The following is a 44915-nucleotide window of genomic DNA, read 5'->3' as shown; positions in this document are numbered from 1 at the left end:
TAGTTTTTCTCTCAAACCTATCACGTTCGCCTATTTCAGCCATCGGGAGGTGTGTAGCAACTAAAGTCTCCCACTGAAGTGGGTAGTTTCGACTAGCGTGCTGGGACAATGAACCCCGACTTGATTTGGTGCAAGCTCAATGATGCAATTCCTGTCTTAGTACAGAATCAGTCTCAGGGTTAAATTAGTTGTAATTTGCTTGAATTTTCGTGCGATATAAAAGCTCCTATGTTTTTGACTAATGAGACTTCTTCACTTTATGAGTGAGAGGCATCAGCCACCAAATTATGCCAATTAAAAATCCGATGGTGGCAGTGGCAACAGTTGACCAAGGTTGTCCAACCACTTCATTCATCACCAATTGCGTCGTTGAAATCAGCGAGATCGAGAGCGCGATCGTCCCTACGACAATGATCCGACTCGACAGTCGCTTAAATCGCCCCCAATGCCTCAGAGGTCGTCGAATTCGATGCTGTGCGGCTGGTGCGCTGAAGCAAACTAGACTCGCGATCGCGCCAATAAACGCAACAATATAGACCCACTTCTCAAACGATGCAATCTTAGAAAACCCCTCACTAAACGGAAGTAAGATGAGGAATCCAGTCAATATCTGACTTCCCTGTTGCAAGACTCGCAATTCCTGCAACATCTCGTTCAAGCTTTGCTCGTCATGCTCACCAGGATTCATTGGAGTTAATGAATCTTGGGCAATAAGCGGTGTAGTCTGTTGTGTCACGGAGTCTGTCCTCTTGCTTGCAAGCTGCGAACCTAAAATTCGAGTTCACAGGGTAAAGTGTACATTAAGAATAGATTAAAGAAATGATTTGGCGTGTCTTGCGGTAGATAGACTTCGCGAATTCAAACCGCTCCCTGTGTTAACCATTCGAGGCTAACTATTCAAATGCTCACCTCAAATGCTCCATAGAGAATAATTGCTATGGATTTTCAATTCCTGTCTAACTGGTGTCGTTTCTTACTCAACACCCTCCGTTAGAGCGGTGATGATATGGTCAATATTTTCCGTTTAGTTAAGCTTTAAATCGTTTTTTATACACAAAGCCTGAGATGAGTACGATAAGGTGACAAAGTGTTAGGACGATTCATGTGGCTTCAACAATTCTTACGCGCAATCATGTAACGATACAGGGGCAGGGTGACCAGCCAATGCTGTTTGCTCATGGGTTTGGGTGTGATCAGAATATGTGGCGATTTGTAACACCAGACCTTGAGAACGCTCATAAGCTAGTCTTATTCGATTATGTCGGCTCTGGAAAATCTGATTTGAATGCTTACAACATTGAGCGCTACAGCAACCTCAATGGCTATGTTGAAGATGTGCTTGAAATCTGTGAGGCACTAAATCTAACCGATGTGATTTTCGTCGGGCATTCAGTGAGCAGCATCATTGGTATATTGGCATCGATTCAAGCGCCTCAATACTTCAGCCGTCTGGTTCTTGTTTGCCCCTCTCCTTGCTACATCAATGACTTGCCCGATTACTTGGGAGGATTCGATCGATCAGATATCGAGGGACTCCTAGACCTAATGGAGAAAAATTACATCGGCTGGGCTAATTTTCTGGCTCCAATGATCATGCAAAATAAGGAGCGCCCTGAGCTTATTAATGAGCTTGAAACCAGTTTTTGTTCAACCGATCCCGTGATTGCTCACCGTTTTGCTGAAGTCACCTTCTTTTCTGATAATCGCCGCGATTTGCTGAAAGTGAGCATTCCATCCCTCATCCTACAGTGTTCAGAAGACGCGATCGCGCCGATTGAGGTTGGTCAGTATGTGCACCGCTATTTGCCTAGAAGTGAACTCCGAATCATGCAAGCGACAGGGCATTGCCCGCATATGAGCCACCCGCAGGAAAGCCTTGATCTGATTAAAGACTATCTAGCAACAACCTATGTAATCTAACCAACTATCTAACTATGCGATCTATGCAATCTGATTGTGTGACATTAGGAGCCAGTTACCCCTTGGATGGAGCGCTGAATACTGCACCCTGTGGCTTTCTCACGTTCACCGAAGATAGTAGAATTGTGGTAGTTAATGCGACGCTGCTGCACTTACTCGGCTATGAGCTAGACGAACTACGAGGACAGCAGATAGAAGTCATTTTGCCGATCGCTAGTCGCATTTTCTATCAAACCCATTTCTTCCCGCTGCTCAAGCTGCACGGCAAGGTAGAGGAAGTCTACATCTCCATGAAGTCTAAACAGGGAGATGCGCTTCCTATCTTGCTCAATGCAGTGCGTCGGGAACATGCGGATATGACTGTAAATGATTGTGTCTGCGTCCTGATGCACCAGCGAAATCGATACGAGGATGAACTGCTCCAGGCAAAAAAAGATGCAGAAGTAGCAATCTGTGCTCAAAAGCAGACAAATGCTTTGTTGCAGCAATCTCAAATCGAATTGGAGCGAAAACAAACCGAATTATCGGAACTCAATGCAAAGCTTGAGGAGTTGGTTCAGCAACGAACGGCTCAACTTCAGCAAGCCTTAGAGTTTGAAGCGCTTCTAAAACGCATTACCGATAAAGTGCGGGATAGTTTAGATGAACAAGAGATTCTACGATCGGCAGTGCGAGAACTAGCACAAGGGTTAGGAACGCTTTGCTGTGACACGGGCATTTACAGCGCAGATCAGACGACCTCAACCATTGTTTACGAGGTCAGTCACGTCCTTGCACCCGCTCAAGAACCAACCATGTCACTCTCAAACAGTCCTCATGCTGGAGTTTTCCAACGTCTGCTACAGGGACAAGTGAGCCAGTTTTGCGATATTACGTCTGATTCAGTGCGACCCGATCAGCGGTTCCTGGTTGTGCTTGCCTGTCCCTTGATGGATGACCAAGGAGTATTAGGTGATCTTTGGCTGTTTAAGCCTTGTGAAGCAGAGTTTAACGAGCAAGAAGTCCGATTAGTTCAACAAGTTGCCAATCAGTGCGCGATCGCGCTACGCCAGTCACGTCTCTATCGGGCGGTTCAGGTACAGGTAGAAGAACTCGCTCGGCTGAACCGCCTGAAGGATGACTTTCTCAGTACGGTCTCTCATGAACTGCGAACACCAATTTCTAGCATGAAGATGGCGATTCAAATGCTCGATATCCGTTTGCGCCCGTTGGGCTTGCTGAACTCACAAACGAATTCGATTAGCCGCTACTTTCAAATTCTACAGACGGAATGTGAACGAGAGATTAGTCTGATCAATGACCTACTAGATTTGACTCGAATTGATTCTGGCGCAGAACCCTTGAACCTCACGTCGATTCAGTTCAAATCTTGGATTAATCAGGTTGCTGTCCCCTTTCTTCAACGCACCGCCGATCAAGAGCAACACCTAAAGCTCTCAATTCCCGATGATCTGCCCCTCTTCACAACAGATCTGGTGTGTCTAGAACGAATCCTGACCGAGTTACTGCACAATGCCTTCAAATATACGCCCCCCAGCGAGACCATTACGATCGCAGCCCGCTTAGAAACAGACAATCTCAATACTGCTTTCCTGATTGAAGTGAGCAATTCAGGGGTCGAAATTCCTGCAATAGAGCACGATCGCATCTTCGATAAGTTCTATCGGATTCCCAAACATGATCCGTGGAAGCATGGCGGCACAGGATTGGGTCTATCCTTAGTCAAGAAATTAGTCGCTCGACTGGGTGGAATCATCTGGGTTGAGAGCGGCGATCGTCTTACGAAATTCATCCTGCAATTCCCACTGAATCAGCAAGCCTGAATCTGGGGTGCGTCTCAAGGATCGAGAGATTTGGCATAAAATCTACTTTGCAGCAAAAAAGCCGACTGACTTCAATCAGCCGGCTTTCTAAATTTCGCCTAAGCCTAGCCGCGAATTTTAGCTTGAGGTAGTTCAGCCGTCTCTTGACGGGGCTGTGCCGCGATCGGTTGGCTCTTCACTTCTGCTTGCTGCAAGAGCGGTGATTTTACTACCGAATCATTTGCCAGCGTAAACAGAGGATTCGAGAGAATCCCAGCGATCGAAGTCGCAATCAGGGTCAGAATCAAACCGATTTGCAGCGGACGCAGCCCAGGCAGATTCCAGACGATCGGCGGATAGTTTTTGACCACTTCCGACATTTCCTGCGGCTCTTTCACGACCATCATCTTCACCACTCGGATGTAGTAGTAAATCGAGATCACGCTCGTCACCAAGCCGAGAATCACCAGCAAATAAGCGCCTGCTTGCCAACCTGCCCAGAATAAATACAGCTTTCCGAAGAAGCCTGCCAAGGGAGGAATGCCACCGAGCGAAAGCAGACACACGCTCAACGCCAAAGTCAGCAGCGGGTCTTTCTGATACAAGCCCGAATATTCGCTGATTTGGTCGGTTCCAGTCCGTAGCGAGAACAAGATGATGCAGGTGAACGCACCCAAGTTCATGAACAGATAAATCATCAGATAGAACAGCATACTGGCATAACCAGCATCTGAGCCGATGACTAACCCGATCATCACAAAGCCTGCTTGACCGATCGACGAATACGCCAGCAGTCGCTTCATGCTGGTTTGCGCCAGAGCGACCACGTTTCCAAGCACCATGCTCAAAATCGCTAGCGTCGTCATCACCAAATGCCACTGATCCGTGACTTGGGGGAACGCCGTCACCAGCAAGCGAATCGCCAAACCGAATCCAGCCGCTTTTGACCCGACTGACAGGAACGCAACCACCGGAGTTGGCGAACCCTCATATACATCCGGTGTCCACTGGTGGAATGGAACGGCTGCAATCTTAAAGGCAATGCCCGCGATCGCAAACACCAGCGCAATCACCAGCCCGATCGACTGGTCTAGTCCTGCGACTGAGATTTTTTGGGCGATCGCCGAGAGTTGAGTTTCACCACCCGACAGCCCGTACAGCAGGGATGCCCCGTAGAGAAAAATCGCCGAACTCGATGCGCCGATCAAGAGATATTTCAGCGCGGCTTCGTTCGATCGCGGATCGCGTTTGGTGTAGCCCGTCAATAAATAAGACGAGATACTGAGCGTTTCTAGCGAGACATACACCGAAACCAATTCATCCGAACCACAGAGGAACATTCCGCCTAGCGTAGCCGTAAGCAGAATCGTGAGGAATTCAGCCAGTGCAGTTCCCGACTGCTCGACATAGCGCACTGACATCAGAATCGTGACGGCTGCCGAGAGCGCAACGATCCCCCGAAGCACGATGCTCAAGTCATCGCTATTAAATTCACCCAGAAACCCGATCGGGGTGGGGCTATCCCAAAGCGTGAACAATGACCCTACCGCCGTCAGCAGCCCGCCGATCGCAAAATAGGGTGTCCATTTTGAGGAATTTTGTCGCCCTACAATTAAGTCGCCCACAATGACGACCATGATGGTAGTGATCACGATCACTTCTGGAAGGATCGTCCCAGCGTTGAGCTGAGCCACGAGAGAAGCAAAATCCATAGCACGAAGTCCGTAGGAGCAGGAATTAACAAAAATTTATGCTAGGCGCACTTTCATTTGAGTCAAGCGAATACTTCGCCTTCTAGGGATTCTATCGTGCAACGGCTGCCTCGTTCTCGTTGAATCTCGCTTCTCTGGTGCATCTTGTAATTGGGATCGTTATGATGCACCTATCAAGTGTGATCTATATTGATCAAGCAACTGCCCTCAGAATGAATTTCTGCCAAAAGATAGACGATTGATCGTCGATCGTCTACAGTCATAGACTTAGATGTTTGTGACAGTTATGTCGACTGGTCTATTTCTTCTTCTGGATTTGGATCATTTTCGGGTGAATCAAATTGAGCAGTTGGGTATGGTTAGTATGGTTATAAGTTAGAAGCGAGTGGCATCACGGCTGCTATACGCCTCAAGCGTGGTTTTCCGTACCCCACGATCGATCAAAGTGAGTGATATTGGTATCAATACGCCCTGATTCTTGTTGAACAGCGATTTCTAGTTAGACAGACTCATGCCAACTCTTGTCATTGTCGAATCTCCGACGAAAGCCCGCACCATTCGCAACTACTTGCCTCGCGGCTACCGCGTTGAGGCATCGATGGGACATGTGCGCGATCTCCCTCAATCCACGAGCGATGTCCCCGATTCGATTACCGATAAACGGGTGCGGGAACTCGGTGTCAATATTGAGGCAGGCTTTGAGCCAATTTATCTTATTCCAAAGGATAAATCGAAAGTCGTCAAGACCTTAAAAGATGCGCTGAAAGAGGCGGATGAATTAGTGCTGGCGACTGACGAAGATCGCGAGGGTGAAAGTATTAGCTGGCATTTGCTTCAGCTTCTCAAGCCGAAAGTGCCCGTCAAGCGCATGGTCTTTCACGAAATCACCGAAGACGCAATCAAGAGCGCGATCGATAACTGCCGCGATATTGATGTGAGATTAGTCCGCGCTCAGGAAACGCGCCGGATTCTCGATCGCTTGGTCGGCTACACGCTGTCGCCGCTGCTCTGGAAGAAGATTGCCTATGGTCTGTCAGCCGGTCGGGTGCAGTCGGTCGCGGTGCGGTTGCTAGTGAATCGGGAGCGTCAACGTCGCGCCTTCCGCAAAGGGACGTATTGGGATTTAAAAGCGCTGCTGGCAGTGGATGCCGCTCCGAAACAAGAATTTGAAGCGAAGCTCGTTACCTTAGCGGGACGCAAAATTGCGACGGGTGCGGATTTCGATGAATCGACCGGACAAATTGTCGCAGGTCGAAACGTCGTATTGTTGAGCGAAGAAGAAGCAAGAGCCTTACAAGCCCGATTAGACGGCAAAGTGTGGACGGTTTCGGATTTAGAAGAACGTCCCGTCACGCGGAAACCTTCGCCTCCGTTTACGACTTCGACGCTGCAACAAGAAGCGAACCGTAAATTAGGCTTATCGGCGCGGGATACGATGCGGACGGCGCAGAGCCTGTACGAGCAAGGCTACATTACTTATATGCGGACGGACTCGGTGCATTTATCGCAGCAAGCGATCGCAGCTGCCCGCAGTTGTGTTGAAGCAATGTACGGAACCGATTACCTCAGTCCCCAACCGCGCCAATACACCACTAAGAGCAAAGGCGCGCAGGAGGCACACGAAGCGATTCGTCCTGCGGGAAGTACCTTCCGCACTCCGAGAGAAAGTGGGCTAAGGGATCGCGAATTAAAACTGTACGACTTGATTTGGAAGCGAACCGTTGCGACTCAGATGGCAGAAGCACGCCAAACTCAAGTAACGGCACAGATTCAGGTTGAAGATGCCGGATTTAGAGCGAGCGGTAAGCGGATTGATTTTCCAGGATTCTTCCGGGCGTATGTGGAGGGATCAGACGATCCGAATGCTGCGATCGAGAACCAAGAAATCATCCTGCCGCCGATGCGGGCGGGCGATCATCCCAAGTGCAATCAGTTAGAAGCGATCGGGCATGAAACCCAACCACCTGCCCGTTTTACCGAAGCTTCTTTAGTCAAAACGCTAGAAAGTGAAGGCATCGGACGACCTTCGACCTACGCCAGCATCATCGGTACGATCACCGATGAACGTAAAGGCTATGCTCAACTGGTCGGAAATACTCTCGTGCCAACCTTTACAGCGTTTGCGGTCGTAGATTTGCTCGAAAAGCATTTCCCGGACATTGTAGATCTGCGGTTTACGTCCAAGATGGAGCAAACCTTAGATGACATTGCTACAGGTGAAGTCGATTGGCTGCCGTACTTGAAGCAGTTTTATCTTGGGGATCAAGGGCTTGAAACTCAGGTCAAAGAGCGCGACAGTAACATTGATCCCAAAGAAGCCCGAACGATTCATCTTGACGATCTAGAAACAAAAATTCGGATTAGCCGCACCGGAGCCTACATCGAATCCGAGAACGGCAACATCAATTTGCCGAAAGATATGCCACCTGCGGATCTCAACCCCGAACAGGTCGAGGTCTTGCTAAAAGGCCCGAAAGTGCTAGGGTATCATCCCGAATCTGGAGAGCCAATTTACGTCAAGCTTGGGCCTTATGGTCATTACATCCAGCTTGGCGACAAAACCGACGAGAATCCGAAACCTAAGAACGTTTCGATCCCGCCAAAAGTGAAGCCCGAAGACGTAACGCTAGAGATGGCAGTCGGATTGCTGTCTTTGCCGAGAACGCTAGGGGTTCACCCAGAAACGGAACGGAAAATTCAAGCCGCGATCGGTCGTTTTGGTCCCTACATCGTGCATGATTTGGGCAAAGACGAAGAAGGTAAACCGAAAAAAGATTATCGATCACTCAAAGCCGGCGATGATGTAACGACGATTACGCTCGATCGAGCTTTACAACTGTTTGCAGAACCAAAAGCCGTTCGCGGCAAACGTGGTACTGCTACGCCAATTCGAGAGTTAGGCGCGCACCCCGACGATGGAGAACCCGTCAACATCTATAACGGCCCGTATGGCGCTTATCTCAAACACGGCAAGGTGAACGCTTCCCTGCCTGAAGGTCAGACGGTTGAGGAGATCACGATGGATGTAGCGGTTCAAGCGTTAGCGGCAAAAGCTGGAACGAAGAAAACTACCAAGTCGAAGAAGACCACGACCGCGAAAACCACTGCGAAAAAAACGACGGCTAAGAGTTCAACGAAAACCGCGGCAAAGCGATCGACGACGAAAGCGGCAGCGGCGAAAAAATCGACAGGCACAAGCAAGCGCGTTAAGGCAAATGACTAATCCATAGCTGGAGAAGCTAATGCGTTCGATCGGGCAATTAACAGAGGAAGTCTTAGCCTTGCCCAAGGTTTGTCATGGGCGATCGTACTCTGATTTTTTCTGCATGACTTCTCCAACTACAGCATTGACTAAACCGCCCAACAACATCACAAACGCACTGAGGTAAAGCCACAACAGCAAAACAATCACAGCCCCGATCGCGCCATACACCTGGCTGAAATTCCCAACTTGAGCCACATAAAACCGCAGTAATCCAGATAGCATTGCCCAGAGTAACGCGGCTAGAATTGCTCCTGGCAGAATGGGTGTTCCATGCCGCCACTGACTCGTACCAAACCGATAAATAAAGCTCAGCGCTAACGCCAGAATCATCAGTGCGATCGGTAGACTCAGATGATGCCAGAGGTGAAACACACTCTGGGCAAACCCTCCACTGTTAAAGGCGACAATCTGAACCGCAACATCGCTGATCACGACAATTAGCAGCGCAGCCACCAGCAGCAAAACCGTTCCCAGTGCTAAAGCGAGCGCGACCAATTTCGCCTGCCAAAACGGTCGAACTCGTTTACGCGGAATCCGATAGATTTGATCTAAAGCTGCCATTGTTGAGCCTGTCACGCTCGAAGACACCCAGATTGCTGCTAAGAAACTGAGCGAAAATAATCCCTGGTTGCTTCTTGCTTGTAGATATTTCAGTGATCCCCGAATAAGGGTGACTGCTTGTTCGGGGATGACTTGATTCAGTTGGTTGGTTAGGGTGCGGAAATTGGCTTCGGAAATCTCGAACAGCCCGATCGCGCTCAAGACAGCGAGTGCTGCTGGAAACAGTGCAAAAATTGCATTGTAGGCAATTTCAGCCGAGAGTCCGGGTAAGCGATGTTGGGCAGCCCGCCGAATGATAACTGCCACCGTTTTGAAGTTGAGGTACTTGAGGAATCGAAAAAAGCGGGTAATCAGAGCTAAACCGGACAGGCGTTTCAGCATTGTGAATCGGTGATTCTGGCGTAATTCTAGCAGTTTAGCCAATGCAACCGGAAAGGGCTGTATCAGGGGCGTGAAAAATGAGTGATACAGGCTGTATCTAAAAGCGTGAATTCCGGTGTGGTGAAGACTGAGCAGCGTGTGAGTTGACTGAGTGCGGGCGTTTTTCCCTGCTGTAAATTGGTAAGCGCGATCGAATATGCCGGTTGAAAGCTTTCAAGCCAGTCTGCGCGGGTTAGATACTCTGGTGTAAACGCGGATTGCTCGATTAACCAGAATTTGATGTTGTACCGCTCGATCGCTTGTTTTGCCAATGTTAAATCCGAACTATATTGCGCCTGCAACACATCAATAATACGCTGGCGAATCTGACGGTAATAACCCAGATGAAACGGAAGCGAATGCTCTCTGCTAAATAAAACAGAGCGTTGAGCAAAGGTTGAAATATTGTTCGCTTCGTCGGAAAGCGTTGCGATTAAGGTATCTTTGGGCTGAGTTTGCAGAAATTGATAGAGCGGTGCATTTCCGACCCGGAAGTTTGTGCTGGGAAAGCCTCGCGAGAACTGAGGATAGAACACCAGCACAATGCCGATCGCACTGATCAAACTGAGTCTTGCACCCAGTGCGATCCATCGTTGCCGAATAGCTAAACTTTCACAGGCTCGAAGAGTGGTATCGGCTAGAACAGTAAGCGTGATTCCTGCTGCGATCGCCAATACAATTCGGAAACTGTGTGCCGTATATCTGGTGGGAAAAAATAGCCTGAGCAACAAGAGGTGAGCCGCGCCATACAGCCCTAATGAGACCCAAACGATCTGCGGTAAAACTGCGATTTTGCGATTGATTTGCTGTACCAGTGGAAATCTTGACGGATATCGCATCACAATCGGCAGCAATAATCCAAACCAGATTAACGGGGGCATTAGAGGCGGGATGATTCCGCTGTGTTCGCCAAATAGCCAGAAGACCCAAGGATTCAGATTGAAGAAGGGATGTCTTCCCTCTGGATATAGTTCTGGCATCGTTAGGGCTTGCGATCTCGTGATCACAGGCGCAAATTCCGCAGAAGAAATGGCATAGGGTACAAGGGCGATCGCGCTAAATCCAATACAAGCTCCAACGAATTTAAGTTGATCAAGACGAAGTTCTCTAGATTCCCAATTCCATAGCCTTAAACATAAAAGTGCGATCGTAATCAACACCAAAGGTGGATAAATTAATGCTTGTAAAACTAATGTGATTAGAATACCAAGTCTCTGATTACGAATGAGATAATATAAAAACGCTAAGAATAACGGTGTGACAAATGATCTAGGAGTCGCAGAATTTAAGTCATCTCGAAACCATAGACTTTGATTCAGGATTAGTGTGGCGATAAACCCGGTAACAGCAAATGGAAACAATCGTAAGCAGAGAGCAAAGCTGTACAGAGTTGCGATTAATCCAAGTGCGATCGGAAGCACTTTACTCAACCAAAGCGGCTGCACTCCGAACATCGCCATCACCTGATAAATAGCAGCATATCCAGGTGGGGTAATTGACTTGAAATACTGAGCGATCAGATCATTGGGTAGCAGAGTTGGATCAATAAATCGCTGCATCCAGAACACATATTCTCTTGCATCATCTTGCACCACAAAATCGGCTCGAAACGCTTTCTGTAGTGCGAGAATGCCGTAATAAAGAGAAAAAACGAGACTCAGACTGAGCCAGAGGGCAGCCGCACGAAAGTTCTTCGTAGGATTGTTCTCTGGCTCGATCGAAGTCATCAGAAATTGATGTGCCCTGGTGAGCATTATTAAAGCGTATAAGTGAAGTTCTCCACGAGCATACCAGGAACGTGAACCCCGCCTAAATTCCGATGTCCATAGGTTCCAACTTCAGGAACGAACTCCTGGAAATTGGTTAACGCAATCAAGTTCTCGCCCCAGAACTGATACAGACTATCATCGAATCTGAGATTTTCGATCGGCGCAACAATCTCGCCATTTTCCACCCAAAAGCAGGCATATCGGGTCATTCCGGTAATTCGACCCGTGGGACGATCGCTCCAGTTAAGATAATGCAGATTTGAGAGGTATAGCCCTGTGTCTAAAGCTTGAAGAATGCGATCGTGGTCTAAGTCCCCAGGGAGAATTTCGGGCGATCGTAGTCCTTCGCTCTCAGATGCACCATTCGCTTCTAGTCCGTACTCTTTCGCGGTTCTGGATGAAGTGAGCATATTAATCAGCTCACCCGATTCAATCAGCGAGAGTTCCAAGGGTGCAATTTCACCCAGTTCATTAAATCGTGGCACTAAGCCAGATTTGAAGTTTTCTTTCAGCGTGAACTTGGGAGATAGCTTTTTCTCGCCGCGCCGCATCGCACTAAAACAGCTTCCGCCTTGTTGATGGGAGGACTCACTAATGCCGCCCCAAGACAGCATCGAGGCGAGTTCTGCAAGCGCAGCAGGGGCAAGATAGGTGCGATATTGTCCCCGTTGAATCGATTTCGGCGGTTGTGCCATGCGGCTTAACTGCGATCGAGATTCTTCAATCCTCGCTTGATACGCCTCACTATCCCAATCTGATCCCGCAAGCGTTCCTTTTACGGCTTGCCCATCTGGTGTAAACAGCGAGTAATCGAGCGAATACGAGTCCGTTGCAAACCAGTGTTTTTGACCCACCGAATCGGCATAGGCACGAATCACCGATCCGGCTGCATAAATGCCTGTGAAATCAAGATCGGTTACGACAGGCAGCAGAGCTGAAACGACTGCTTCTGGATTGAGCAGTTGACCGGTATGAACTTCGCGACTGGTATTATTGCCAGCCGGAAGCACCAGATAAGGATTTTCTGGAAGCTGTGCCACTTCTTCACGCAGCGCCGCGATCGCATGGGCTGCCGTTCGTCGATCGTTTTCAAAATCGCCCGTAAACGGAAACTCTCGATAACTGCTGCGCTGATTGTGCATCAAGACCAGTTGCAGATTGCCATCGTTGACGCTTCCGGTTTGGCGAACTTTGGCATGATTAAAGCGCGTGAATTGGCTTTGTTCACTATCCAGCGTCAGCGTGAATTGTTCATCGGGTTTTAACTGATTGCGGATTTCCTCAACCAGTTGATTAAAGCTATTTTCCAGCATTGTTATGCGCCCCCGCCAAAAACTTCGATATTTGCAAACACGGCGATCGGTGAACCATGTCCGACCGTAATTGCCTGATTTGGTTCGCCTTTACCGCACATCGGTGTGCCGTACATTTGCCAAGTCGAACGATCGCCCACAGCAATTAGTCCGCTCCAAAACTGCGGCGTGATGCTGCGATAGTTCGGATTGCGTAGAGTCTTCGTCAGCTTGCCGTTTTCGATGCGTTTGGCGTATTCGCAACTGAACTGGAATTTGTGGCGCTGATCGTCGATCGACCAAGAGCGATTCGATTCCATGTAAATGCCGCGATCGATGCCGGCAATGATTTCTTCAAAGCTTTGATCGCCGGGTTCAAGGTTGAGATTTGCCATGCGGTCGATCGGCGGACGATTCCAAGACGATGCCCGCGCACAAGCAACCCCTTTTACCCCAGTTCTGGCTTGGCTTTCGAGGCTACCGACTCCGCGCTGTAAAACGCCTTCTTTGATCAAATATTCACGACTTGCAGGTGCGCCAGTGTCATCAAAACTGTAACTAGCAAATTCTCCAGAAACCGTCGGATCAAAGGTAATGTTCATCAACGGAGAGCCATACACCAAGTTTCCGAAGTCTTGGAGTTTGACAAAGCTGCCACCGGCATAGTTGCGCTCATCGCCCAAAATGCGATCGAGTTCCAACGGATGCCCGACACTCTCATGAATTTGCAGCAGCATTTGATCCGGAGCAAGAACCAACGTGGTCGTTTCATTCGGACAGTCTTCAGCCGTCAGCAGCTCGATCGCTTGTGTCCCAATTTGCTGCACTCGCGCCCACAAATCCGGAGTAATGAAGTATTCCAAGCCGCCTTGATAACAGCTTGCCAGCCAGCCATTGTTCGATCGACGCTGAACGATCGCGCCCTCTTGAGCCGTCGCGGAATAGTCAGTGCCGATGCGAAAGAAATGCTGATACACTTCTGAACCATTTGTGCTGACAAACCAAGTTTCTGTCTCAGTCGTGAGGGCAGTGGCGCTGGTCTGCACGATCTGATCAGAGACTTTGAGTTCGCGGGTGATCTTAATCAGGATGTCATTAATTTCACCAGGGCTAAGCGCATCGAACGGCTTCATCAACGGAGAAACATACTGCCCGACCACTTTTGGACGCGCCGAAATTGGGGTCGAATAAATGTTCCATTCTGAAGCCGCGATCGCTTGACGATATGCCTTTTGTGCGGCGGCTTGAATTCCTTCGAGCGTGATCAGATTGGTTGCGGCATACCCAATCTGGCCATTTGCCAACACTTCGACCATCACGCCCTGAGTTAGCGATGAGCCGTTTGTTTCGGGAATGCCATCGCGTACCGATCGCGTGGTTGCTGCTTCCTTGGTTGCCCGTAGCCCCACCCAATCGGCGGGGACATCGATCGCATTGAGAAAATGGGAAAGTTCAGAAATCATGGGGCCTGGGATAAGGGAGAATATCGGATATCAATCTCTAGTAAAAAATCGCCACCAGAGGCTAGTCATTATAATCCGGTATCTCTAGTCTAGCGATGCCAAATCGTTTCGCCGCCCGGTTTATCGATCAGGGTGATTCCTTGGGCTTGAAGTTCGTTGCGAATGCGATCTGCTTCGGCATAATTTTTCGCCTTTTTCGCGGCTTTGCGTTCTTCAACCAGCGCGACGATCGCAGCATCGGATAATCCCACCGTTGTTTCTTCGGGTTGCGCTTCGAGTCCTAAAACTTTCGCCAATTCGATCAGCGTTTTCCACTGTGCAAGAAGAGTTTCAGGTTCCGCTTCGGTTTTACCTTCGTGTACGAGAATGTTGCCTTCGCGCTGTAATTCTTTAGCGATGGGAAATAGAGCCGCCAATGCACCGGATGTATTGAAATCATCATCCATTGCGGCTTGGAATTCTTGCACGGTTAAGGAAGCCCGATCGAGTTCTCCCTCCGGAGTGGAATTGAGCTTGAACCCAAATAACAAGCCATCTTTTAAGGTATTCCAGCCGTTTTCAGCCGCAGTTAAGGCATCATCGGTAAAATCGATCGGCTTACGATACCCCGCCTGCAACACAAACAAGCGAACCACCATCGGATCAGCGCCTTTTTTGTCCAGCAAATCCCGAATTGTGGTGAAATTACCCAGCGACTTCGACATTTTCTCGCCGCCGACATTCACCATGCCGTTATGCAACCAGTAGTTGGCAAGCGATCGACCCGTGACCGCTTCCGACTGAGCAATCTCGTTTTCGTGATGCGGAAAAATCAGATCCGCGCCGCCGACATGAATATCGATCGACTCTCCCAAAAATTCCCGCACCATTGCCGAGCATTCAATATGCCAGCCCGGACGACCTTTACCCCAAGGCGACTCCCACGCAGGCTCATCGGGTTTCGCTCCTTTCCACAGTGCGAAATCAAACGGATAGCGCTTTTTCGGTTCTTCGTCATCGACGCGTCCACTCGCACCCGCCTGCATATCCTCTAACTTGCGCCCCGAAAGCTTGCCGTACTCTTTATCTTGCTGAACGGCGTAGTACACATCGCCATCCGCCGCATACGCAAATTCTTTTTCCTCTAATTCGCGAATCAGGCGTTTAATCCCGTCCAGCGTTTCGGTCGCGCGAGGATAAGCATCTGCATCGAGAATATTCAACCGCCGCATATCCTCGAAATATGTTTGAATATTGCGTTCTGCCACGGCTTCCATCGTCGAACCTTCTTCGCGTGCCCGTCTGAGGATTTTGTCATCGATATCGGTAAAATTCTGCACATAGCGCACGTTGTAACCGCGCCAGATCAAATACCGTCGTACCGTATCCCAGACAATATACGATCGCGCATGACCCAAATGGCAATCGTCATACACCGTAACTCCGCAGCAATACATCTTCACCTGATCGGATAAGATCGGCTCAAACGGCTCCTTCCGGCGAGTTAGGGTGTTGTAAACGACTAAAGCCATGAAATTCTTAAACACAATAAAGACTGATAGCCCATCTTAATCGATTCTGATCAGCAATAATGGGGGAAAAGATATTTGATGCGATCGTGCTATGCAATCAGTCAGCACTCAGTCTGAATCCACAATGGATGTGCCCAAAACTGGGCTTCCGGTTACGATTATCACAGGCTTCTTGGGTAGCGGTAAAACCACGCTGCTGAACCACATTTTGACGAATCAACAGGGCTTAAAAACTGCCGTGTTGGTCAACGAGTTCGGTGAAATCGGTATCGATAACGAACTGATTATCCAGACCGATGAAGATAAGAATATGGTGGAACTCAGCAACGGCTGTATCTGTTGCACCATCAATAACGATCTGGTTGATGCGGTCTACAAGGTTCTAGAACGCCAAGACCAGATCGATTATCTCGTCGTTGAAACGACTGGACTTGCCGATCCGCTTCCGGTTGCACTGACATTCTTAGGAACGGAACTGCGGGATCTGACTCGGCTTGATTCGATCGTTACCGTGGTCGATTCTGAAAACTTCAGCCTAGATCTGTTCAATAGTGAAGCGGCTTACAGCCAGATTGCTTACGGCGATATCATTTTGCTGAACAAAACGGATCTAGTCGATGAAGCCAACGTCGATGCGCTCGAAGTTCGGATTCGAGATATCAAAGACGGTGCGAGAATTCTCCGTACGGTTAAGGGGCAAGTTCCGTTAGCTGCCTTGTTGAGTGTGGGTCTATTTGAGTCCGATAAATACTTTGACCCGGACGCTGAATCGGATCATCATGACCACGAACATGATCACGCTCATGACCATCACGATCATTCTGCCTGCGATCATGATCATGGACATTGCACTCACGATCACGATCACGATCATCACCATCACCACTCGAATCACTTAGAGAATGATGGTTTCACCTCGGTTTCATTCGAGAGCGATCGACCGTTCAGCATTCGGAAGTTCCAGCATTTTCTCGATAATCAGCTTCCAGCGAATGTGTTCCGCGCCAAGGGCATTCTCTGGTTTGATGAAAGTCCGAAGCGGCACATTTTCCACTTGAGCGGCAAGCGCTTCTCGCTCGATGACGACGAATGGAAAGGCACCCCGAAGAATCAACTGGTGCTAATCGGACAGAATTTGGATCATGAGGAATTACGATCGCAAGTCGAAGCCTGTCTCTGTCCGTCTTCCCAAAACAAAGGAAAAGGTTTCGGACGATAAGGGCAATCTAAGATAAATTTCTTGGATTGTCTAATGTCTTCTAAACAAGTTCTCGTTTGCCAGTACCAAAGCTGTCTTGCTCAAGGATCAGCCGAGGTGCTGGCAGCTTTTTTAGGCTGTTCGATTTCTGAGGTGTCGATCGTTCCGAGTGAATGCCAAGGCCAATGCAATCTTGGTGCAACCGTGAGAGTTTTACCCGATGAAATTTGGTATTGTCGGGTGAAACCAAGCGATGTCAGTGCGATCGCTGAGTCTCATTTGCAGAATGATCAAGTCGTCGATCGATTGCTTCATCCCCGAATTCATCCGCGTTATTCAACCTGATTTTGCTGCTTTTATTATCGTCGATCGATATCTCGCGATCGACCGCCTGACTTAATGCGAATCGTAAACGCTTTGAATTTCTAATCCTGCGCTTCTTCGTTCAGCATCTGTATCCATTACTGAACCAATGCGGGGTTAAGTTTTCTCTGAGCTAATTCCGCTAACTTCCCAATGAGATTCGTATTTCTATTTATCTATTCGGTCTAAGTTTTAAAGTTTTCGTGTTGCCCATTTAGGTTTGCCCTCACATACGTAGGAGGAATTGAAAACGAACCTGCAAAAATAGCAAATAAACTTACAAAAATCGAAAACGAACCTGCAAAAATAGCAAATGAGCTTCACGAAATTGAAAACGCATCCTTCAAAGCAGCAATCGAACTCATCGAAACGACAAATGCACGATCGAATCAAGCAAATGAACCTAATGATTTAAAAACACTCATGCAAAATGCTGCGATCGCGATCGTCATTCTGACTAATCCAATTCTGTAACTTATGCGCGTTGTTCTTCAGCGAGTTCTTTCTTCCCAAGTCGTAGTAGATGGAGCAGTGATCGGGAAAATCGATCGCGGTTTAAATCTTTTAGTCGGAATTGCCGCAACGGATACCGCAGCCGAACTCGATTGGATGGCGCGGAAATGTTTAGAGTTGCGAGTGTTTTCCGAGGACGGCAGATTCGACCAATCCGTTCAAGATATCAACGGCGAAATTCTCGTTGTGAGCCAATTTACGCTGTACGGAGATTGCCGCAAAGGTCGTCGCCCTTCGTTTGATCAAGCGGCAGTTCCGGAGCGAGCCGAACAACTTTACAACCAATTTGTTGAGAAACTGCGATCAAGCGGCTTGAAAGTCGAAACCGGGAAATTCGGGGCAATGATGCGGGTGTCGATCGAGAACGATGGCCCTGTAACACTGCTCTTAGAGCGGTAATCATTTGCGCGATCGCCCAACACGACGATCGCACCTTTCCTACACCTCAACCAACTGACTCGCAGACACTACCGTTTGTCGCGCCCATTCATCCGCCGCCAGAATTTCTTCGAGCGTTGGTGTGGAACGATTTTGAGTTGTGTAGCGATCGCACGTTTCCTCAATTAATCGCGGAATATCCAAGAACTGAATTTTTTCTTCTAAAAATAGCGCCACCGCTTGTTCATTCGCCGCATTCAGCACCGCAGGCATACAGCCCCCTGCTCGACCTGCCGCATACGCCAACGCCATGCAAGGATACTTCGCGTGATCCGGCTCTCGGAAGGTCAGCGTTCCCAACTTCACCAGATCCAGCCGTTCCCAACTCGTCGGAACACGATCGGGATACGACAGCGAATACAACAACGGCAATCGCATATCCGCCCAGCCCAACTGTGCCAGCACCGAAGTATCTTGCAGTTCAATCAGCGAGTGAATAATGCTCTGCGGATGAATCACAATTTCAATATCGTCATAATCAACGCCAAATAAATAATGCGCTTCGATTACTTCCAAGCCTTTGTTCATCAGGGTGGCGGAGTCGATCGTAATCTTGCGCCCCATTGTCCAATTCGGATGTTTCAGTGCATCTGCAACCGTCACCGATGCCAATTTTTCAACGGGCAGATCGCGGAACGAGCCACCCGATGCCGTTAAAATAATTTTCTTCAATCCGCCTTCTGGAACACCTTGCAAACACTGGAAAATTGCAGAATGTTCCGAATCGGCAGGGAGCATTTTTACGCCATGTTTTTGAATCAGAGGTAGCACCACAGGCGCACCCGCAATCAGTGTTTCTTTGTTTGCTAAAGCAATATTCTTTCCTGCCTCGATCGCTGCTAATGTCGGAAGCAATCCGGCACAGCCTACAATTCCACTCACAACCGACTCTGCATCGCCGTAACGTGCGACTTCGACGACTCCTGCTTCACCAGAGAGAATAATCGGCTGTGGGTCAAGATCGGCGATCGCGTCCTTTAATTCGGCTAACTTACTCTCGTCACAAATGGCGACGATTTCTGGGCGGAACGTGCGGATCTGCTGCGCGAATAATTCCACATTGCGTCCGGCTGCCATCCCAACAATGCGAAACTGATCCGGATGCTCGGACACAATATCCAGCGTTTGTGTCCCGATCGATCCAGTTGAACCAAGAAGGGTGATTGCTTTCACGGGTTATTTGTTTGACACTTCACCCATATCTTACGGGGAAGGGGGGATCAACGGATCTGTGAGACACTCCAGTCTAGAATATCGATATTCAGTTACAAGGTCTTGTCATGCAACTGGAAGATTATTTTGAGTTTGCAAGTCCAGACGAAATCCGATTCAAAGGACATCGAATTGGACTGGAAGATGTGTTGAAGTATTACCTCGCAGGCTATTCACCGGAGCAAATTCTGGAGGAATTACCGTCCTTGAATCTCGAAAAGGTTCATGCCGCAATTATTTATTATTTACACGATCGATCCACGATCGAAGCGTATTTGCTGCGTTTGGCAAACTGGCGAGAACAACGCTATCAAGCGTGGGCAGAGTCTGAGCTTTCTCCGGTTATACAACGATTGAGAGCATTGAAACGAGAGCGCAAAAGCAGCTTAACCCACTCATGAAAGCTCGATTTCTGCTTGATGAGAATTTATCGCCTAAGTTGAAAATTGCTGTTCTCCGCCTCAATCCAAGAATTGATATTTTGCGCGTTGGTGATCCAGGTGCCCCACTTTCTGGAACTCAACATCCTGAAGTTTTGCAATATTTAGAACTGTCACAAAGAATTTTAGTGACTGACAATCGCAAAAGTATGCCGGAACATTTAGAAATGCACTGGCAAAGCGGAGGATACATATGGGGACTATTTTGGCTGCGTCCTAGCTCGACCATTCGCGAGTGAGCAGAAGAACTGGTGCTGATTTGGGAAACCACTGAGGCGGAAGAGTGGATTGATCAACTGATCTGGATTCCGCTTTAGTGACGATAAAGCCCGTCTGGATTTTAGCTCAAACGGGCAAAAACACTAAGGATTAAGAATTTTCGAGACGCTCAAGACATCTTTATCGCCGCGCCCAGAGCAGTTAATCACAATCCGAGGGCTTCCCGACAGTTGCGGGCAAAGCGTATCGAGATAAGCGATCGCGTGTGATGTCTCCAATGCCGGAATGATTCCTTCTAGCTGTGAAAGCTTCTGGAATGCAGCTAAGGCTTGCTCATCGGTGACAGCGTAGTATTCTGCCCGTCCAACTTCCATCAGATAGCTATGTTCAGGCCCAACGCCCGGATAATCTAAGCCCGCGCTCACCGAATGCGGCTCGATCACTTGTCCGTCTTCATCCTGTAACAAGTAGCTCATTGCGCCATGCAGCACTCCGACCCGCCCTTTGGTTAAAGTTGCCGCGTGTTTATCGGTTTCGACTCCATGCCCTGCGGCTTCAACTCCGATCATGCGAACGCTGGGGTCTTCGACAAATTCATGGAACAATCCCATTGCATTCGAGCCGCCGCCAACACAAGCCAGCAAAATATCCGGCAAGCCGCCCCATTTTTCCTGACATTGAGCGCGGGTTTCTTGACCGATAATTGCGTGAAAATCGCGCACAATCATCGGGTAGGGATGCGGCCCTGCAACTGAGCCGAGAATGTAATGCGTCGTCTCTACATTTGTCACCCAATCCCGAATCGCTTCGGAGGTGGCATCTTTGAGCGTTCCGGTTCCGGCTGCGACTGGACAAACTTCTGCACCCATCAGGCGCATTCTAAACACATTCAACGATTGACGTTCCATATCGTGAACGCCCATGTAAACAACGCATTTCAACCCAAATCGAGCGCAAGCGGTTGCAGTTGCCACTCCATGCTGTCCGGCTCCGGTTTCGGCGATCACGCGCTGTTTGCCCATGCGCTTGGCGAGGAGCGCTTGAGCGATCGCATTGTTAATCTTGTGTGCGCCTGTGTGGTTTAAATCTTCGCGCTTGAGATAAATCTGCGCTCCGGTTCCGTCTGGCTTAGCGTAATGTTGGGTTAAGCGCTCAGCAAAATAAAGCGGACTCGGACGACCGACATAATCGCGCAGAAGCGACTGGAGTTCTGCTTGAAAGCTGGAATCCTGACTGTACTGTTTATAAGCGGCTTCGAGTTCTGCCAGTGCTGGCATCAATGTTTCAGGAACGTATTTACCGCCGAATTTGCCGAATCGACCCAAAGTATCGGGGCGGTTTTCAATTGATACAGACTGATTAGGAGGAAGCGGAGTAATAGTCACGATCGCACTTTCAAAAATTCAGAACATCTTTAATCTTAAGGCATCCATTCTAAACCGATGCCAAATCGACTCTCTTTCTGAATCGGAGAATTGCGTTTTTGAAACTCGGTGGAGAGTCTGAGATTGTGTGTGAGGGCGTAGCCGATCGATAATGTCGTCAATCCTGTTTGTTCTGCGCTAAACGGAGCCACCCAGCTTTGAGTCAGGCTAATATCTGCACCGCCTCCGCGAGAGAGAACAAACAGCGCTCTGATGCCTAGATTTGCGCCGTCGATCGTTTCTCCTTGCACGTTTAACTGCCGATATCCCACCAGCGGCGCGACATTGATGTAACTTCCGAGGGGACGAGCATAGTAATGTAAATCTGCACCCCAGTTTGAGGATTGATAATTCGCGCTGGTAGTGAAACGGGTACGATCAATTCGCAAATCTTCAATTCCAAGATTTAATTCTGAAGCAGAATAGCCAATCCGTAATCTTGTGCGAAAACTCGGATCAGTTTTAATTTCTTCGGTCACATTTGGGACTTGTTTTTGCCAGCGTTGCAGGACTGGACTGTTCTGAATTACTTTCGGATCAAGGTCGAGTTCTGCTGCATAAGTGGGCGATCCAAGCAGCAAAACTCCCAACATTAAGGCTCTCATCTTAAACGCTCATGTCTAACTTGCACACCATATCACTAGTGCAATGAAGATAGACCGTTAAGGTATGTTTCCATACCTAGACTACTTTTTCAAAGATGAAGATGTGCTGCTGCGGTAAACCGTTGCGAGTTTCAACATAGCGAAGTCCTGCAACCGTCATTTCTTGCCGCACTTGTTTCTGAGTCATTTTGTGTAGCGGTTTGATCAACACGAAGGGATTTTCGCCTCGGTATTCGACTAGAACCGCTCGCCCGTGAGGTTTGAGCGATCGTACAATTCCCGCCATCATTTCTTGGGGATATTCAAACTCGTGATACGCATCGACCATTAATGCTAAATCAACGCTGTTTTCCGGCAAATTCGGATTTGTTTCACTCCCTAAGATCGGCTCAACATTCGGGATTTTCTTCTCATCTTTCAGAGAGTTCAAAATCTCCAGCATTTCCGGCTGAACATCTACTGCATACACTTTGCCTTGTGGCACCCCAGAGGCAATTCGGAAGCTGAAATACCCGGTGCCTGCTCCAATATCCGCAACTACGCTATCTGGTTTGAGATTCAGTGCGGCAATCACTTTTTGGGGCTGTTCTTCGGATGCGCGGCTCGATCGCTCCAACCACCCTGCGCCCTGATGCCCCATGATCTGAGCAATTTCACGCCCCATGTAAATTTTGCCAATGCCATCCGGGTCGTGATTTGTACGAGTTTGATAAACCTCTACATCCGCCCACACTGGCAAACTCAAACAAAGCCAAATCGCCAAAATTGCCCCTAGCCTTCTCCAGATCATTTTTCGCCTCTCGACACAATTCCCGTCTTGCCAAACTGTAAACTGTTGGCAGTTTTGTATCAACTTAAAGCCGTGTTCCTGACAAAACGTTCCACTTTGTTCTCGCTGGTCATCTCGCTGGTTGTCGCACTGTCGATCGTCTTCCTCACCGCTCCGTCCCGCGCTCTCCAAGCCCAGATTACGCCGCGATCGCCCGCGCTTGGAGATACGATTTCCGTGATCACCCAATCTCAAACCGCCCCGACAATTCGCTTTAACGGGAAGACCTATCCATCGTTTGATTTGGGCAATAACCGTTATCGATCGCTTCTACCTACAACACCGCTCGATCGTCCTGGTCGCCTCTCGATTCAAATTTCTGCGGGAACGGATACCCAGACGATCCCAATTACCTTGCGAAATCGATCGTTTCCAACTCAAAGCATTTGGCTACCTCCCGGAAAAGATGACAACGGCAGTGACTACGAATTCGATCGCATTGATGCGTTTAAAGCGATCGTTTCTCCAGAAAAACTTTGGTCAGGCAAATTTGCGCGTCCAAGTCAGGGTGGAGTGACCGCAGGTTACGGCATTCGCCGCTATTACAACGGAGTCTTTGCCAAAGATTATTATCATCGTGGGATTGATTATGCAGGTGGATACGGATCAGCGATCGTGGCTCCAGCAGCAGGTCGCGTAGTCTTAATCGGGCGAGAATCCCAAGGCTTCAAAGTGCATGGAAACTGTGTCGGACTCGATCACGGTCAGGGAGTTGAAACCATCTACATTCACATGAGCCGGATCGATGTCAAAGAAGGAGATGTTGTTAGACCCGGACAGCGCATCGGTGCGATCGGAGCTACCGGAGCCGCAACCGGATCTCACTTACATTGGGGCTTATTCGTGCATGGTGCCGCCGTCGATCCAACCCCTTGGCGCACGAATCCATTTGAATAAGTTTCGCAAATCTACCTTGCGACGATCGGCACCTTCTCACTTTAGCCAGATAAGCGATCCCACGCCTCCCCGTTAGATTGATCATGACCTCTACGGGAAATTTTTATTATGTCTAAAGTAGAAGATGCAATTGAAAAAGCTAAAGAAATGCTGCCGAATATCACTCCTACGCCGCCTGGATTGAAGGCACAGTCTTCAGTTCATGATCTGAAGTCTCGCTTAGAGTGGGGCGAACCCGGACTGACGATTCTAGATGTGCGTCCGCGTGATGTTTATAACCAAGGTCACATCATGGGAGCAATGGAGTTTCCGATCGACAAGCTGGTCGATTTAGCAAAAAATAACTTTGAATCGAATCGCGATATCTACGTTTACGGTGCAAGCGATCAAGAAACGGCTGAAGCTGCAAACCTGCTGCGTCAAGCAGGGTTTAACAGTGTTTCAGAGTTGAAAGGTGGACTGGACGCTTGGAAAGCGGTTGCAGGTTCGACCGAGGGCGTTGACGAATCTCTCGCTGATCCGGGCAAAAATGCTTACAACGTGGTAGACAATGTGAAAAACCACTTTGAACGTCAAGAGATCGATTTTGAAAAGCCATAGAGTTTTGCGATTCTCCTAAACTAACAAGAACTCCGATTTTCTCAACGAAGTCGGAGTTCTTGTGTACTGAGGAAAGCCTCCAAAATCACGATTTTTATGTGCGGAAGATTTACCCAAACTCATACAGCAGACGCGATCGCCCAAACCTTCGACCTCGACGAAATTCCTAACTGGCAACCGCGCTACAACATTGCCCCCACTCAACCCATCGGCGCGATCGTCGAACCGCATCACTTCAAACTCTTACGCTGGGGGTTGATTCCCGCTTGGGCGAAAGATCCGGCGATCGGAAATAAACTAATCAACGCCCGCGCTGAAACAGTCAGTGAGAAACCTTCATTCCGCGATGCGTTTAAGCGCCGTCGCTGTCTGATTGTGGCGGATGGCTACTACGAATGGAAAAAGCAAGCGGGTAAAAAGCAGCCGTTCTACTTCCAATTAGAAGACCATCAACCTTTTGCCTTTGCCGGACTCTGGGAGCGCTGGAACTCTCCAGACGGTGAAACTGTTGAAACTTGCACAATTATCACGACTGAAGCGAATGAGCTTGCAGCAACCGTTCACGATCGAATGCCCGTGATCCTCAGCAAAGACGAGTACGATCACTGGCTCGATCCAAGCTTCAAATCAGCCCAATCGCTCCTTCACCCCTACGCCAGTGCTACTATGCGATCGTATCCGGTTCCGCTAACCGTCAACAGTCCGACCCACGATGCCCCGGATTGTATTGCACAACTTAGTAAAGACTGACGAGATTTTCTCAATTCTTCTGTGTTAAATAGAATACAATCAGCCTTAAGTATCATGGATTTAGTCTATGCGGCATCAGCCATCCTGGGTTCGGTATGGATTAGCGCGGCTGCGCCCGATCGGTCGTCCTGTCGTTTGGGCACCTGCGATCGCGCTGTTGTTTTTGGTGTTGTTTACCTGGGAATTCTTCAGCCGCACAGAAGTTGCTCGTGAGCTTGAGAACCCGGCGGCTGAGGACACCCTGTCACCAGAAGATCGGGCGATCGGTGCCGATATTGATTCCTTGTCGCTCTTGATGAACGACATCAAAGCAGCATCCAGACCGGAAACGGCTCAATTTTTAATCGCGCCTACCGCTCCAACTGCAACACCGCAAAATGCTGCGACTCCAAATCGGCTCTTTTCTACTCCGACTGATGCGAGCGCCCAGTCTGAGCCAGAAACACAAGAAACAACCGGAACGCTTAGAAGCGCCTCATCAACAGAACTTGGGCTTCCCTATACAACGCGACCCGCTACAACGGAGACCGCACTGCCGCCAAACCGACTGCAAGAGGCACTGACGAAATTAGCCACTGAGAACCGTTTGATCGTCTCGCAACCTCCGATCGAAGGCACAATTCGCTTGGATACTCCCAATATAGGAACCTCAATCAATGCCGCACCTCAAAATTCGTTTTCAGCGCTAATCGAAGGTACACAGCCGATCGTTCCTGGAACCATTCCGACTGTTTCTGCGCCTTTACCCATTGCACCTGCGATCAATGCACCTCCGATTAATGCACCTGTTGCTTCACCTGTTGCACCGCAAGCTCTCACACCCCAACCTGTTGAAACTCAAAATTTCGGTGTAATGCAGAATGCTCCGGTGGTGAATCAGCAACCGTTTTCCGTACCGCGATCGATTCCCGGACGCACGATCGGCGGCGGGAATATCAACACCTTCTCGAATCCCTGAAAAAATCGGGATTGAACCACGCTTGAACAATCCCGATTCTCGGTTTAAAAATTCCGAATAATTGCATCCGCAAATTCAGAGCATTTCAGCGGCGGCTCAACTGGAGGTTCCATCAATCGCGCTAAATCATACGTTACCTCGCGCTGCTCGATCGCCTTCGCCAATCCGCCCTTGATCAAATCTGCTGCTTCTTGCCAGCCCAAATATTCCAGCATCATCACACCAGAAAGAATCAGTGAACCGGGATTCACGCGATCAAGTCCTGCATGTTTTGGAGCCGTACCATGAGTTGCCTCAAAAATCGCGCAGGCATCTCCGATATTTGCACCGGGAGCCATGCCCAAACCACCCGCGATCGCAGCCGCAGCATCGGAAATATAATCTCCGTTCAGGTTCATCGTCGCTAAAATCGAGTATTCATCCGGGCGGGTCTGAATCTGTTGGAAAATGCTATCCGCAATGCGATCGTTAATCATTACTTTCTCCTTCCATTTCCCGCTTCCATGCGTTTCCCAAATGGAATCAAGAACCATTTGCACTTCTTTGCAGATTGATGCTTGCTTATCTGGAGTCATCGAACCATAACCCGGATCAATCTGACGGGCATTTTCTTCGATCGTCAGATTCGGGTTTTTCTCTTTGTTACCAAGAATCCAGGATTCACGCTCGGTCACACACTCTGATCGAAACTCCGTTGTCGCTAGTTCATATCCCCAATCCCGAAACGCGCCTTCGGTGTACTTCATAATGTTACCTTTGTGAACCAGCGTCACCGTTTGTTTATGCTTCGGCAACCGGAGCGCGTGTTGAATCGCTCGACGCACAAGACGCTGCGATCCTTTCTTACTGATCGGCTTAATTCCAATGCCCGCATCGAGCGGAATCTGCTTTTTCCCGTGTTCTGGAGTGCTGGGAATCAGATCCTCATTCAGCAGCTTGATTAAACGATCGCCAATCTCGCTGCCTTGTTTCCACTCGATCCCCAGGTAGATATCCTCAGTGTTCTCACGATAGATGATGACATCGAGTTTCTCCGGATAGCGATGTGGCGAAGGTGTTCCGGCGTAATACTTACAGGGACGCACACAGGCATACAGATCAAAGATTTGGCGCAACGCTACATTCAGCGATCGAATCCCACCGCCGATCGGGGTTGTCAATGGGCCTTTGATCGCCACACCGAATTCTCGAATCGCTTCTAGCGAGTCTTCAGGTAAATATTGATACGTTCCATACTGTTCGCAAGCCTCATCGCCAACGTAGATCTTGAACCAAGTGATCTGACGCTTCCCGCCGTATGCCCTCTGAACTGCCGCATCAAAGACCTTCTGCGATGCGGGCCACAAGTCAATGCCCGTTCCATCTCCTCGAATGAATGGAATAATCGGGTTATCTGGAACGATCGGTTCTCCGTTCTCAAATCTAATCGCAGAACCCGTCGAAGGAGGTGTAATTTTTTCGTACATGATCGAGCAATTCTCAAGTTAGGATAAGTTGGGCGGTGTGCCAAATCAGCAAACCAATCTTGCAATTTATCTCTTATTGGCTAGGTAAAAGCAAGACAAATTCACGCAGCTAGAACGTAAAGATAAGCCTGAAACCTCAGAGCCATCAGTCACTGGGATACCATAATAAGGGAAAACTTTCGGTTAATCCGTTGACTAACTGAGTGAATAGGTTAAGTTCGTTTCTTAGTTTCGATCGCACGACAGGTAGAAATGAATCGGCTTGAGCTTCTGGAGAGGCGCATGAAAAAAATTTTGATTGTCGATGATGATACTGCACTGCGAGTCGCACTCATTCGATTTTTAGAAAAACGCGGATATGCGGTACAGGGTGCAGCATCGGGAATCGAAGGATTAGCCCTATTTGAACAAGATTTGCCAGATTTAGTGGTGTCTGACGTGGTTATGCCAGAAATGGACGGACTCGAATTTTGTCGCCGCTTACGATCGCTCAGAACCGGACAACTGGTTCCCTTTATCTTTCTCTCCAGACGCAGCGAAGTAGAAGACCGCGTTCAAGGTCATTCGATCGGAGCCGATGATTATTTGACCAAACCCTTTGAACCAAGAGAATTATTAGCAAAGATCGAAGGGCAATTGGAACGATCGCGCCGCATCCACACCGAAATTGTGCGCCTGATGCAGCAGTCGAGCCAACCGTCGAACGAAACATCCTCGCAAACCGTAAATCCACTACCCCTAACTCCTGCTGAAGAAAAAGTGTTCTGGGAAGTCATTCAAGGTCACACCAACAAGCAGATTGGCGATCATTTATTTGTCAGTCCGCGCACCGTGCAAACGCATTTAAGCAACATTTTGAGCAAACTACAGCTTGAAAATCGATCGCAACTCGTGCGCTATGCGTTTGAAAGAGGCTACCGACTGCCCTCTACTGAACCTGTAACCCATGAAGAAAACGCATGAGTGTGGGCATTTATTCTCTGAAGGTGCTAAAGACTGCGATCGCATCTGATCCCGCTCGCTGGCGACCGCTTGTGGTGACGAACGGCTGCTTCGATCTGCTGCATCTGGGTCATGTGCGCTACCTCAACTCAGCCAGACAGCTCGGACAATCACTCGTGATTGGATTAAATAGTGACGAATCAATTCGATTAATTAAGCCCGATCGCAGCCCACCCCGTCCGATTGTGACTGAGCTAGAACGTGCCGAAGTCTTAGCGGCGCTGAAATCTGTCGATGGAGTCGTGATTTTTTCTGAAAAAACTGCTTGCGAGCTAGTTGAAGCGCTCCGCCCTGAGATTTATGCTAAAGGTGGTGACTACAATCTACAGACATTGCCCGAAGCCTCGATCGTACAATCCTACGGCGGACAAGTTCGTCTCATCGATATTGAAGTACCGTCTTCAACGACAGCGATCGTCGATCGAATTTTGAGAGGCGTAACCCGAACCCCCTAACACCCACATGGTTTACATGACTAATTTAGAAACCTCCTCAGCCCTCGATCTTCCCGGTAGCATTGCGACGCTCCAACTGAAGCTTCGATCAGACTCCGAAAAGGTGCAGCTTCAGGCGATCGACGAACTCTCCGCCCTTGGTGAAGACGGATTTCCTGCGCTGATGGAATTTTTGCTCGATCGTCCTGAATCGCGCCGAGTCAGCGCCAAAATTTATCAAACCCTGTTCAACACTCAAGCGCCAAAAGTGTTGGAGTTTCTTCAGCAGCACTTCCCCACTGGAACCATCCCGCTCAAGTCCGATCGCAACATCGACTACACCGAACTTCAGCAACTCCTCGCCCAGCAGAAATTCCAAGCCGCCGATCTCCTCACAATTCAAAAACTGTGTGAACTGGCGGGAGAATCCGCCGTCCTTCGCAAATGGCTCTACTTCACCGAGGTTGAGAACTTCCCGACCCCAGATTTACACACGATCGATGCCTTGTGGCTGGCTCATTCCGACTATCGCTACGGCTTTTCGGTGCAGCGGCAAATCTGGCTCAGTGTTGGCAAAAAATGGGAAAAACTGTGGGAAAAAATCGGCTGGAAATCTGGCTACACCTGGACGCGCTATCCCGACGGCTTTACCTGGAGTCTGAATGCGCCTAAAGGACACTTGCCGCTCTCCAATCAGCTCCGCGGCGTTCGAGTGATTGCTGCACTCCTAAATCATTCCGCTTGGACAAAATAATCTGCTGGAGTCATTTTGTCCGTAATTTCATCAGACTAGAACCGCCCAAACCCTTAAACTTCCGTAATCTCTCTTGCTAGTGAACGTTGATTTACCAGCAAGTCAGGGCAATCTGTGTATAGTTGAAGACTGTTTGACAGTCGTTGTTCCCTAAAGCACTGGATTGTCAGATGGTCGAGGAGTTCTTTAGATCGAGGATTGGGGTTGGAATGGGAATCCCCGAAATCAGGCTATTTTGCCGATTAGATGGGTTAACGGCTGCTGCTCGTGAGCAGCAGCGTCTACTGGTACTGACGGAACTCGGGTTGCTCGATACCGAAGTTGTACCGATTTTTGAGGAAGCAACTCAAACCGCTGCTCACTCGCTCGGTGCGCCAATTAGCTTGCTCAGCGCGATCGATCAATCGCGTCAGTGGTTCAAATCTGCGGTTGGTCTCTCGCGCTTGGGCTTAATGAATGACTTGGCGCTTTCCCGACAACTGCCCCGCGAACACGCCTTCTGTGTGCATGTGATGGATAGCCAGCAGGTTTTGGCGATCGAGGACACGCTTGAGCACCCAGCGTTTGCCAACTCTTTGCTGTGTCAACAGTACGGCATTCGTGCGTATCTCGGTGCGCCCCTGCTGACGGTCAGCGGCGAGTGTGTCGGTACGCTTTGTGTCATGGATTCTCGCCCCCGAAACTTCACAGAACGGGATATCGAATTTCTCCTGCTGACTGCCCGCCTCAGCATGAGTGAATATGAGCGCCTGCAAATGGTTAAAGCTCAAGTCGTCAAACCTGCACCGAGAGTTCAGCCTGCCGCCCTCCCTCCGCCTTCAAACCCCATTAAGTTTGAACTCCTGGCTCAACTCACTCAGGAGTTACGCACCCCATTGACCTCCGTTATGGGAATGGCAAGTGTACTCAATCGCGAAATCTACGGCCCCCTGACTAGCAAGCAAAAAGAGTATCTCGATATCATTCATCACAGCGGGCAGTACCTATTATCTTTAGTAAAGGAAATTCTAGAACTGTCGCAGCTTGACGACCAAAGCCGAGCGCTGAACTTATCGTCGATCGACATTGAGATGGTCTGTCAGCAGGCAATCAGTACCTTAGAGCAAGCTGCCAATCGTCGAGAGCAGCAAATTCGGCTATCGGTTGAACCCGGTAATCGTATTTGGCTACTCGACAAAGACAAGATTCGCCAAATGCTCTATCACTTGCTGTTTAGCGTGGTTCAGTCCTCGACAGCGGGTAGTATCGTGCGCCTGCACGTTTCGCAAAAGAGCAGCGGACTGCGGCTAACGGTTTGGGCGGCGCACCCCTGTCTCGGCGAGGGGCTTGGTTTTAACGAAATGCTAATGCCGCAAACCAGCGCGATCGCGTCATTTGAGTACGAGATGCAGAGTCATGGGCATCGTGCAAGCGCGGGACTCATCCCGGTTGCGACCGCCCTCAGTGCTCCAAAGTTTAACAACCTTGATCAGTTCTCGGAAACCGATGCTGACACCGCCCGGAAGAATCTCGGCTTGCTGCTGAGTCGGCAACTTGCGGAGATGCACGGTGGGCAAATCTTGATTCAAGGATCATCAGAACCGGGATACCGATATGTGATCACTTTGCCCCGATTAACGCAGTAGCCTTGTCAAAACGCCAATATCGCGGATAATAGCCCTAGCCTAATTCGCTAGGGCTGTTTTTGCTTCAAAGCACAGGAAATCCGCGTATGAATTCGGTTTGGCAACAAGTGACACTGACCACGCTCCCCGTTTGGCAGTGGGGGCAGGTGAGCTATGTTCATCGACTGGTGGGATCGCTGTCCACTTGGCGACAGCACAGTTGGCTGATGCAGCAAGGAGATGCAATCGGGGCACTGCTGATCAGTCTTGTGTTTGCTCTTTCTCCGTTTGTTGCCACGAATCTGATCGGTTGGCTGCTTGCGAGTTGTATTTTGTTCTGGATCTTGTTAACGGTTTCTGACGGTGATCCCCGTTTGGGGTTTACGCCGATTCATTTGCTAGTGCTGTTGTTTTGGGGAATTGCTGCAACAGCGGCAGCGCTTTCTCCAGTCAAGCGCTTGGCGTTTTTGGGATTGGGGAAGCTGTCACTCTATCTGATGTTTTTCATTTTGATGGCGCGAGTGCTGCGATCGCCGAAACTGAGATCGTTCTGTATCACCGCGTTTCTACTTGTGGCGCTGGTGGTGAGCAGCTATGGAGTTCGGCAGTCGATTCACGGTGCGGATGCGTTGGCGACGTGGGTTGATCCAGAGTCACCGCTGGCGCAGTCTACACGGGTATATAGTTTTTTAGGCAATCCGAATCTACTAGCTGGATATTTGATGCCTGCGGTGTGGCTGTCGTTTAGTGCGATCTTTGTCTGGAAACGCTGGCTACCGAAAGTGCTGGCGATCGTTATGTTTGGGATCAATACAGCGTGTTTACTGTTGACCCAGAGCCGGGGAGGATGGATCGGATTAGTCGTTGCGGCGTTAGTGCTCGTGGTGCTGCTGCGGTATTGGTGGAGTGCGTATTTGCCGAGATTCTTGCGGCTGTGGGCGTTACCGCTTGTGTTTGGGGGACTGGCGGGGATTTTGGTGCTGGGATTTATTTTTGTCACACCGTTCCGCTACCGAGTAGGCAGTATGTTCGCGGGCAGTGGCGATAGTAGTAATGCGTTTCGATTGAACGTTTGGCGATCGGTACTGGAAATGATTCGCGATCGTCCGATTCTAGGATTTGGCCCAGGGGATCTAGTCTTCAAGCGCATTTATCCGCTGTACGCAGCCGCACGATTTAGTGCCTTGAGTGCATACTCGGTGCTGCTAGAGATTGCAGTCGAGTCAGGTTTGATTGGGCTGACAGCATTTCTGTGGTTGTTGCTGGTGACATCTAATCAGGGATTTTTGCAGCTACGGCGCTTGAGAGCGATGGGCGATTCAGACGGATTCTGGCTGATTGGCGCGATCACGACGATCGCGGGAATGTTGGGGCATGGTGCGGTCGATACGGTTTGGTATCGACCAGAAGTGAGTGTGTTATGGTGGCTCAGCGTTGCTCTAGTCGCAAGCTACTATGCGCCCCATGCCGCAGCGAAGTTATCAGCCCAGCCACCTGAACTTGCAGCAGACGCTTAAACATCAGCGCGATCGCGGATGCCTGTAGTTAAATCGGTTGCACTCTTCTCGAATCACCGCAAAGCATTCGCAGGAAATCGATTCGAGAACTTGCGGCTGAACGATCGAAATGCGCCCCCGACTGCACTGAATTGCTCCCAGTTGGGTTAGTTCTCCGATCGCAACCGTCACGCCCGATCGACGAGTGCCCAACATCTGTGCAAGCGCCTCATGAGTCAGGGTAAATTCGTCGATGCTTAAGGCAGATTGAATTAATAATAATTGTCGTGCCAGCCGTTCGCGGATGTGATGAAAGCGATGACACGCCGCGAGCTGCGAAGTTTGAAGTAATAAAACCTGGACGTATTCTAATAAAAGTGACTGTAAAGCTGGACTTTGCTCGAATTCAATTAGAAGCTGTTCGATTGGTAAACGAAAGGCAGAATCGCCCACTTGAACGATCGCCTGCTGGACGCTTTCGCGGCGTCCTAAAACCACGGAAGCTCCTACAAATCCGTTGCGTCCTACCAATCCGACTTCGAGCATCGAGCCGTTTGAAAGTAACGTCGTCAGCGAAACCAGCGATCGGATCGGAAAATAAACGTAAGCGATCCCTTCACCAATCGGGTGGAGGATTTGCTGCGGTGAGAGCATGACTGGCTCTAGATGAGCCGCTAATTTTTGATAAATCTCGAAAGGAAGCGCTGAAAGTAGGCGATTTTCTAGCGCACTAGAAGCCGCAAACGAAGACATGAAAACACTCCAATATAGCTGCGCTCAGGGGAAAATCAGCTACAGCACAAGGAGTAGATCCATCCAGTCCTTCTGCAAAGGTGAATTCTCAAATTAACAAACGATGAGCAGAAATTTAGTTATTTTCTCTATTGTGGCGGTTTAGTCAAACTTGGGCGAATTCAGGAACAGGAGGAAAACCGTATCATTTGGAAGAGATTTCAGTAATGGTTAGATCGATCTCTGCATCAGCGGAAAGAAATGACCCACAGGCCCTTGCCCCTGACCGATCGCCAGTGCGTACTCTAATGCAGTCGTCACATAATCTTTTGCAGCTTTGATTGCCGATCGCAGATCTTTTCCAAGCGCTAGGTTTGCGGCGATCGCGGCTGAAAGGGTACACCCTGTGCCGTGCGTATGTTTTGTATCGATTCGCTGAGCTGCAAAGGTTTCGCACTGAGCGCCATCAAACCAGACATCGACTCCACGCAGGGCATTAGTCATGCCGCCTCCTTTGACTAAAACCGACTTCGCCCCCAGTTCAGCAATGCGCTGCGCGGCGGTCTGCATTTCTTCTAAGGTATTAATTTCAATGCCGCTCAGTAACTGAGCTTCGTAGCGATTCGGAGTCAGAACGATCGCTTGGGGGATGAGAAGCGTTTTCAGAGCATCGATCGCTACATCGTCGATGAGTTGTGCTCCAGTGCGGGACACCATCACTGGGTCAACGACGAGGTTGGAAATTTGGCAGGCAGCAACTTGTTCGGACACGGCTGTGATAATGCCTTGATTCAGCAGCATTCCGGTTTTTGCCGCCTGTACGCCGATGTCTTGAACAACGGCTTGAATTTGCGCTGTGACTGCTTCGGGTGGCAGTGCATCTACTCGTGTCACTCCCAGCGTATTTTGTGCGGTAATACAAGTCAGGGCGCTGGTTCCATGAACGCAATGAAACGCAAACGTTCGCAAATCGGCTTGAATTCCCGCACCACCGCCACTGTCTGATCCGGCGATCGTTAACGCGATTTTGACTGAAGGAAGTGTCATCGTTTTCGTTTACCCAAAGGCTCTATGCTCTATGGTAAACGGCGAATGTCCTTAGCTTGTGATGCACTTTTGCTGACGAGCGCGAGTGTTAATCCGACAGACTTCTTCAGTGGCGTAGCAGATTGAGACGGATTTCACGCCTAAGACAATCCATGAGGCTTTGACAAGGCGATCGAGTTCTTCCATGACCTGATCAACGCACCAGGGTTCTGAGCAGTGAATTAAGAGGGTATTAAATTTCAGTTCTAGGGCGCAGCCGGACAACGTTTGAACATAAAGCTGTCTTAATCGATCGATCCGAAAGTCTTCGAGCACTGATAAGTCTTTGGGGGTGAATCGAATTTTCATAATGAGGATCTCGTATGTCTTGCACAGATTGAATCGGATTTATTCAAGGATCCACACGGTGGAATTGGGGATTTTTATTTTCTCTTCCTAATTTCAATGAGTAAATTCACGGGTAATGGTGTTGTTTTATACGAGGGTTATGCTTGTTATATGAGTAATGTCCGTCACTCCGGATGGATAGAACATTGGGCGCAGAGATTTTAAGCTGATCTACCTTCCGTATTCGCTCAGTGTCCCATTAGTCTTTCTTGTGCGAGATGAACTTCTATAAACTCACTGTTAACGTTGAGTAATCAAAGAGGTGATAGAGTGGCAGGCTGACGAGACACTGCACCCAAACGCCAGAGAAACTTAAGCGGTGGAACGATCGTCAAGCAATGCAGCAGTTGAGTGGAGAGAACGAATGGCTGAGTCAAAAGGATTAAGGCGGTTGGCGTGGTTAGAAGGCATCCGGATCTTTGCGGCGGCGTTGCTGCTGTTTTACCATGCTCAGCTATTGTTCACGCGCTATGCCTTTACGCCTCAGCCGACGGGACTGATTGCAAATATGCAGCAGCTTTTTGCAGCCACTCGCCAACTCGGAGAGAGTTGGATCACTCAAGCGTTGAGCTTGCCGATTTGGTTTGGCTATCAGTTTGTCGATGTGTTTGTGTTGGTGAGTGGCTTTAGTTTGGTGCTGTCTCTGAAGGGCAAGCCGATCGAGGTGGGACGATTTCTCAAACGCAGATTGCTGCGGATTCTGTTGCCGTTCTGGACAGTTGCGTGGCTATCGTATCCGGTGCTGTGGATTGTTGGGAAAACAACCAATAGCTATATCCCGGATGCGTGGCATACTTTTGCGGGAATGTCGTTTCCGATTTTGTTTGATTACGGCGGCGATTTGTTGCTACCCACCAGTGGCCCTTGGTGGTTTGTGCCCCTGATTCTGAGCTTTGCTTTAGTGTTTCCGGTGCTTTGGTATTTGATGAATCGCTGGGGATCGCGCAACTTACTGATTGTGGCAACGGCGGTCACGTTTATCTATCGTGCGTTCGGGGTGTTTGTTTTTGGGGGACATCCGACTTATGCGATCGTCGGTGCGGCAGCAGGTTGGCAACCCTTTGTGCATTTCATTGCGAAGCTCAGTACCTTCGTTTTAGGCATGGTTGTAGCGCGTCAGTATGTGCAAGGAAAGGGTGCAATTTTCTGGCGGTCTTCGAGAGCATTGTTGATCGGACTGAGCCTATATGCGATCGGTTTTGTGGCTCAGTTCTATCGATTGGGTTGGATTTTTGATGATTTTCTCTTAGCGATCGGGCTAACACTCTGTTGCATGGTGGTGTTCCGATTCCTGAGCGATCGTCTCAAGCTAGGCACTGTGATGGTATGGCTGGGTATTCATAGCTATAGTTATTTTCTGATTCATAATTTTGTGGTCGATCGAACCTTAAATTTGTATGTTCGCAATCAGCTTGATTTGTACTATCAGGTGTTGCCATTGATGGTCGTTGGAACCTTGATTTTGGCGGTGATCGCAGATCGGGTCACACCCTGGATTGAGCGAGGAGCGATCGCGCTTTGGCATTACACCGATGCAAGATTGACTCCAACTCATAAGATCGGCTCTTGGGTTCCTAGAGTCGGAGAAGCTGTGCTTTACCGTGGAAAACCAGGCTGGACAATTCTGAATGTCGAGCAGGTAATCCACGATAAAGCGTTCTATCTATGCCGGATTTCTAACGGTCAGCGATCGATCTGGGTGAATCAAAATGATTTGAAGCAAGATCAGGCGTTATCAAAGGTTTGATTTACGCGATTGCTTTCATCATCACTTGATAGCCGCGATCGTCGTATCCTGCTTTGCGATACACCTTGTAGGCGCGTTCATTATCATCGTGGACAGATAAGGAGATCGAGGGAATGTTCTGCGATCGGCAAAACCGCTCGACAAACTTCAGCGTCTGAGTGCCGATGCCCTGTCCTCGATAGGCAGAACGGAGATACAACTCATCGATATAAGCACCGAGACCGCGAAATTCAATGCTATAGCTAAAGGTTACAGCAACGTAACCGATAACCTGATTGCGCTCGGTAATTAACCAAACTCGACCGAGTGCAGGATTACTGAGAAATTGCTGGAGCGAAACACGATCGAGAACCGGATCGAACGGTAGTTTTTCAATTTGATGAAACTCTTGAACCAATTCGAGTAAAACATCCACGTCTTTCGATGTTGCAATGCGATAAGCAACATTTACATCAACGGATAACATACAAACTTTTCCTTTTTCAAATGCTACAAAATACGATCTGCGAATGTAAAAGTATTCAGTCGCACAACAGAGTGCTGGATGCAATCACGAAATTGCACCAATCACTAGAAAATCAGAAAAAACATCAAAACCACTAATCCTGATATGTTATGCAGAACACATCAGAAAACAACGATTAAAATGGCTCAAATTCTAATTGCAAATCACTAAATTGTGCTTCCCGACGAGGCTGTAGCAATGCCCGCTATATGTCTGGAACTTCTTTTAGATAGTGCATAAAACCACCGTGTTTACTGCTTTTGGGCGCGAAAGCAATTCCAAAACTTAACCCAAAATTGCTTTCTTTGCTTGAGAGCGATCGGAACCCAAAAAACTTAACTTTTGGTCATTCCTAGCTCCAGGGTAATCTGTCCTTCGCGGTTTAGTCAACTTCGGTTTACCCGATTGTTTACTCGATCGCAAAAGACTTTGCCGCCCGAATGCAAGTCGGTAAATCTGCATCTGTTTTAATTGCTTCTCGCTCGACGTGACTTAAACTGGCTCGATATCCCCAATTTTGCAGCGTTTGAATCAGATAACTTGATTTGGGAATGTCTAATTTTCCGCGTCGTCCAATTTCGCCCAGCGTGTAGAAGTACGGCGGCATTTCTGCTTCCGCCTGCATCAATTCCAGTAATCGAACTTGCGATGACCAATTCCAGGCATTTGCCAGTTCAATCATGCGAGCGATCTGATGTCGATCGTGTAGATTACCTAACCACATTGCCCCGCTCAGCACCAGCGATCGACCCTCATTCCTACACTGCGCTCGACCTAACTTGCGCCATTCGACAGGTTGATAAGTACCGCACTCATGACAAAAGCCTAGAAATCCATAGTTCTGCTCGGTGAGTTCGATCGAGGAAACCAATCGCACCATGACTCGGTAAGTTTGTCCAGTGAAATAAGAAAATACAGGCTTTACACCCATTCCGCGAGCAGCCGCTTGTTGTTGAACAGTTCCCAGAATCAGTCTCAATCCCTGTTCATGCGCTGCCGGATGAATTCGCGCATAAGCTCCGTAATCTGCAACACAGTTTTCTGGAGCGCGTCCGGTCACAGTGCGCCCATCTGTACTGGTGAGATAGATTAATCCTCCAATTGCACAAGCGCTCAGACTTGCAGAAACAAACGGAACCGGAGAGCCAAACCCATCGACATCCACTAAATCAAAGTAATCCTGACAGTTGTAACACTCAAAAAATACTCGAATCGCATCACGATCGCTCACCTGATACTGTTCTGGCTTGAGTACCGCTAGATTCTCGCGTAACACGGTTTGAATGTCTGAATTACTATCATTTGCCCAAACGAAATCTGCCTGACTTTCAAGGACGTACCGCAGCGATCGCACTCCGCAACCCGCCATCGCATCCAACACCCGCAACTGTCCGCGATCGCGCCGATAGACGGCAGCGGCAAGTACCGCTAAATCTCTGACGATCGCAGCGTTGGGATTGTAGAACGCACTGCCGACATTGAACGTGGCTTTTCCCTCGATCGTCATGCCGCAAACATCTGTGCTGGAGTCAGATTGAATTCTGGGAATAGAAGGGATTCAATGCGCTGGTCGTTCTGAAAGACACCAAGCTCGATGTAAATTCCAGATTCGTTTAGCTTTAATACTGTTACAGCTTGCGTTTGAGGGTCAACAACCCAATACTCAGGAATACCACGGTCTTGATATTGGTTACGCTTGTCGCTGTAATCTCTGGCTCGATTTGCTTCGCCTGGACTGACGATTTCAATAACCAACAAAGGAGGGCGCATCGAAAGTCGAATCGTATCTCGGCGCTGTAACTGTTCGATATGTTCTTCGTGGAGAATTGTTAAATCAGGGAAGCGATTTCTCGGATTACCTCGAACTTCCAGTTCTAACCCCCGAACTCGAATTCTGCGCGGATCAATGAGCGGAGCGATCGCCAGAATGATCAACATAAGAATTTGACTATTTCGACCCGACTCAGGCGGCAACGCAACTAGCTCCCCATCCACTAATTCGTACAGCTGGTCTGTATCATCATCGTAGGCTAGATACTCTTCAAAACTAGAAAATTTAGATTTTGCCTGAGTCATCGCAGTTTTACGATCGGTTTTCTACATTGTGTCTGAATTTGCGTCTGAATTGCGTGCCTGATTGCTGTTCAAAACCGTAAATAGTGCATCAATTCTGCAATTAAATGATTTGGTAGCGAAAGGCGCTGTTGTAGATCTACGAGGTCTTTATAGCTGCCTTGAGATTGACGATTGCGGACGATCGCTCGTGCGAGTACCGATCGGATTTGTGGAATCTGAGTGAGTTCTATCGCCGTTGCCATGTTCAAGTTCACTCGCTGAATCTGATGCAAACTCTCAGGATCGTAATAGCAGAATTTCATCACCGGTTCTAACGGCTTCAAGCGCTGAAGAGATAATCCTAATGCGGCTGCAACATCTTCGACGCAGAGAAATTGCACTCCCAACTCGCTCAGTTGCGTCAAAGTTTTCGCTTGATGAATGGATAACCCTGGCAATCTTAGCCAATCATCGACACCCGCCTGATTCACATCGATTTGAATGCCCAAGTCCGCTGCAATCCGAATCTCAGCCAATGTTTGAAACCGATAATACGGATCATTCTGAATTTTGGACTTCAACAGCGCAGAAGAGAACCAATTGAGCATCGCTATTTAATACGATCGAGAAGTTTGCGTCGTTTTTGTTCAAACTCGTATTCTGAAATTAAACCATCTTGCCGGAGCTGATCGAGTTCTCGCAAACTTTCAGAAACGGTGACGACTGAGTTCGATTGCAGGCTAATTGTCCCTGTTTCGGACACCGCTTCATCATTAAAATTCACGTCGAACTCATCTGGATTCTGAATCAAGTAAAACACCGCATCAAATAGCCCTGCAATCCAGGCAATTTTACTTCCAGTGAGCGCGAGTGCAAGATAAACCAAGCACCACCAGCGTTGTCCCAAATAGAGTTTGTGTAAGCCGACTAAATGAAAACCACCGACGATCGGCACAACCCCGACGATCGCCAACAGCGCGGCAACTCTTCGGCTTTTTGGTTGACTGAACATATGTTTTACTGCAATTAGCGTGGATTCAATATAGCGAAGAATGGCACAGTTGCAGACATTTGATTCCTGTTCGATCGACTCAGGTAGTGAAAACACTACTTACACCGGCGAAAGACGTGGAATATGATGAAGTCAGGCACCACCTGTGCAACTATTATTTACCGCGTCCTGCGTGACCTCAGATTAAGGCAATGGGATTCTTTGACTCCGAGATTGTTCAAGAAGAAGCGAAAAAACTATTCCACGACTATCAATCGTTGGTCCAGCTTGGCAGTAGTTATGGCAAGTTCGATCGTGAAGGCAAGCTGATGTACATCGAGCAGATGGAAGCCATTATGGATCGCTACAAGGTTTTTATGAAGCGCTTTGAGCTTTCCGAGGATTTCTCCGCTCAGATGACCGTTGAGCAGCTTAAAACTCAGTTAGGGCAGTTTGGGATGACTCCCCAGCAGATGTTTGATCAAATGGCGTTAACGCTAGCCCGAATGAAATCCGAAATTGAAAAATAAATCACTTTACGAGAACTCCGGGAATCTTAACCCGGAGTTTTTCATTGGAGCGATCGTTTTATACCAGTCTCCAAAAGTTCTACAACCCACCAGTCCCGCCTAGAGACGCGAACACCGTAGGTGCAGCGAAGCTTCTAATCGCGTCTCTCCCAGATCCGTAGCGAGTCGTTAGAGATGTAGCATTACCGCATCACTCAGCAACCCTTTTCGCCTGTCGCCAATTGCGGAACGGATAAAGCAGATGAGAGCGAAAATTCTCCGGAATCGTTTCTCCAGCGATACCAAAATTCTGGGGCTGTCTACCACAAGGCATATAAAACGTCCCAAAAATCACATCAAAAATGGGAAACAATCCCGCAAAGTTTTTGCCCTGCCCGTCCTCGTCCGTCGTGTGATGCCAACGATGAAACGCTGGACTCGCAAGCAGATAGCGAAGCGGCCCATATGTCCAGCGCACGTTCGCATGGATGAACGCAACATAAGCAGACAGCAGCGGCACATAAGCTTCAACCGCGATCGGAGAAAGCCCAAGCAGCAGAACTGGGGACGATTGACACACTCGCGAGATAATATCGTTGACGGGATGTAAACGCACCGCCGTGAGCCAGTCGATCGTATCAGCACTATGATGCACCGCATGATAATCCCAAAGCTGCTGAGTGTGATGCCAGCGATGCGTCCAGTAGCCCACAAAATCGCCCATGACGATCGCGAGTAATCCCTGCTGCCACAAGGGCAACTGTGCAATTGGGCCGTATCCCGCGAGAACATCATGCCAAGCCAGTGAGCGACCCAAGAGTAAGTAAATCGGCACAAATATCAGCGCGATCGAGATGATGCTTAAAATCTGAATCGCCATTGGCGTGAAGAACCAATAAAACGTATCGAGCCACACTCCACGCCGCCATTTAGGCTGATTGGGAATGCTAGGGAAAAGCCGTTCGAGAATGCCAAAAAGAACCGTTAGAACAATAAATAGAACAAGAGTTCTGATTAAACGTTCTTGCATAATGGGGATGATGTCTCGCAGTTTCCCCTAAGGTTTACTACGATCGTCGCTAAAATTCAACACTGAATCATAATTGATAACGTGTTCTAGAGTCGTTCTGCATCACAGCCCCTATGCAGAAGCGACTCAGCTCTCCTCAGAGTGGCGATAAACCGGAAGTAAGACGTTAAACGTTGATCCTTCCCCGATGCGGCTTTTCACAGTGATTGAGCCGCCACAGTGTAGAAGCAACTTCTGCACGATCGTCAATCCCAAGCCAGCACCGCCCATATCATCATCCACGGATTGTCTAACTCGATAAAAGCGATCGAAAATCTTGGGGATTTCAGTCGATGGAATCCCGATCCCCGTATCGCGAAACTCAAGCTGAATATAATCTCCCTGCTGTTTCGCCCGTACCCAAACTTGCCCGCCACGCGGGGTAAATTTGATCGCGTTATGCAGCAAATTCACGACAATCTGCTTTAACCAAATCGATAAACAGGCGATCGCTGGCAGCTCTTCAGGAATGACATACGCTAACCTCACTCCTTTCTCTTCTGCTAAAGGTTGATACGTGCTGACAACGCCCGGAACGATCTCGCTCAACCGGAGTGCCTGAGCCGTCCGATGCTCTGCAAGCTGATCTAGACTAACCAGATCCAGTAAGCTCTTGATCAGCGAACTTTGCCGATCGCACTCCCTTGCCAGCAAGTCCATATAGCGCTGCTTTTGCTGAGGTTTCAGTGTGGGTGAATTGAGCAACGTCAGCGCTGTCTTCATATTGGTTAACGGGGTGCGTAGCTCTTGCCCCACGTTGTGCAAAAACTCATCTTTTAATCGAATCGTGCTAATTAGCTCCTCGTTCTGAAGCTGGAGCAAATTTGCCAATTCAGCTTGCCGACGATGCGTACTTGATCGCTGCCATAGGTCTTCTTGTCGCTGAACCTGTTTTGCTAAAAGCTGATTGATAACGGCTAGATCAAGCGGACTCGATTCTGGAAGCGTTTCGCTTCTTGGCGCAAACGGCTGTAGCACCGCGATCGCCTGCCGGATTACTTCTGGGTCAATGACTAGAAATGCCATCAGGGACTGCTTTTTTTCGGTGACATCCTCGTCGATCGTGCTTGTCCCTAGCGCATCTGCTTCGCGGTTGGGCACTCTAGCGCGATGCCCAACCAGCAATCCGCAAAATTGCTTCGACCAAATCAGCAAAAAAAATTCTTTTCTTAAGCTACTCTCTAGAGGCAGGGTAATCGTAGTCAGCGCGGGGATCGCATAGGCAGGTAATGAGGGTTCGAGTTCCGCTTTCAGTCCTAATGCGGGTTCTGGAAGGTCGTCGCGCGGATTCTTAAAGTAAAAGATTTGCTGAAGCGGGGTCAGTCGATCAAGATAGCGATCAAACTCCAATTGCCACGCTTCTCCTTTCGGCAACTTTGCCCACACTAATGCTGGCTCACCCTGATCGATGAGCAGATCGATTAAACTACTCATCAGCGCTTTGAACGTAACTGGGCTGACGTGCATGACTGGCGGTGCTGAGGCTGAACCCGCGACAAGCTCAAACAAAGAGATCTCAGAAGTTACAACTGATGCCATACCGGGATGTTACGGAGAATTAGGGAAGACTGAAAGCGATGTTAACGAGATAAGTGGAGATGCCGGAATATCAGTAGGTTTGCTCTGTAATATATCTAGCCGCAATTCATTGAAGTAAACAGAAAAGTTTGAAAAAACGTTACTCCAAGTGAGCTAGATGCAGCAAAAGCGAGACGGTAGAGTCACCAAACGGTGAAATTAGATGTTCGCTTCTTAAGCAGTGTACTCTCACTGAAGCGTTTCAGGACAATTTCTTCTGCATAGGTTCTTCGTTTCTCGATCTCAAGAGGGAATTTGTTTACGCATATTTCTGCCTTTTTATCAATGATCTTTAAACAAAAGAGACATAATGTGGACGTAATCGATAGGGTTGGGTCTGAAGCACCTCAAATATCGAAGTTGTTTCACTGGAGATCACGGCAATGGCTGGACAAATGTGTTGGTTAGCAGGATTGGGCGGAGGCACGAAGATTCTTCACCTTCGCGAACGCCCTCACCAACCCTGGACACCCTATACAGCTTTTCCTCAGTATCGCGTCCCCGATTTGCAGATTCGCGGTGCCTCGAAGGGCTGGACAACTTATCAAAAATTACGCGAGGCAGGCTGGACGCTGATTGCCAGTGATGCAGCTTACGCAAAGATCCCTTCACCCGTCGAAGCCCAACGTTAAACGCAATCTGTAATGTCCACACTTCGTCTTCGTCGGTGGCAGAATCCGCGATCGCTGGGTTCTGACGCAGGCACATCATGAAACTGGAGGAATTCAAACGTCTATGGCTTCTCCAACTTCATCTTGTGCAGGCTTTGTTCGAGTGTTGCAGGATCAGCAATATGCGGCGATTGAGCACTGTGATGCCCTAAAGCATCCCTTGGCAAAGCCTGCTGCAAAGGTTCATAAGCTCTGTACTGTTGTCGAAAACGGTCGAGTTGTAGTTCGTCCGATCGAGTCGGCTAGACCTGAGCCGGAGTGATCAGCCCTGTGTCTCGAATGCGTAATGCCAAATGAGCGCGAAGGTTGGAGCCTGGCTTCCTTTAGCTCTTGAATGTTTACGTGCAACTGCTGAGCTAGGTCACGGTTGGGAAGCTCGATCGACCTATTGTGTTTGTCCTTTCGTGAAAGAGAACTTTTGTTCTATTTTTCGCTCAATCGCTGGAAATGCGGTGATTGTAAGATTTCTTGCTTTTCGGGATGGTGCATTGAAGCAATTGCAGACAGGAACTCTCAGAGCGATCGATAAGTTTGGTGGATGAAATCGATCAATGCAACGTTGGACTAAATGCGATTGCTCAGATTTGAGAACCTCTGCACTGCGAGGACAGAATTTCGCTACTTGATCGACAGCACCACCTGAAGCGCTTGATTCAAGATTTCAGTCGCTCTTGCTCGATTTGCAACTCTGTCTTTGGCAATGTACT

The 44915-nt window shown here is 48.8% G+C and carries 42 protein-coding genes and 1 pseudogene; 21 read left to right on the top strand and 22 right to left on the bottom strand.

The features are described from left to right. Positions 1-238: 238 nt before the first annotated feature. Positions 239-736, bottom strand: coding sequence for a DUF6328 family protein (locus tag NC981_RS23120; RefSeq protein ID WP_348245093.1), 498 nt, complete (start codon positions 734-736; stop codon positions 239-241). Positions 737-1104: 368 nt separating this feature from the next. On the opposite strand from NC981_RS23120, the gene NC981_RS23115 reads away from it, so the two are divergent. Both NC981_RS23115 and NC981_RS23110 read left to right on the top strand, forming a co-directional pair. Continuing rightward, complete coding sequence (locus tag NC981_RS23115) at positions 1105-1920, top strand: alpha/beta hydrolase (RefSeq protein WP_348245091.1); 816 nt, start codon at positions 1105-1107, stop codon at positions 1918-1920. Between the two features lie 23 nt (positions 1921-1943). After that, a complete protein-coding gene (locus tag NC981_RS23110) occupies positions 1944-3743 on the top strand; it encodes an ATP-binding protein (protein WP_348245089.1) in 1800 nt (599 codons plus the stop codon). A gap of 104 nt (positions 3744-3847) precedes the next feature. Here NC981_RS23110 and NC981_RS23105 read toward each other — a convergent pair whose 3' ends face one another. After that, complete coding sequence (locus NC981_RS23105; RefSeq protein ID WP_348245087.1) at positions 3848-5434, bottom strand: NAD(P)H-quinone oxidoreductase subunit N; 1587 nt, start codon at positions 5432-5434, stop codon at positions 3848-3850. Positions 5435-5945: 511 nt separating this feature from the next. Here NC981_RS23105 and topA point away from each other — a divergent pair. Then, positions 5946-8657 (top strand): type I DNA topoisomerase, encoded by a 2712-nt coding sequence (gene topA, locus NC981_RS23100; RefSeq protein WP_348245085.1) that lies wholly within the window; start codon positions 5946-5948, stop codon positions 8655-8657. Positions 8658-8729: 72 nt separating this feature from the next. Here topA and NC981_RS23095 read toward each other — a convergent pair whose 3' ends face one another. From NC981_RS23095 to cysS, 5 genes are all read right to left on the bottom strand, one after another. After that, on the bottom strand, positions 8730-9641 hold the full coding sequence (locus NC981_RS23095) for a YihY/virulence factor BrkB family protein (RefSeq protein WP_348245083.1): 912 nt from the start codon (positions 9639-9641) through the stop codon (positions 8730-8732). A 62-nt stretch (positions 9642-9703) separates the two neighbouring features. Then, a complete protein-coding gene (locus NC981_RS23090) occupies positions 9704-11434 on the bottom strand; it encodes a hypothetical protein (protein ID WP_348245081.1) in 1731 nt (576 codons plus the stop codon). Between the two features lie 2 nt (positions 11435-11436). After that, entirely contained in the window at positions 11437-12762 is a 1326-nt protein-coding gene (locus tag NC981_RS23085; protein ID WP_348245079.1) for a TldD/PmbA family protein, read from the bottom strand. 2 nt (positions 12763-12764) lie between these two features. Continuing rightward, a complete protein-coding gene (locus NC981_RS23080) occupies positions 12765-14204 on the bottom strand; it encodes a TldD/PmbA family protein (protein ID WP_348245077.1) in 1440 nt (479 codons plus the stop codon). A gap of 89 nt (positions 14205-14293) precedes the next feature. Then, a complete protein-coding gene (cysS, locus tag NC981_RS23075) occupies positions 14294-15715 on the bottom strand; it encodes a cysteine--tRNA ligase (protein WP_348245075.1) in 1422 nt (473 codons plus the stop codon). Positions 15716-15806: 91 nt separating this feature from the next. On the opposite strand from cysS, the gene NC981_RS23070 reads away from it, so the two are divergent. The 3 genes from NC981_RS23070 (at position 15807) to dtd (ending at position 18188) form a co-directional block, all read left to right on the top strand. Then, positions 15807-16934, top strand: coding sequence for a GTP-binding protein (locus tag NC981_RS23070; protein ID WP_348245073.1), 1128 nt, complete (start codon positions 15807-15809; stop codon positions 16932-16934). 33 nt (positions 16935-16967) lie between these two features. Further along, the gene (locus NC981_RS23065) at positions 16968-17258 is read left to right on the top strand and encodes a (2Fe-2S) ferredoxin domain-containing protein (RefSeq protein WP_348245071.1); all 291 of its coding nucleotides are present in this window, start codon (positions 16968-16970) and stop codon (positions 17256-17258) included. A gap of 495 nt (positions 17259-17753) precedes the next feature. Next, positions 17754-18188 carry a D-aminoacyl-tRNA deacylase gene (gene dtd, locus NC981_RS23060; RefSeq protein WP_348245069.1) on the top strand — a complete coding sequence of 145 codons (435 nt, stop codon included), beginning with the start codon at positions 17754-17756 and terminating at the stop codon, positions 18186-18188. Positions 18189-18227: 39 nt separating this feature from the next. Here dtd and dxr read toward each other — a convergent pair whose 3' ends face one another. Further along, entirely contained in the window at positions 18228-19400 is a 1173-nt protein-coding gene (dxr, locus tag NC981_RS23055) for a 1-deoxy-D-xylulose-5-phosphate reductoisomerase (protein WP_348245067.1), read from the bottom strand. Between the two features lie 107 nt (positions 19401-19507). Here dxr and NC981_RS23050 point away from each other — a divergent pair, with 107 nt between their 5' ends. Continuing rightward, the gene (locus NC981_RS23050) at positions 19508-19840 is read left to right on the top strand and encodes a DUF433 domain-containing protein (RefSeq protein WP_348245065.1); all 333 of its coding nucleotides are present in this window, start codon (positions 19508-19510) and stop codon (positions 19838-19840) included. Further along, a pseudogene (locus NC981_RS23045) lies at positions 19837-20196 on the top strand (DUF5615 family PIN-like protein). Before NC981_RS23050 ends, NC981_RS23045 begins: the two are co-directional and overlap by 4 nt. A 45-nt stretch (positions 20197-20241) precedes the next feature. On the opposite strand, the gene trpB reads toward NC981_RS23045, so the two are convergent. From trpB to NC981_RS23030, 3 genes are all read right to left on the bottom strand, one after another. Continuing rightward, positions 20242-21483: a tryptophan synthase subunit beta gene (gene trpB / locus NC981_RS23040; protein ID WP_348245063.1), complete on the bottom strand. Its 1242-nt coding sequence runs from the start codon at positions 21481-21483 to the stop codon at positions 20242-20244. Positions 21484-21518: 35 nt separating this feature from the next. Then, on the bottom strand, positions 21519-22127 hold the full coding sequence (locus NC981_RS23035; protein WP_348245061.1) for a hypothetical protein: 609 nt from the start codon (positions 22125-22127) through the stop codon (positions 21519-21521). 76 nt (positions 22128-22203) lie between these two features. Next, the gene (locus NC981_RS23030) at positions 22204-22917 is read right to left on the bottom strand and encodes a class I SAM-dependent methyltransferase (protein ID WP_348245059.1); all 714 of its coding nucleotides are present in this window, start codon (positions 22915-22917) and stop codon (positions 22204-22206) included. A gap of 117 nt (positions 22918-23034) precedes the next feature. Here NC981_RS23030 and NC981_RS23025 point away from each other — a divergent pair, with 117 nt between their 5' ends. The 4 genes from NC981_RS23025 to NC981_RS23010 all read left to right on the top strand — a co-directional run bounded on the left by NC981_RS23025 (position 23035) and on the right by NC981_RS23010 (position 26161). After that, positions 23035-23853 (top strand): M23 family metallopeptidase, encoded by an 819-nt coding sequence (locus NC981_RS23025; RefSeq protein WP_348245097.1) that lies wholly within the window; start codon positions 23035-23037, stop codon positions 23851-23853. A gap of 108 nt (positions 23854-23961) precedes the next feature. Then, positions 23962-24453 carry a rhodanese-like domain-containing protein gene (locus tag NC981_RS23020; protein WP_190376479.1) on the top strand — a complete coding sequence of 164 codons (492 nt, stop codon included), beginning with the start codon at positions 23962-23964 and terminating at the stop codon, positions 24451-24453. 96 nt (positions 24454-24549) lie between these two features. Further along, the gene (locus NC981_RS23015; RefSeq protein ID WP_348245057.1) at positions 24550-25203 is read left to right on the top strand and encodes an SOS response-associated peptidase; all 654 of its coding nucleotides are present in this window, start codon (positions 24550-24552) and stop codon (positions 25201-25203) included. Between the two features lie 67 nt (positions 25204-25270). Continuing rightward, a complete protein-coding gene (locus tag NC981_RS23010; protein ID WP_348245054.1) occupies positions 25271-26161 on the top strand; it encodes a hypothetical protein in 891 nt (296 codons plus the stop codon). 44 nt (positions 26162-26205) lie between these two features. On the opposite strand, the gene NC981_RS23005 is transcribed toward NC981_RS23010, so the two are convergent. Beyond that, entirely contained in the window at positions 26206-27627 is a 1422-nt protein-coding gene (locus NC981_RS23005; RefSeq protein WP_190376482.1) for an NADP-dependent isocitrate dehydrogenase, read from the bottom strand. A 282-nt stretch (positions 27628-27909) separates the two neighbouring features. Here NC981_RS23005 and NC981_RS23000 point away from each other — a divergent pair, with 282 nt between their 5' ends. From NC981_RS23000 to NC981_RS22980, 5 genes are all read left to right on the top strand, one after another. Beyond that, positions 27910-28590 carry a response regulator transcription factor gene (locus tag NC981_RS23000; RefSeq protein ID WP_348245052.1) on the top strand — a complete coding sequence of 227 codons (681 nt, stop codon included), beginning with the start codon at positions 27910-27912 and terminating at the stop codon, positions 28588-28590. Then, positions 28587-29084, top strand: a complete 498-nt coding sequence (gene rfaE2 / locus NC981_RS22995) for a D-glycero-beta-D-manno-heptose 1-phosphate adenylyltransferase (protein WP_348245050.1) — start codon at positions 28587-28589, stop codon at positions 29082-29084. The genes NC981_RS23000 and rfaE2 overlap by 4 nt, the downstream gene beginning before the upstream one ends. Before the next feature lie 16 nt (positions 29085-29100). After that, a complete protein-coding gene (locus tag NC981_RS22990; RefSeq protein WP_348245095.1) occupies positions 29101-29817 on the top strand; it encodes a GUN4 N-terminal ARM-like repeat domain-containing protein in 717 nt (238 codons plus the stop codon). 209 nt (positions 29818-30026) lie between these two features. Beyond that, the gene (locus NC981_RS22985; RefSeq protein WP_348245048.1) at positions 30027-31442 is read left to right on the top strand and encodes a GAF domain-containing sensor histidine kinase; all 1416 of its coding nucleotides are present in this window, start codon (positions 30027-30029) and stop codon (positions 31440-31442) included. Positions 31443-31528: 86 nt separating this feature from the next. Next, positions 31529-32938, top strand: a complete 1410-nt coding sequence (locus NC981_RS22980) for an IctB family putative bicarbonate transporter (protein ID WP_348245046.1) — start codon at positions 31529-31531, stop codon at positions 32936-32938. Positions 32939-32941: 3 nt separating this feature from the next. Here the strand turns inward: NC981_RS22980 and NC981_RS22975 are convergent, their stop codons facing one another. The 3 genes from NC981_RS22975 to NC981_RS22965 all read right to left on the bottom strand — a co-directional run bounded on the left by NC981_RS22975 (position 32942) and on the right by NC981_RS22965 (position 35044). Further along, the gene (locus tag NC981_RS22975) at positions 32942-33670 is read right to left on the bottom strand and encodes a Crp/Fnr family transcriptional regulator (protein WP_348245044.1); all 729 of its coding nucleotides are present in this window, start codon (positions 33668-33670) and stop codon (positions 32942-32944) included. A 210-nt stretch (positions 33671-33880) separates the two neighbouring features. Continuing rightward, positions 33881-34696, bottom strand: a complete 816-nt coding sequence (gene thiD / locus NC981_RS22970) for a bifunctional hydroxymethylpyrimidine kinase/phosphomethylpyrimidine kinase (protein ID WP_348245042.1) — start codon at positions 34694-34696, stop codon at positions 33881-33883. A 51-nt stretch (positions 34697-34747) separates the two neighbouring features. Further along, positions 34748-35044: a hypothetical protein gene (locus NC981_RS22965; RefSeq protein WP_348245040.1), complete on the bottom strand. Its 297-nt coding sequence runs from the start codon at positions 35042-35044 to the stop codon at positions 34748-34750. Between the two features lie 403 nt (positions 35045-35447). Here NC981_RS22965 and NC981_RS22960 point away from each other — a divergent pair, with 403 nt between their 5' ends. Further along, positions 35448-36830 (top strand): acyltransferase, encoded by a 1383-nt coding sequence (locus NC981_RS22960; RefSeq protein WP_348245038.1) that lies wholly within the window; start codon positions 35448-35450, stop codon positions 36828-36830. 1 nt (position 36831) lies between these two features. Here NC981_RS22960 and NC981_RS22955 read toward each other — a convergent pair whose 3' ends face one another. From NC981_RS22955 to NC981_RS22935, 5 genes are all read right to left on the bottom strand, one after another. Continuing rightward, on the bottom strand, positions 36832-37296 hold the full coding sequence (locus NC981_RS22955) for a GNAT family N-acetyltransferase (RefSeq protein ID WP_348245036.1): 465 nt from the start codon (positions 37294-37296) through the stop codon (positions 36832-36834). A gap of 448 nt (positions 37297-37744) precedes the next feature. Further along, complete coding sequence (locus NC981_RS22950) at positions 37745-38842, bottom strand: tRNA (guanine-N1)-methyltransferase (RefSeq protein WP_348245034.1); 1098 nt, start codon at positions 38840-38842, stop codon at positions 37745-37747. Further along, the gene (locus tag NC981_RS22945) at positions 38839-39411 is read right to left on the bottom strand and encodes a Uma2 family endonuclease (protein WP_348245032.1); all 573 of its coding nucleotides are present in this window, start codon (positions 39409-39411) and stop codon (positions 38839-38841) included. Before NC981_RS22945 ends, NC981_RS22950 begins: the two co-directional genes overlap by 4 nt. Positions 39412-39479: 68 nt before the next feature. Further along, positions 39480-39998 (bottom strand): ComEA family DNA-binding protein, encoded by a 519-nt coding sequence (locus NC981_RS22940; protein ID WP_348245030.1) that lies wholly within the window; start codon positions 39996-39998, stop codon positions 39480-39482. A gap of 2 nt (positions 39999-40000) precedes the next feature. Then, complete coding sequence (locus NC981_RS22935) at positions 40001-40402, bottom strand: SHOCT domain-containing protein (RefSeq protein ID WP_348245028.1); 402 nt, start codon at positions 40400-40402, stop codon at positions 40001-40003. Positions 40403-40593: 191 nt separating this feature from the next. Here NC981_RS22935 and NC981_RS22930 point away from each other — a divergent pair, with 191 nt between their 5' ends. Next, the gene (locus NC981_RS22930; protein ID WP_190376496.1) at positions 40594-40911 is read left to right on the top strand and encodes a DUF1825 family protein; all 318 of its coding nucleotides are present in this window, start codon (positions 40594-40596) and stop codon (positions 40909-40911) included. 190 nt (positions 40912-41101) lie between these two features. On the opposite strand, the gene NC981_RS22925 is transcribed toward NC981_RS22930, so the two are convergent. Both NC981_RS22925 and NC981_RS22920 read right to left on the bottom strand, forming a co-directional pair. Beyond that, positions 41102-41920, bottom strand: a complete 819-nt coding sequence (locus tag NC981_RS22925; RefSeq protein WP_348245025.1) for a sterol desaturase family protein — start codon at positions 41918-41920, stop codon at positions 41102-41104. Between the two features lie 126 nt (positions 41921-42046). Continuing rightward, a complete protein-coding gene (locus NC981_RS22920; RefSeq protein WP_348245023.1) occupies positions 42047-43498 on the bottom strand; it encodes an ATP-binding protein in 1452 nt (483 codons plus the stop codon). A 422-nt stretch (positions 43499-43920) separates the two neighbouring features. Between NC981_RS22920 and NC981_RS22915 the strand changes: the two genes are divergently transcribed. Both NC981_RS22915 and NC981_RS22910 read left to right on the top strand, forming a co-directional pair. Next, positions 43921-44169, top strand: a complete 249-nt coding sequence (locus tag NC981_RS22915) for a hypothetical protein (RefSeq protein ID WP_348245021.1) — start codon at positions 43921-43923, stop codon at positions 44167-44169. A gap of 103 nt (positions 44170-44272) precedes the next feature. Next, positions 44273-44470: a hypothetical protein gene (locus NC981_RS22910; protein ID WP_348245019.1), complete on the top strand. Its 198-nt coding sequence runs from the start codon at positions 44273-44275 to the stop codon at positions 44468-44470. Positions 44471-44915: the final 445 nt, after the last annotated feature.

The organism is Leptolyngbya sp. DQ-M1, assembly GCF_039962505.1.
Lineage (GTDB): Bacteria > Cyanobacteriota > Cyanobacteriia > Leptolyngbyales > Leptolyngbyaceae > Leptolyngbya.
This window is presented reverse-complemented; position numbering and strand designations above follow the sequence as displayed.

Bases quoted from the DNA above. Each gene is read 5' to 3' on its own strand.
- NC981_RS23070 (WP_348245073.1), top strand. From the start codon at position 15,807: ATGCAATCAGTCAGCACTCAGTCTGAATCCACAATGGATGTGCCCAAA.
- NC981_RS22985 (WP_348245048.1), top strand. From the start codon at position 30,027: ATGGGAATCCCCGAAATCAGGCTATTTTGCCGATTAGATGGGTTAACG.
- NC981_RS22935 (WP_348245028.1), bottom strand. From the start codon at position 40,402: ATGTTCAGTCAACCAAAAAGCCGAAGAGTTGCCGCGCTGTTGGCGATC.
- NC981_RS23000 (WP_348245052.1), top strand. From the start codon at position 27,910: ATGAAAAAAATTTTGATTGTCGATGATGATACTGCACTGCGAGTCGCA.
- NC981_RS22950 (WP_348245034.1), bottom strand. From the start codon at position 38,842: ATGACGATCGAGGGAAAAGCCACGTTCAATGTCGGCAGTGCGTTCTAC.
- NC981_RS22920 (WP_348245023.1), bottom strand. From the start codon at position 43,498: ATGGCATCAGTTGTAACTTCTGAGATCTCTTTGTTTGAGCTTGTCGCG.
- NC981_RS22945 (WP_348245032.1), bottom strand. From the start codon at position 39,411: ATGACTCAGGCAAAATCTAAATTTTCTAGTTTTGAAGAGTATCTAGCC.
- NC981_RS23050 (WP_348245065.1), top strand. From the start codon at position 19,508: ATGCAACTGGAAGATTATTTTGAGTTTGCAAGTCCAGACGAAATCCGA.
- NC981_RS22965 (WP_348245040.1), bottom strand. From the start codon at position 35,044: ATGAAAATTCGATTCACCCCCAAAGACTTATCAGTGCTCGAAGACTTT.
- NC981_RS23005 (WP_190376482.1), bottom strand. From the start codon at position 27,627: ATGTACGAAAAAATTACACCTCCTTCGACGGGTTCTGCGATTAGATTT.
- NC981_RS23095 (WP_348245083.1), bottom strand. From the start codon at position 9,641: ATGCTGAAACGCCTGTCCGGTTTAGCTCTGATTACCCGCTTTTTTCGA.
- NC981_RS23035 (WP_348245061.1), bottom strand. From the start codon at position 22,127: ATGAGAGCCTTAATGTTGGGAGTTTTGCTGCTTGGATCGCCCACTTAT.
- NC981_RS22915 (WP_348245021.1), top strand. From the start codon at position 43,921: ATGGCTGGACAAATGTGTTGGTTAGCAGGATTGGGCGGAGGCACGAAG.
- NC981_RS22955 (WP_348245036.1), bottom strand. From the start codon at position 37,296: ATGTTATCCGTTGATGTAAATGTTGCTTATCGCATTGCAACATCGAAA.
- NC981_RS23105 (WP_348245087.1), bottom strand. From the start codon at position 5,434: ATGGATTTTGCTTCTCTCGTGGCTCAGCTCAACGCTGGGACGATCCTT.
- thiD (WP_348245042.1), bottom strand. From the start codon at position 34,696: ATGACACTTCCTTCAGTCAAAATCGCGTTAACGATCGCCGGATCAGAC.
- NC981_RS23010 (WP_348245054.1), top strand. From the start codon at position 25,271: ATGCGGCATCAGCCATCCTGGGTTCGGTATGGATTAGCGCGGCTGCGC.
- NC981_RS22960 (WP_348245038.1), top strand. From the start codon at position 35,448: ATGGCTGAGTCAAAAGGATTAAGGCGGTTGGCGTGGTTAGAAGGCATC.
- topA (WP_348245085.1), top strand. From the start codon at position 5,946: ATGCCAACTCTTGTCATTGTCGAATCTCCGACGAAAGCCCGCACCATT.
- NC981_RS23085 (WP_348245079.1), bottom strand. From the start codon at position 12,762: ATGCTGGAAAATAGCTTTAATCAACTGGTTGAGGAAATCCGCAATCAG.
- NC981_RS23110 (WP_348245089.1), top strand. From the start codon at position 1,944: ATGCAATCTGATTGTGTGACATTAGGAGCCAGTTACCCCTTGGATGGA.
- NC981_RS22980 (WP_348245046.1), top strand. From the start codon at position 31,529: ATGAATTCGGTTTGGCAACAAGTGACACTGACCACGCTCCCCGTTTGG.
- dtd (WP_348245069.1), top strand. From the start codon at position 17,754: ATGCGCGTTGTTCTTCAGCGAGTTCTTTCTTCCCAAGTCGTAGTAGAT.
- cysS (WP_348245075.1), bottom strand. From the start codon at position 15,715: ATGGCTTTAGTCGTTTACAACACCCTAACTCGCCGGAAGGAGCCGTTT.
- NC981_RS23080 (WP_348245077.1), bottom strand. From the start codon at position 14,204: ATGATTTCTGAACTTTCCCATTTTCTCAATGCGATCGATGTCCCCGCC.
- NC981_RS22940 (WP_348245030.1), bottom strand. From the start codon at position 39,998: ATGCTCAATTGGTTCTCTTCTGCGCTGTTGAAGTCCAAAATTCAGAAT.
- NC981_RS23020 (WP_190376479.1), top strand. From the start codon at position 23,962: ATGTCTAAAGTAGAAGATGCAATTGAAAAAGCTAAAGAAATGCTGCCG.
- NC981_RS22925 (WP_348245025.1), bottom strand. From the start codon at position 41,920: ATGCAAGAACGTTTAATCAGAACTCTTGTTCTATTTATTGTTCTAACG.
- NC981_RS23065 (WP_348245071.1), top strand. From the start codon at position 16,968: ATGTCTTCTAAACAAGTTCTCGTTTGCCAGTACCAAAGCTGTCTTGCT.
- NC981_RS23015 (WP_348245057.1), top strand. From the start codon at position 24,550: ATGTGCGGAAGATTTACCCAAACTCATACAGCAGACGCGATCGCCCAA.
- NC981_RS22930 (WP_190376496.1), top strand. From the start codon at position 40,594: ATGGGATTCTTTGACTCCGAGATTGTTCAAGAAGAAGCGAAAAAACTA.
- NC981_RS22990 (WP_348245095.1), top strand. From the start codon at position 29,101: ATGACTAATTTAGAAACCTCCTCAGCCCTCGATCTTCCCGGTAGCATT.
- NC981_RS22910 (WP_348245019.1), top strand. From the start codon at position 44,273: ATGGCTTCTCCAACTTCATCTTGTGCAGGCTTTGTTCGAGTGTTGCAG.
- NC981_RS23090 (WP_348245081.1), bottom strand. From the start codon at position 11,434: ATGCTCACCAGGGCACATCAATTTCTGATGACTTCGATCGAGCCAGAG.
- NC981_RS23030 (WP_348245059.1), bottom strand. From the start codon at position 22,917: ATGATCTGGAGAAGGCTAGGGGCAATTTTGGCGATTTGGCTTTGTTTG.
- rfaE2 (WP_348245050.1), top strand. From the start codon at position 28,587: ATGAGTGTGGGCATTTATTCTCTGAAGGTGCTAAAGACTGCGATCGCA.
- NC981_RS22975 (WP_348245044.1), bottom strand. From the start codon at position 33,670: ATGTCTTCGTTTGCGGCTTCTAGTGCGCTAGAAAATCGCCTACTTTCA.